This is a genomic window from Citricoccus sp. NPDC055426 (assembly GCF_040677445.1).
Taxonomy (GTDB): domain Bacteria; phylum Actinomycetota; class Actinomycetes; order Actinomycetales; family Micrococcaceae; genus Citricoccus.
This window is the reverse complement of record NZ_JBFARZ010000011.1, coordinates 56179-112102: the sequence shown is the minus strand read 5'-3', so window position 1 is coordinate 112102 and position 55924 is coordinate 56179. Positions and strand designations below refer to the sequence as shown.

Sequence of the window (55924 nt, the reverse complement as noted above, 5' to 3'; positions counted from 1 at the left end):
AAGTCTGAACCTTTGCCAATCTCCAAGCCATCCACATAGAGATATGCACTACTTCCCGCGAGGTGCTTTACAGCGATGCCGCGAACAGCGATTCTCTTTACCAACTTGTCTCTGTACGCGTCGACAGCATCTAGACGGTGCACCTTAGTGCGGTCAATCTTGTGAGTTGCAGAGTATCGAAGAGCAAACAAGGCGTTGAAACGGCTAAGGGCCGCTAGCGACTTCGACGGCTTCTTCGCATCACCCTCAATCTTCTGCGGCTCGTCGATAATCAAGATCGGCCGGTTCGCTGCGATCACGTCTATGGGCCTACGGGACTGGAAATCGTCGAGTACCTCGTAGATACGCCGCGCGTCTTTGCCGGTCGCGTTAAATGCTTGGATGTTGATGATCATCACCTGGACTCCAGCATCAGATGAGAATCGTTCCAACTCGTGCAACCGAGACGAGCTGTAGACGAATGCACGCGGCTTGGTGCCATAGAATTGTTGGAAGTGCTCAGCCGTGACGTCGAACGACTTCTTCACGCCTTCACGGATCGCGATCGAGGGAACGACCACGATATACTTTGACCACCCGTACCGCTTGTGAAGCTCCATAATCGTCTTGATGTAGACGTAAGTCTTGCCGGTACCAGTCTCCATCTCGACGTCGAGGTTGAGGGACGCAGCCGAAACTCTCACTGGATCGTTCAGATCCTTGGATGGAGTTAGCCCTCTGTGCCGTTGCACCCCATGAACGTTCAATAGCAGCTGCGGTTGCGGGAGCGCGATCTCTGCATTACGGAGACCAGCGTCATCGAGCAGAGTGCGCGCAGTCGTGGTGCCCGGGTCGACACGATACTTCACGCCGTCGGCGTACGGCTGTCCGGTGAAGACGTCAACGACAGCATCAACTGCCTCGGTTTGGTACGACTGAACCTTAAACTGGAGCTTCATCGAGTCACATCGTCCTGACTTCGGTCTCTGGAGAGACTTCGCGGAAAATCTGCTCAGCGTTGATGCGGGCTGAATCGCTAGAGAAGCCTGAATCCAGAAAGACCGCACGGAGAGGGCGTCGCTTAGCAATGGCTTTCACCACCGCGTCGGTCACGTCATCCGTGAAGCAAGCGATGAGAGCATCGTCGGCCACCGAGAAAATCTTGTGTCCGGCGAGCGACTCGACTGCGATCTCCTCTGTCAGGTCCAGTCCCCAATCGAGAAGAACTTGGAACAACAAGTCCTCACCCGAACGACCCGGCTTCACGCTTTCGATTGCATCCAGAAGATCACGTTGACCGAGGGCATCCGCAGTGTCGCTTGTATCGATGAAATTTGTAGTGTCGACACGCAGTGTGCGGAAGCCCACGTCCAAACTTTGGGCCGATAGGCCAGCCGATGTGACGGCCATCCCGGCATTCTTGATGCGCTCCCGCGCAACAACTGGGATACCCTTCTTGCGCCCATCGCCATCGTCATGAAGCTGAACAAGCACGAAACGGCGCTGACCACCGTCCTCGGCATTTTGTTGCAGCACTGCGTCTGCGGTGGTCCCCGATCCCGCGAAAAAGTCCAGCACGATATCTTCTGAGTCTTTCGAAGTCGCAAGCGCCAGCATGCGCCTAATCAGTTTGGTCGGTTTGGGTGTATCGAATACTGTGTCGCCATCGTTGAACTTAACTCTCGCAAGTAGCTCCTTTTTCGCCTCCTGATTGTGACCGACTTCGTTATATGGCCAAAAAGTCTGCGCCACACGGCCTTGCTTGACTTCGGTGAGGAAGCGCTTGATCGCTGGACGTCCTTGGCCATCCGCACCGAACCACACTCGATCATCCGCAACCATTTCCTGGAATCGAGGTTCGGTATACAGCCACGCACGCCCGGGCGGCGGGGTAAATCTGTTGCCAGCAGGAGTCACCAGTTCGTAATACTGGCTTGGTGTCGCATGCCCCCCAGCCGCAGTCGCATCTACGGCTTTCCACCGCCCTCGTGAATCGTTGTCGGGATTTTTGTATGCCGCATCCTGATCCGCTGTTCTAGGCAGGAGGTTTGAAGTCCAACTTGCCGCGTTGCGCGCGTATACATGTATGTAGTCATGTACCGAGGCAAACTGTGTAGCGCTGTTCATGGGCGAATACACTTTCTGCCACACAACCGTGGCAACGAAGTTCTGCGCACCAAAGACTTCGTCTAGCAAGTGCTTCAAGGCTGCCGCTTCTGCATCGCCGATTGAGACGAAAATGGACCCCTCATCTGAAAGCAAATTTCTTGCAAGCTTCAACCGTGGATACATCATGCTCAACCAGTCAGAGTGGAAACGACCGCTTGAATCGACGTTCGATCTAACCCTTTCGCCCAGTTGATTGGTTTGCCCTGAACGGCGGAGATAGTCCTCGGCTTCCTCAGAGAAATCGTCGTCGTACACGAAACGATCTGAGCCGGTGTTATATGGCGGGTCGATGAAGATAAGTTTCACCTTGCCAAGGAAGGACTCTTGCATCAGCTTGAGAACTTCTAGATTGTCACCTTCGACGAAGAGGTTCTTGGTTGTGTCGAAGTCTACTGACTCCTCGCGCACGGGTCGCAGCGTCTTGGTAATCGGGGTATTTGCTGCGAGGGCAGCGGCCCGTTTGCCTGGCCAATCAAGCTGGTAGCGTTCTTGCGGTCCTTCAATGACGTGATCGGAAAGCTCCTGGCGCAACAGGTCAAAGTCGATCGCACGCTTTGGATTGCCGCCTTCGTCGGTGGCCTCGGTGACAACCGAGGGGAACAGCTCGGCGAGTTTCGTGATGTTAGCGTCGGTTAGGTCTGGCGACGTCATGCGCATTTTCTCCACGGTGTTACCTTTGCTGTTCCAGTAGGGATTCTTTAGCTTTGAGTGTTCGTCGCAGCTCTATCCTTCGGTTGAGCTGCTTCTCGTTCTTAATCTTGCGCTGAAGCGCAGTGATCTCGCGTTCGAGCTTGCCGACCTCTTTGAGTCTGTCGGCAACCTCCGACATTCCCTCCCCGGGTCGTACTTCGACCTCGGTGAGCGGCTCCAGTAGCGCCGCATAAAGTGCTGCCAGGCTGATCGCGGTCGGCAGTGGCTGGCGCGCCTCAACAGCGCTAATCCAGTCGGAGCTGAAGTGTTGAGTAATTTTTGGTGCGTTTAATCCTGGTTGCTTGTGCGCGGCGACCACCCGAATTTGTCTCTTACCTTCAGCCTCCCGCACCAACTCAAAAATGATCGGGGACGGGATTGCTTTGTCGATTGCTGACAGGACGTGATCGGAGACATCCTTATCTTTCGCCTCTATGCGAAAGACTTGGATCTCTGGAACTGAAACGCTGTCGGGCAGGTTGATCGTGGCATCCGCAAGTTTGTAGGCCCAGGTGATGCGCCCTACTTCCGATACGAAGCGCTCTCTGGTGGAAGCTGAAACGGTCCCTTGCTCGTAAAACCTTTCCTTGGGCACCCTTCGTTCGACTCGCGCCGCATCGGGCCACAGGTATAGGACGTCACCCATGAGCGGCTGCCCCCGAGGGTGGGTCGATGACCGCAACGAACGCGATAAGTTCGAAGTCGTCGAGTCCGGCGATTGTCTGCGTGAGCGCTGTCGTGTGCCCACCAGTGAAGAGGCTGTCGATGTCTCGTTCTTCGGTGACCTCAATCATCGAGTGGATCGCGTCAGTGAGCAGCTCGGAGTACCTGCCCATGCGCGAACCTTCGCCTGTGCGTTCGTTGAAGGCGCGGACGACTTCGACGACTGGCGCCTCGAAGGGACGACAGCCACTGCGAAGCAGATCGAGGAGATGCTTCGCTTCGGTGTGGTTCGAAACGACGTCACCGTGCTCGTCAAGATAGACGAGGTAGTGCGGGTGGAGACGGTTTCCACGATTGATGTGCTCATCGGCGTTCACGTTGCGGAGCGCGAAAATCACACCAGGCACGAGACCCTTCTCTGGCGCAGCAGGGATGACAGCGTGCAACCCCTTGGGTACCGCAGCGAGGTCACCGTATTCCTTGATGTAGCCGAGCAGGTCCATGCGGAAGTCGTTGAGCCCGAGGTCTGTAATTGAGACACCGGTGCGCACGTCCTCTAGCTCGATGACGTCGTCTTGGAGTTTACGAAGCTGCTCCTTGCGAAAAACAGCGTCAGAATCTTCGAGGGTGAGGACGTTGTCGTCGGCAGTTCCGGCGATGTCGGCGATCACCATGCGACTCTCGACGCGGTCTTTCAGGTTGATGTATTCATCGAGCGAAATATCGGGCCAAAAGTTGACGAGTTGGATCTCATTATTGATGGAGCCGATGCGGTCGATGCGACCGAAGCGTTGGATGATGCGCACTGGGTTCCAGTGGATGTCGTAGTTGACGAGGTAATCACAGTCCTGGAGGTTCTGGCCTTCACTGATGACGTCCGTGCCGATCAACACGTCTAGATCGCGGGTGTCGTTTGGCATCGTGACGTCTCGCTGCTTCGAGCGTGGCGAGAACAGAGTCATGACCTGCTGGAAATCGAGTCCTGTGCCGAGGGTCGTCTTTGCGCCATGCCCTCCACCTGTGATGACGGAACTGTCGAGACCGGCATCCTTCAATACGGGTGAGAGTTCGCGATAGAGATAGTTGGCGGTGTCGGCGAACGCAGAAAAGATCAGTACCTTTCGGTTGCCTGCGTTGATCGGGTGAAGTGCCTTTTGCTCAATGACTTGCCTGAGCTTTTGCAGCTTGAGGTCGTGCTCGGGCGTGATCGTGTTCATCTCGTCGAGCAACTCACGAAGGGTTTCTCGGTCGTTCCAGAGGTCTCGTTGCCAGGACTCGATGTCGATGTCGTCGAGGTCGATCTTGATCTTTTCGCCGTACGACAGGGCTTCGATGTTGGCATCGTCCTCGTCGTCGAGGTCGAAGTCCATGTCGGCGAGTTCAGGACTCAGGTCGGCGAGGTTGCCTGCATGGTTGCTTATCAGCTTGTATGTGTGGGTGACGGATGCCTGAATTTTCTCCAGTGTCAGCCGGAATGCATCAATGGAACTCTCCAAGCGTTTGAGGAGGTTCACCGTCATGAGTTTCTTGAGCCCCTGCTCGCGTCCACGTTGACCGAGGTTGGATCGGGCGGTACCCGCCGTGACGTTGTAGAGGTCTTCGTACTTTGCCAATCGACTCTTGAAGACGTACTCCAGCGGCGTGTATACAGCCATGGTCAAAGAGTCGAGCTGCTCAAAGATCTCATTGAATGTCGGAACATTCGGAAGGTCAGTCAAGGGTTCACGGATTGAGACAGGTGGGCGCCGCTCAGGGAACGCCCCGATCTCGGTCGTGTCATAGAACGCTTGGATGTGCTTGCGCGATCGTGCGATCGTAACTGAGTCGAGCAGCTCGAAGAAGTCGAAGTCGAGCATCTGCAAGATGCGATCAGTCGTTCGATCGGTGGCGTCGAGTTTCGACCACTCGTTGAACACGCGTTGGGCGTCGGAGAAGACCTTTTCGACTGACGTCGAGAGGTTCAAATGCTTCGCTAGGTTCTCAGACTCGCCCTCGTAAGCAAGCTGCAGCTGGTTCTTGAGGTCGTTGAAACGGTTGTTGACGGGGGTTGCTGAAAGCATCAGCACTTTCGTCTTCACGCCCTCGCGGATGACCTGACGCATGAGTCGCTGGTAACGGGACTCCTTCTCCTCGGCATAGTCAGCGTTGCGAAAGTTGTGAGATTCGTCGATCACGACGAGGTCGTAGTTGCCCCAGTTGATGCGGTCGAGGCGTAGCCCGAGCGACTCACCCTTTGTGCGTGAGAGGTCAGTGTGAGCGAGCACGTCGTAGTTGAAGCGGTCGCCCGCGAAGATATTGGTCGTGAGGTTGGCGTTGTAGTTAGTCCAGTTCTCAGCAAGCTTCTTCGGGCACAGCACCAGAACTGACTTGTTCCGCAGCTCGTAATACTTAATGACGGCAAGTGCAGTGAAGGTCTTTCCGAGGCCGACACTGTCGGCCAAGATGCAACCGTTATAGGTTTCCAGCTTGTTGATGATGCCGGTCGCGGCGTCTCGTTGGAAGTTGTAGAGACTCTGCCACACCTTGGTTTCTTGGTAACCCGTGCGGTCGTTCGGGAGAACGTCTTCGTTGATGTCGTCGAGAAACTCAGAGAAGAGGTTGTAGAGGATCAGGAAGTAGATGCGTGCGGGTGAGTTTTCTGCGTAGACCGTCGCAATGTGGTCGTGGACTGCCTGCGTGACGTCGCGGAGCTGGTCAGGATTGTGCCAAATCTGGTCGAATACCGCCAAGAACTGCTGCGTCTCAGCGGTGCCCTCGAACTTCGTGACCATGTTCGAAACGGCCGAACCCCGCTCGTAGCCGAGGTCAGTCGTCGTGAATCCCTGGATTGGAAAGTAGGCGGCACGGTCATCGACTGCCGCGAGCGGTTGCATGGCGTCTCCGGTCGCGTTCGAGCGGAAGGTGACTTTACGTCGGACCCAGTCAGCACACTCGCGGGCAACGGCACGTTGCGTCAACTTGTTGCGGAGCTTGATTTCAAACTCGGATCCGGCAAGTGCTGCTTCTGCCCCTGATGCGACGAAGAACTCGCGACGCTCCTTCCGGAGTTTATCGGTGACTTTCTCGGTAACGAATGACGGGGAGGTGAAGATGAACTCCAACTCGTCGACCTGCTCTAGCTCTTTGCGGAGCGCCTCGAACGCAAAGATTGAAAACGTCGATGCTGCGATGCGCACCTTCGATCCAGGCGAGATCTCTGCTTTGAGATCGTCGCCGAGCAGATCTGTGACATTGTTGATGATTCTCAAGCTCAGCCCTTCGCCCCGTCGGACTTCGATGTTGACGCACCGCCGCCGCGAACCCAGCCGTCGACCTCGGTGGCTTGGAACTTCCAAAGGCGACCGATCTTGTGGGCTGGCATGCCTTTTTCGGCGATCCACGTGTAGACGGTGTCCTTCGTGACGCCAAGATGGGCGGCGATGTCGTCAGCAGACAGCCACGGCTCAGTCACGTTCGGTCCTCCCTCATCGGCCTACAGGGGCCGTCACTGCCGATGATATCGAAGTTATGCCGATTGAACCGGGTTTTTCCGGGTGAATGTGGTTGTCAACGACCTAAGCGCTGGTCTAGCCAAGTGGCGGTTGTTGAATGCCAACGCTCGCGATCGGAGTTCCAGTTGAGCGTGTGCCCCGCATCAAAGGCTTCGAGGGTGACGACGTCCGGGCGTTGGTCGTGTAGTCGTTTGGAGTTTGCGAACGGGACTGAGTCGTCCTGTGTGCCGTGAAGGATCAGTGTTGGCACTTCTAGTTCATGAGCGTTCTCAACCAAGTTAAAGTCATCGAGTTGTAGCGCCGTCGGGAGACCCACCATGCGAGCAAGCGGTTCTCTGGTCAGCCACGGCATCGCGAGGGCGCCGGTAGCGCTCGGTAGTCCGGCTCGCTTACAGTTTGCTCGGATCACCGACTCCCAGTCGAGCACGGGTGAATCGAGCACGAGCCCGGCGATTAGGTCACGGTACGCCGTGCGGTGTGCGAGTTGAAGTGCAATCGCTGCGCCCATTGACCAGCCAAAGATCACGATCCTTTCGGCACCACGCCTGATCGCATAGCCAATTGCGGCATCGATGTCGTCGACCTCGGTCACCCCAAGAGTTGATCTGCCGTTGCCCACCACCGGACCCTCGCCGTCGTTGCGATAGCTAACAACAAGTGATGTGTAGCCGAGTTCGGTCGCGACCTGCACCCCGCGAAGGGTGCCCGCTCTGGTGCTGCCGAGCCCGTGAACGTGGATCGCCCAAATCGAGAGGTCTCCATCGATGCGCCATGCAGGAGCATGACCGGCCAGGTCGACGATGTCGAGGTCGCGGCGCGCAAGTCCAGCGTCTGAGGGTGATGCGTAGAAGATGCCACTCCATGAGACCTGATCACCCGCTACCGGCATCAGGCCTTCAGAGGTTCCGGTGACAGTTCGTGTCACGAGGGTGAACCCTCGGTCTTCGACATCGGGGCCGAGTTGGGCCCAACCGCCGTGTTCGAACCACACGTTGTAAACACCGGGTGCCGCCGTGCTCTGGGTGCGGTCGAGCACGAGTCGAATCTTTCCATCTGACTTTTCGACGCTGCGAACGGTGAGGTTGTAGTCGCGAGGCGTGACGGGTGCGGTGAGTTTCCGGGCGATACCCCAACCCAGCGCAGCAGCTCCGGCACCGAGCAACGCCGTGGCACAGGCAAGGCCCGCTATTGCGAATCTTCCGTTAGTCACTTCTGCCTCGGGCCGAGATCGATGGGGTCGATAGTCGCTGGGCTTGCAGACGCGCGGCCTTCACCGAGGAGGTGACTCTCGGCCCGTTCAAGGAGTGCACGGTCAGACGGAGTGATCTCGAAGTTCACGCGCGGGTCGATCATTGCATCACGGATCTCCACGACATGTCGGTGGAGCTTCGCTTCGGGCTCCTCAAAGATTCCTGGGGTTTCGTGCACGTCACTCAGGCCTGGGCGGAGTTTCGTCGCATCCTGCCAAATCGGGTCGAGCTGCATCACGAACGCGTCGGTGCGCACGCTACGCAGCCGACGCATAAGTGACCGGGTGGCGGGCTGAGCAATAAACCCGGCGCAGAGGAACGCGAACGTTGCGAGCGTAAGCGGCCCGTATGCAGTCTCAACAATACGCATCAGATTGAGAGCACCGATGATGTGAGTGACGTCCATGATCAGCACGGTGAGACATAGCGCAAGACCACAGGCAGAGCCAACCGCGAGCAACGTAGCGGGTACGCGCAGTGCGCCGTTGGCGATTCGGTACTGGCTAATGGCGAGGGCAAGCATGGCGGCAAGGACAACACCACAGTAGGTGAAGACGATGATCGAGTACGCACCAGCGAGTGGTTGGTGACCGTGATCGCTCATGAACGTTGTGGTGGTCGTGCCCCGGTGAGCGAAGCTGAACAGCGTGGTCACGCAGATTAGCGCGATGATGAGCGTGGGCAGGCTGATGGCCATTCGGACAGGGCGAGGACGATAGTCTCCGGCCCGCAGCACTCCGCGGCCGAGGAAGTACAGGCCAATCATGAGCAGCGCGTCACCGGCGAGAGTAATGAGGTTTGTTCCACCAAATAGCGGATCAATAGCGAGATACACGGGATCGATGTTCAGGGTCATCGAGAGCGCGATGATCGCTGAGGCGTAAGTGATGCTGTGATCGGCACGGCCACGTCGGAGAATGAGCAGGCTTGCCACCAGCGTCCACATGACGCATGAGACAAGCACCTGGATCATCCGAATATCTCCGTATAGTTCGTCTCGGCAAACGCGACACCGCGAATCCTTGCCGCGAGCCGATCCGCAAGACTTTCAGCTGCGATCTCGTCTTCGGTGTCCACCTCGCGGCGTGCGAGTGCTCGTGCGCGGAGATCAGGCGGAATGTCTGGCAGGAGTGTGTCAGGAATCAACTCACCAAGGGAATTGCTGTCAGTGTCGCAGTGGCCAAGGATGATGTGCGCGAACTCGTGCAGGACAAACTGTTGAGTATGTAGCGCGGAGTCACTTCGTGCATGCAGAATGACGTCCCGGTCTTCGGAGAACAGGAGGAGTGCACAGAGTCCGCTGGATTCGGCGAGTTCAGGTACTTCCGCGACGGTGATCTTTCGTTTGCGCTGGCGTTGCACCGCATCCGTGAGTTCGGTGAAGGTGAAGTGTTCGCCCAGGCGTAAGCCTGCGAGGGCGGTTGCTACTGCCTGTTCGATATTCACGGTGTGCTCATACTCCTTTTGAGAGCTTCAGCTGTGTCAGTCTGGGTTGCCTGACGCTGACGTCGCTCGGTTACTCTGTCATCTCTTCATCCAGGAATCGGGTGATGGCTTCGAGTGTTTTTGGGGAGAGGTCACCGAGGGTTCGTGTCGCGTATGACTTCACGCGAGCCGCGCGCATGGACCGAATGAGGTCAAGCTGTGCATTCACTTTTTCGGGCGCAGACACGTCGGTACTGCCGGTGATGAACTCGACATCGACGTCGAAGAACTCCGCGAGCCCTTCGGATACCAGCGGGTCATCGACCTTGCGATGGCCATTGACCATGTATGTCCAGCGTGACCTGGAGAGATTTGTGCCGCGTTCTTTCAAGAATGCTGCGATCTCTGAGTACGACGGCTCGACGCCATTTTCGGCGGTCTTTACGTCGAGGAGCAGGCGCAGGCGCTTCGCAAGCAGGTCGGCTGCTGCTTGATTCTGATCTTCGATCTCGTTCATGATGCCCTTCCCCTCGGGATGGGTTCGGCAGTGGTGACGCTCCGCGCCAGCGGGTTTACGCATGCTCAATATACACCTTGAGCATGATCAAATCAAGTATTGCGCATGCTCAACGGTTCGTGTTAGAACTGGAAAGCATACTGCGTTGAGCATGCTCAACAGGAATCTGCTGGTCATGCATCCAGTCCTGCGCCGTCTCAGCACCGAGGAGGTGCACCATGCGATACCGCCATGCCAAAAATTGGTCCCTGCTGCTTCAGCCAGGGCCGCCATACCCACCTCTCAGATGTATTGCCCGCCGGATTCACCCGGTGGCACATCAGAGAGGAGGCCGGGTCATGGCCACGAACGAGGATCGCCGCGCCGCGCGAGACGCAAAGCTCGATGAGTTGCACCAGACACTGACAGGTGCGGTCGAGCAGTTGGTATCGGGCGACGACTGGAAACGCGCACTGACGTTCGCTGCAAATTTCCGCAGCCGCTCCTTCAACAACACTCTTCTGATCTGGGTGCAGCATCAAGCCGCGTTCGAGCAGGGGCTGGTGCCTGACCCGATGCCGTCGTACGTCGCCGGATACAAGCAGTGGCAGGATCTCGGTCGCCAAGTGCAAAAGGGGCAACCCGGCTATCAGATTCTTGCACCGGTCACCGGCCGCTTCGCTTCAGCAACCCCAGCGGACGCGGAGTCGTGGCACAGACTGAAAAAGTTTGAGAAGCCCCGCGCCGGTGAAGTTGTGCGATCGAAAATGATCGGCGTGCGCCCCGCCTATGTGTGGGATGCCTCTCAAACTGCGGGTGATCCGCTCCCTGAAACGCCGTCGCCAAAGCTTCTCGAAGGCGAAGCACCCGAGGGCTTGTGGGCAGGACTTGCAGCGCAGATTGAAGCTGCCGGATTCACGTTGAGTGACGCACCGGATGCGGCATCCATCAACGGCGCGAATGGCGTCACCAACTACACCAATCACACCGTGTTGATACGTGCAGACATGGACGATGCCGCACGGGTGAAGACCCTCGCACACGAGCTGGGGCACGTGCTCATGCACGACCCGGAGAGCAGCGATGCGCGCCTGCACCGCGGCATCGGTGAAGTCGAGGCCGAGTCAGTCGCGCTGATGATCGGCGCTGCGCACGGCATGGACACCAGCGGCTATACGATCCCGTACGTCGCGGGTTGGGCAGCGAACGTTGACGGCAAAGAGCCCGTTGAAATCGTCAAGGCTACCGGCGATCGGGTGCGAGTCACCGCGCTGAAGATCCTGGATCAGCTCGACACCGAACAGCTCGGGAACGGCACTCCTCCTGGTCTTGAACGAGACGTGCCGCAGCGTCAGAACACCAAAGTGGAGCACGGCCCCGCTGAAACATCGGTCAGTCGCGGTGCGGGCGTTACGCCTCGACGAGAACCGGTGGCAGCTGTGGCGAGGAGCCTCTCATGAGCGCAGACCTGAGTCCATTTGCGGCAGTGCTGGGGCAGATGCCCGATCGTGTCAGCACTCTCGCGGTGGCGAACAAGCTTGCTTCGGTCGGCGTGCCCGTGTTCCCAGTCTGGGCTGATTCGAAGCGACCGATCACGCGCCACGGCTTTCACGACGCCAGCACCAACGCGGAGCAGGTCGGAGCCTGGTGGTCGTCTGTGCCGAGCGCGTCACTTGCGATTCCAACCGGTCGAGCATCCGGTGTCGTCGCTGTCGACGTCGATGTGCACGGTCGAGTGAACGGATACGAGGCGGCTACGCGTGCCAAACACGCTGGGCTCCTTTCCGCATGGGAGCTGATGGCACGCACGCCCTCTGGCGGCATGCATTTGTATTTCCCCGCGACGGATGCAGCCGAGCAGCGCTCTTGGCAGTCAGCAGGTTCGGGCATCGACTTTCGGGGCGACGGCGGCTACATCATCGTGCCGCCGTCGGCACGCATGGTCGGCGATCAAATGAAGCACTACACAGTGGAACGGGTGAACTACGGCGACACCGGAAACCTCGATGCGAATCGGTTGCGCGAGTTCCTCGATCCAAGACCCGAGCAGCCACGTCGCCAGTTGAGGGCTGATCGCCCCATGGATGTTGAGCGTCTCGCGTCATGGGTGTCACGCCTGCAACAGGGTGAAAGGAATCACGGGCTGTTCTGGGCGGCGTGCAAGCTGGCCGAGAACGACATCTCGCCGACCACCGCGCTCGACGCCCTCGCCGAGGCCGGAGGAAACGCGGGTCTTACCGAACGCGAAGTCACGACCACGGTGCGCTCGGCCTACCGCACTGTTCACGGCGCTCCTGCGCGAGAGTCGGCGTCGCTCTCAGCATCAGCGCTTGATCGACCACCGCCTGCCTCGACCCACGCACGGGTGCTCTCATGACCAGGTCACCAAATGGTCATCGCTGGGCGGTGCGGACCGCGGTCTGCGGCACCGTGTTCATCGCCGTCGGCGCGTTCTGGTTGTCATTCACCGCGCTCACCGATCTTGCCCTGCGTTCAGGCATCGGCTCGGGGCAGGCCTGGGCGTGGCCACTCATCGTCGACGGCATCATCGTCGTCTCAACTGTCGCCGTCGTTGCCCTCGCGGGCAAACGCAACGCCTGGTATCCGTGGGCGCTTCTCGTCGGTGGCGCGATCGTTTCGGTGACGGCGAACGCCATCCACGCCATCATCGCCGCCGATGCCGACGTGCCCAGCATCCTTGCTGGGGCCGTCGCCGCGGTCCCACCAGTGGTCTTGCTCGCGATCACACACCTCACAGTGATCCTGGCGCGGGCATACACCACACCAACTGAACCGCTAGCCGAGGTGTTCGAAGAGGTTGAGGACGAGCCAACGGCACCCGATCGCCGGGATCTCGCAATGGCGCTGCGCGGCATGGGGTGGACAAACAAACAGATCGCGAACGAACTTGACGTACATCCCTCGACTATCGGCCGCTGGCTCATCGCTGACGAACAGCAGCAAGAGGACACCGGCGCACACCTGCTTACCAATACCGAATCACTGGAGGAACGATCATGAACGTCAAAGAAGAGTCCCGATCCACTCCCGGCGACATTGCCGGGATCGAAGGTACCCCTGATGCAGTCGAAGCCGCAGCGGCCAAGCGGCAACGAGGGCTGATGCTCGATCCGGCCACAGCACCGGCTCGCGGCGTTGAATGGGTGCGTCCGACAGATTTGGTGGCCCGTGGCGGTTCGAGGGTCGCAGGAGCCGGGATCGACTTCCAGAAAGAACTAGCCCGTCGCGCTCGCACCGCCACATCTGACGGCATGCACGCCATCGGGCAACGTGCACGCAAGCTCCCGCCACTGTCAGCGTTCGGGCGTGGTGCCCCAGATCGCGGTGCTGAGCGGAGTGCTGTCGGCATGCGCTGAGCAGGTGGCGACAGGGAGGTAGATGATGATGCGTTCACACACGAAGAGTCGGTTCGTGGGAACCGGTGTGCACCTGCCTTCCAGGAGGTTCCCCACAATGAGTACAACAACCCATGAGACAGCGGCCGAGAACTACACGAGTAGCGAAGGCCTACGCCGAGTGCTCAATCGACTGCATCAGCAGGGACCCGGCGCATGGCAGCACGACCCGGTCGCCGCTGACTTGATGAGTTTCGCCGCCGAAAAGTACGCGACCCTCGCCCGCAAGCACGGCCTCGACCCGTGGGAGGCAGCAAGCGCCGCCTTCGACGTCATGCGTCTCCGCTCCACTCGCGTCGCTAATGACCCTTGGGCGGTCGTCACTCGCGGCGTCCAGGTGACGTGCATCGCTGAAGAACGCGGGCAAGGGTTGCTGTGCTCGACGAACAAGGCTCGCCGCCCACACATCTCTGAACTGCACGACCCTGAGCGCATTTCTGACCGTGAGACGCCTCTTTCCGACTACCACCCGTCTTTCCGCACGACCGACGACCTCACAATTGATGAGGATCCCGCAGACGATGAGCCGATCACGGAGACTTCTACCGCGCGTGCATCCGCTCGCTCTGCGGTTACTGATGCAGTGCGGCTGTTTACCTTGCTTGACTGGCCCGAGGATGTTGCGCGGCTTGCGATCGACCGAGTATGCGAAGCAACTGAACGCTCGGGGTCTCGTGCAAGTGCCTACGAAGCGCTCCGACGTGACAAGCACGCGCTGGTGCTGCTCGACCTGCCCGCAAATTCCTGGTCGGTGCTGCTTCGCGCAATTCTCGGCAACACCCACCCCGCGTTACAAGCGACTTCAGCGGGCCGCGGCGTTCTGCTGCGCCTGCTTCTTGGTGAAACGGTGCACTCACTGCTGCACGACGAGGAACTCGTGTTCCAGATCGCGCTGGCCGCTCCGAACCGAGGTGAACGATCATGAGCGACAAGGAAGACACCTTCGTTGTCATCAGAACCGTCGACTCTATCCATGTCGGTAACCGGCATCGCAAAGACCTCGGCGATATCGACGCGCTCGCGACATCAATCGAACGCGATGGCTTGTTACAGCCGATCACCGTGACCCCTGACGGTGTGCTCGTGTGCGGTGCGCGGCGTCTTGCTGCCATCAAGCAACTCGCTTGGACTGAAGTGCGAGTCTGGGTGCGCTCGGGGATCTCCACTCAGCTCGGGTACATGCTCGCCGAGCAGAACGACAACATGCTCCACAAGCCCCTCAGCCAGCTGGAGGCAGCAGAACTGTACCGAGAAATGAAGGTCATCCTGGCGGAGGATGCAGCGCAGCGAAAGGCTGCAACACAGTTCGATGGTGACGAAAACCGCGAAATGTCCGGTCCCGCCGAATCGGCGGGACCGTCAAAGGGGCCTCGCGGAGACGCGCGCCGCCAAGCCGCCGAGATGATCACCGGTAAGTCGTCTTACACCCGCCTTGAAGAGATCAACTTCATTCAGCGGGTCGCCGAAGACCCGAATCAGCCTGAGGAGCTACGTGCTGCAGCCCAAGGGTTTCTCGACGACATTCGAGAGGGTGCTCCGGTCCACCCCGTATGGGAGCAGACGAAGGAGCTGCTCGCCGCTGCGAAGGCCGACCGCGATGTGTTGCTGCACCGACTCGCTGAGGAAAAGCTCGCCGAGGTGCGAGCGGAAAAGAAGCCTCAACGGCGTGCGCCACGTTCTTCGGCCGCGGCACGGATGGAGCCGATGCCGGTGCGCGCTTTCGTGATCACATGGACCGAACTCGGCAACCTCTTACCAGCCACGGACCCGGTCGTGATTGCTGCAAAGCTCACCGAGCCCGAGGCAGAAATGTTCTTCACTGTCATCGACAACTGGGTCGAGTTCGCAGACCGCCTCCGCGAAGCGCTCGACCGGCTCGATGGCGACAATGAGACACGGCCCAACCTCCGTGCAGTCTGAGTAGCACCGGGAGTGCATGAGCACCTCCTGTGCATGAAGACTTCACCCGATTCGCGCGCCCGCCGTAAGCTCATCGCTCTGACAGTCAGCGGCGTGATCCTCGTCGCACTGATCGCCGTCGGCGGATATGGGCTCTTCGTTGGTTCCCACAACACGCCACCCGAAGAGCCTCCGACTTCCTCTCCGCCAGCTCCCGTTGCACCGTCACAACCGGATTCATTCCGGCCTGAAGTGCCGCGCATCGTGCCCACGAACGATCCTGAGCTATTCGCTCATCGTGTCGCAACGGCACTGTTTACCTGGGACACCGGGTCGGGCCTCGTCCCGCTCGATTACACCTCAGCGATTCTCGAAGTCGGTGATCCCTCTGGCTACGAGCAGGCGGGGCTCGCCTCTGACATCGCGACTTACATGCCCACCCGCGGGGCATGGGTGAAACTCCGCGAATATGCGACCACCCAGCGCATCGAGATCGACACGGTCGTTGTTCCCGACTCGTGGGCAGATGCCGCCGCGCAGGCGAGGCCCGGCCAACTCCCGCCCGGGGCAATCGCGTACACGATCGACGGCACCCGTCACCGCGACGGCGTGTGGAACGGCACCGCGGAAACTCTGACCGTGCCTGTCGCATTCACGCTTTTTCTGGCGTGCCCACCCGACGGCGACCCCTGCTACCTGTTGCGACTCTCGCAGCTGGACAACCCGCTCAGGTAGGAGGCGCCGATGTTGAAGAAACTTGCCATCGGAGCCGTCGCGGCCATGTTCCTCGCGCCCACGCTCGGTCTTGTGAGCATCGGGCTCATAATGAATCCCGCCTCGACGGCAGTCTGTGCCGTGAGTGGTCTGACTGTGCGGAACGTGCCCGACTCGCTGACCGTGACCACCGTAAACGGCTACACATTCGAGCTGAACAAGCAGCAGCTCACCCACGCGGCCACCATCATCACTGTCGGTTCGCAGATCGAGGGCATCACCCGTGACGCGTTGAAGATCTCACTCATGGCAGCGCTTACCGAGTCGACGCTGCGGATGCTTGCAAACACCGGTACGTACCCAGAATCAGGCGATTACCCGAATGACGGGAACGGGTCTGACCACGACTCGCTCGGCCTCTTCCAGATGCGCCCGCAGGCAGGCTGGGGAACGGTCGCCGAACTGATGGACCCGAAGTATCAGGCCGCAGCGTTCTTTGGCGGGCCAACCGGACCGAACTACCCATCGCCGAGGGGCCTACTCGATATCCCCGGATGGCAAACAATGGGCCTCGGAGAAGTCGCCCAAGCCGTCGAAGTTTCGGCGTTCCCCGACCGATACAACAACTACGCGCCGGTCGCTGAAACGATCCTCGTCGCGCTCACGACGGGGAGCGGCGGGATCACGACATCAGCATCAACCGATGTAGCAACACTGGCCGCAGTCTCAGCACCATCTGCGGCATCGCGAGTGGTTTTTCCGTTGCCCGAGGGAACGTGGGTGGTTACCTCACACTTCGGTTCCCGCATCGACCCGATCACGGGCGAGCCGAGCACGCACTATGGGCTCGATCTCGGGGCAGCCGACGGCACCCCGATTCTCGCCGTAGCCGACGGTGTGGTCACAGTCGCTGAGTTCTCTGGCAGCTATGGCGGGCTCATCGTTATCGAGCACCACCTCGGGGCCGAGACAGTCGCGACTGCATACGCGCACATGTGGCAGCACGGCATCCACGTGATCGCGGGCGAACGCGTGATCGCAGGTCAACACATCGGCGACGTTGGGTCGTCAGGGAAGTCAACTGGAGCACATTTGCATTTCGAGGTGAGACCCGGAGGCACAAGCGGCGACATGATCGACCCTGCCGCCTGGCTCAACGATCACAATGCCGCCGACCTTCCCGAAGCAACTGCCGGACCTTCCGGCTGCACGATCTGGGGTGCATGATGAACGTCTTTCCTGACTTCGGTGGTCTAGACGGGATCGGAGATCTCAAGGTCGTCATTGGCGCGATGCTGACGATCATTCTGGTCGTTGCGGTGCTCATGATCATCGTCAGCGCGATTCTCTGGGTAGTCGCCTCGTCATCCGGCAACCCGGGACTCGCGTCCAAGGGGCGTGCCGGAGTCTTCGTAGCTGTCGGAGCGGCAGCCCTCGCCGGATGCGGCGTTGCCTGGATCAACTGGCTGATCAACCTCGGCGGTCAGCTTTGACATGCTCGACTTGCCGGGTGCGAGCAGCACTGGGAATCTGAGTCGAGAGGATCCAGCCTCAAGCTCTCATCTCTTCAGCCTGCTTCGAAGTAAGTACGACTAGTTGAACGATTGGCCAGGGAGCTGGCTCAGTCCCACCCCCGACGAGCGTGCGCATCATTCGGCGACCAATAACGAATAGATCGTGCGAATTTACATCATCGAGCAGCTCCTGCAACGAGGCTTGAGCCTCGCGAATGGCCGAAAAACCGTTGGCTGCAACCTCATCTGAAATATCAGCCCAGTCGCTTGAGGTATCAAGTAGCAAGTCTGACGCACGTGCCGCCGCAGCGGTAACGTCGCCCTGAACCGTTGACATATAACGTGAGTGAGTTCGGTTAATCAGACTCCAGAGATCAGCGCCGTTTGTTACTTCAACGAATGGAACGGTGTCTTCGTCGACCGTTCGCACGAGCCTGATTGGTTCTTGATAGGGCTGGTCCGCAAACTTCTTGGCAGCCCATTGCTCATGTTCAGACTTGAGTTTTCGCAAATGCTCGGCAGTAAAGACGTCCGGTTGCGCATCAATTCGCTTATGGTCAGCCGCACATAACAAGGTGATGTTGTCGTAATCATCGAGCCCTGCTCTGTCGCCGTCGCGACCTCTAGGACCATCAGCACTCCGAGCGATGATGTGGGCTTCCTCGCCTAGAACAACACCTGGAAGCTCCGCACTATCAGCATCAACGGTGAGTGGATCCTTGCAAATCGCACACGCATTGTGCGCTCGGCTCCAGAGAAGCTTCCGCGTGGCATTGAGAACGCTCATAAGCGCTCGAAAAATGAGCATCGATTCATAGTCCGATTATCTCAACCCTCATGCAGGGGACAATCTTCGGCCCACCCATGCGCACCATGCAATCAACCAGTAAGACGTCTGCGGCAGCGCTACCGCTCTTTTGCATCATCGGACGGAAGCTTGCTGCACACCTCCTTGACGACCATGTTTCGTCTGCCGCCAACCTGGCGGTTCTACCGCAAGGAGCACGCTGTGTTTGAACTCGCCTCGCCACTGATGGAAGCTTCCGCTCATCTGACCACGTTGGTGCCGATGAACATCGACATCACACCGAATGACTCTGGCCTGCCTGGCATCGCTCAGTTGCGCACCATCGTCGGTGCAGTCATGACCGTCGGCCTGATCCTGAGCGTGCTCGCCCTCATCATTTCAGCGATCGTCTGGGGGTTCGGGTCGAATTCCTCGAACCCGCATCTGGCATCGCGCGGCAAGGTCGGCGTGCTCGTCTCATGCGGTGCCGCAGTGCTGTGCGGCGCAGCGGTGACGTTGATCAACTTCTTCTGGGCCGTCGGCCAGCAGGTCTAACCCGCACTCATCACTAACCCGAAGGGGGCATCTGATGAGTGTGTGCGACATCCCCGTCATCTCAGCAGTCTGCGAAACCGCCGGTGAAGCGGCGGCAACTCTCGTCTCAGCGCCATTCGACTGGCTCGCCTCAACCATGGGGCAAGCCGCCGGGTGGCTGCTTGAAACGATGTGGCAAGTCTTCGACTCAACCACCCTCGTCGACGTCACAAGCGACGGCTACCTCGGCGTCTACAACCTGCTCTTCGGCATCGGCGTATTCGTCATTTTGCTGTTCTTCACGTTCCAGCTCGTGCTAGGCCTAATCCGGCGCGAACCCGCCGCACTCTCACGTGCAGCATTGGGCGCGGCGAAGGCGGTCCTGGGCTCGTTCGTCGTGATCACTCTGACCGCGACGGCACTGGAGATCGTTGATCAGCTCTGCATCGGAATCGTGCAGGCCGCAGGCGAAACCACCGGCACCATGGGTGACAAGATCATGCTCCTAACTGCCGGTCTCGCGACGATCAACGTCGCCGCTCCCGGTGTAGGCGCGATCGTGACGATCTTCCTTGCAGGGCTCATGATCTGTGCGGTAGCGATTGTGTGGTTCTCGCTCCTCATCCGTAAGGCTCTGCTTCTGGTCGCAATCGTGCTTGCACCTATTGCGTTCGCCGGTGCAGCTTGGGATGTCACTCGCGGATGGGTCGGAAAGTGGGCAGCGTTTGTCATCGCTTTGATCGTTTCGAAGCTTGTGCTCGTAGTCGTGTTCCTGATCGCTATCACTCAGATCTCGACGCCCATTGCCGTTGATCTCGCTGCGGTGACCGAACCGGTCAGCGGGATCGTGCTGCTGTTTATCGCAGCGTTTGCCCCGTACATGGTGTACCGGTTCATCTCGTTCCTCGGCTTCGATCTGTACCACGCCATGGGTAGCGAACAAGAGGCCAAGAGCGCCGTAAATCGTCCCGTTCCCGTACCCGCGAAAGCACAGGGTGACGGAGTCAAGAAGGTTCTTGATGGTGGCGGTGGCAGCGGCGGATCGGCCGCGAGCGCAGCCGGAACGAAATCTGCGACCGCCGGGGCAGGTGGTGGAGCGGCTGCGAGTTCAGCTGGAGGCTCAGGTGGGGTTGCTGCGGGCGGTGCCGGAGCAGGTGCGGCAGCCGCTGGCCCTGCCGCCGCGGTCGTCATCGGAGCTGAAGTTGCGAAAACGGCCGCAACAGCAGGACCAAAAGCCGGTGGCGCAGTCGGTGGCGCTGCTGAAACTGCGGCGGGTTCTGCCGCCCAAACCGGTGCGCCGACAGCACCGGCGCCGTCGGCCCGACCTGCCGCGCCACAGCCCAGAACTCCGTCGGCTGATCCGGCCCCACCGAGGCCCGCGCCGCCTGCACCGAAACTACCGAAAGAGTGACCGCCATGGCTTCGAAGAACACGCCCAATCAGAGCGCCGGTGAACTGACCCCGGTGAAGTTCTCCCGACTCACCCGACGCGGCATCCTCCTTGGCCTTTCGGTGTCACAGCTCATCACCCTTGGCGTTGCAGTTGGTGCTCTGGTGTGGGCGTTCTACGCCGGAGGCGGAATGCTCATCGCGTTCACCTCACCTGTCTGGGTGCTCGCTGCTGTGCTCACCTGGGTACCGATTGCGGGGCGTGTAATCGTTGAGTGGATCCCCGTCGCGTTTTGGTGGATGTGGAAGTCCACAGGTGGGCAGTTGCTGTACCGCCGCAGAGTCGTGACACCTCGACCCGCAGGAACCCTTGCTTTGCCTGGTGATATGGCTCGGCTTCGGGAGTACGAGGATCCCGTGACAGGTGCAGGGATGATCCATGATCCTGCAGCTGGAACTTTGACCGCCGTACTCCAAGTGACCCATCCGGCGTTCGTGCTCCTCGATCCTGGTGAGCAGGAGCGGCGCGTGGCGTCGTGGGGGCGAGTGCTCGCGACTGTCTGCCGATCAGGGCGGGTCTCAATGCTGCAGGTGTTGGAACGGACTTTGCCTGACTCAGGCACTGGGCTTGCCGAATGGTGGGAAGCACACGGCACGCAGGATGACACGTGGGCATCAACGACCTATGCGGAACTCATCGAGCGGGCAGGGCCGACTGGGGAGCGTCACGCGACGACGCTGTCGCTGTCGCTCGACATGCGCGCCGCGGCACGTCAGATTCGCACCGCTGGCGGCGGCGTTCGTGGCGGTGCTGCGGTCTTGCGGCAGGAGATGTCGACTCTGGTCGCTGCGCTTCGGTCTGCGGACCTTGCACCCTCTGCGTGGCTCAATTGCGGGCAAATCGCGGTGATTCTGCGCTCCGCCTACGATCCCGCCGTGGCTGCCACGCTCGAACGCCACGGTGAACTCGGTCAGTCGCTTGCGACTGCTGGGCCGGTAGCAGTCAATGAGTCTTGGTCGGGGCTACGCACGGATTCTGCTCATCATGCGGTGCTGTGGATCAGCGAGTGGCCGAGGTCGATGGTGTACCCAGGGTTCCTCGCGCCGGTGTTGCTCTCTAGCGGCATCCAGCGTTCGTTCTCACTTCTTTGCACACCGATGCGCTCTGACCAGGCGGCGCGGGACATCCGCAAGAAGAAGACTGAGTACATCTCTGACGCCCATCAGCGGCAACGGATCGGACAAATCGAAGACGCTTCACAAACCGCTGAGTTCCACGACGTACTTCAGCAGGAAGCCGATCTGACTGCCGGGCATGGCGTGCTTCGCTACACCGGACTCGTCAGCGTCTCGGCGGCGAGCGCCGAAGAGCTAGACGCTTCTATTGCGGCGATCGAGCAGGCCGCCATCCAGGCATCCTGCGAGACTCGCTTGCTCGTCGGCCAGCAGGCTCAGGCATTCACCGCGGCGGCGCTACCTCTTTGTCGAGTCGTTTGATGTGAGCGCGAGAGTCTGCGCGTCCCATTCGGGCCTCTCTCCGATTCGAAGGTGCTGAAGCAGAATCAGCACGACCGGTAGCATGGAGCCAGGTCGGCAGGCAATTTAAGGGAGGGTTATGGGGTTCATCGAACTCGCCATCAAAGGCGCCCCTAGACTCCTCAAAGCCGGGCCCAAAGTTCTGGTACCCCTCGGTGTCGGTGTAGTTGCTGCTGTAACCGCCGGAGCTAAAGGCGTAGTCGATATGTCCAAAGGACGCGGCCTACGCAATGCAGCGCTCAAGAAACTCGAATCCGCCCTTGAGGACTGTGAGGCTGTACGGATCGACACAGAAACTGCCGCCCACAGCTACGGTGAGTTCCAGATGACGGTCCACGGAGAGAACGTGGGAAGGTTTGCCGACTGGCTCGAACGCAACGAAGCACTCGTGAAACGGCTCAACTTCAAGAAGGTCGATGGCGTTCGTATTCGCGTTCCGAACATCCCGAAGTATGTCGCTGGAGCTGAGAGCGTTACCACTGGAGTGTCGGGCATCGTCAGCGCTGTGGGTGCTGGGGCTGCAGCGCCCGCGGCTGCGCTCTGGGGTGTCTCAACTTTTGCTTCAGCAGGGACCGGAACCGCTATCGCTTCGCTTAGTGGCGCCGCCGCACAGAATGCCACGCTAGCCGCGCTAGGCGGCGGAACTATTGCCGCAGGTGGCGGAGGAATGGCTGCTGGCGCGGCCGTACTCAGCCTGACGGCTGCTGTGCCTGTCCTGCTAATAGGCGGGTTCACGATGGGTATCGTGGGCGCAAAATCCAAGACAAAATCTAAGGACTTCGTATCTTCAGTAGCTATCGAGATTGAACGAATTGCTCTCGCACAAGATCTACTCGTGGCAGTTCAAGAACGGATCAGTGAGTTGCGCAGCCTTCTGTTTGAGCTGTCACAACGCTCGACTCAAGCACTCACCACTTTGGAGCAGGTTACCTTTGACCCAGACCAGCACGCGAGTGAGTTTCTACGTGCACTCCAATTAGTCACTGCAGTGAAAGAAATTCTGAACACACCGGTGCTCGACCCTGACTCCGGAGAGCTGACTGAAGCATCAGTCGAAATACTGAGGAAATACTCATGACTACTTCCAAGTCCGTAACAGCCCTGCTGCCAAAGCCCGGTCCCGCGATGGTGGTAGACACATTCAATCTCGTTATTGCATCAGCGAACGAATGGGTGCAAGTGGTTGCGCAGGAGAAAACCAAACGCGAAGAAATTCAAGCCTGGGAAAAAAGCCAGATCGAGATTATCCATGTACAACGCGACTTTCTGCTCACTGCACTTGATCGCACCTTCGACGAGCGACGAGAGAACTTTCGAAGGCTGTTCGACAACCTAGATTCGGCACTCATTTCAGATCGAGAAGATGCTGGCGCACAGGTTTCTGAGCTACTGACAGCGATTACGGAACTCGCGCAAACAAGTCCGTTCAAAGACCTCAAGAGCCCGACCCTCGTTGTGCAAGAGTTTCTTCAAAGTGGAAAAGTTATCGAGCTCTAAACGTGCATTCTCCGCGTGGCCGCTGAACAACCCAAACCTCGGGTGCACGGATACAAGAGCATGCGGCCTTAGGGAGCCTAGACGCGTTTGGTGACACGCCGGAATTAGCGTGCACACCTACTCAGTACCACCAACTGAGGAGGTCACCGTGCCTACGTTCTACGATCCCGGCGCCGATGCCGGTGAAGCATCCGAGGCGCTGCGCGGTCTAGCGCATGCAAGCCGACGCTTCGAGCGTCCTCAAGAAATGTACGGTGTTGTCGGCGATCTGCTTGGCGGGGTTCGATCTCTGCGGCAGGTGCTCGACCAACTCGCCACTGCCCACGCCTCGAACAGGCCGCTGGCATTCGATGACAGCGGAGATCACTTGGCAGGGTCGAAGGATGCGTTGGCTGCGGCTGACGAGTTGCACCAGGCAGCAACCTTCATTGACCAGGCCGAGGAACGCCTGAACGTGGCGATGTCAGCGGCTGGCAGAATCGCGTGGCACACCGAGCCCTCGAATCATCCGGCTCCTGTCCAGCGATGGATAGGTGTTTGCTTTCTGCAAGGTGATGACGCCGATGAGCTTCTGCAAATGATCGACGACGAAGGCGCCGACGCAGCACTGGCTTATCTGAAGAACTGGGACTACGGGGATGAAACGACCCAGGCAGCTCTTGAGAACGGCTACGTCTACGACCTGCCGCCTACCGGTCCACTGGAGCAAGAGGTGCGTAGCGAGAACTACGACATGACGTTCAGTCACTCCTTCGGCCACGTCGGGCTCTACCGGCTCCACGAGATCAGCTCCTCCGACGCCATTACCGAAGAGGGCCCGATTCAAGCAGGTGCACTCGCACACGACATGCAGCCGAGTGCATCAGCATCGTCATGGTTCGAACACCCCGGTGTCGCAGCGGTCAAGCGAGCAAGGGGGATCGGACTGTGAACAAAGACGACACCGAACGATTGCACACCTCGGTGCTCATCGCACCGACAGCTGAGAAGCGTCGGGCTCGCAAGCAGAGAAGCGACGCTGCGAAGAAGCTCCATGTAGCGCAGCGTGAAGCCGAGAAGCATGCCCTGCGAATGAAGTACGAGGCGGAACAAGCAGAGCGTCGATCCACCACTTACCTCCCGGACGCAGGCGCACCGGGACCTGCCCAGCTGCGTTCTCCCGGCAAGTTCAAGCTCCCGCGTCATCAGGACACTTCAGCCACCCTTGCCGGTGCGTACCCATTTCTCGCCGAAGGCGGGCTCGGGTCCGACGGCGTCTTCGTCGGACAGGATCTCTACTCGGGCGGCTCGTTCGTGTACGACCCCTGGGTGCTTTACGCGAGAGGATTAATCACCGCCCCAAACCTTGTGCTCGCGGGCATCGTCGGCTCCGGGAAATCGTCACTCGCGAAGAGCCTCTACACGCGCTCGCTCCCATTTGGGCGACGCGTCTACGTGCCCGGTGATCCCAAGGGTGAGCACACCGCAGTGGCCGAAGCTGTTGGTGGTCGGGCGATCGTGCTCGGGCACGGACTTCGCACACGGCTTAACCCTCTCGATGAGGGTTACAGGCCACTCGGGATGACCGACGAGACGTGGGCATCGACCGTCGCCGCTCGTCGGCGAGACCTCATCGGCGCACTCGCGGAAACGGTGCTCACGCGCCCGCTCACTCCACTGGAACACACCGCGATCGACACCGCTCTAACCGAGACTGTGCGAGCCAACTCCGTGCCGATCTTGCCCATGGTCGTCGACCAGATACTGTCGCCGAGCATCGCAGCCGATCCCGATGGTCGCCTTACAGAAGATGGCCGCCTGGTAGGCCACGCACTTCGACGTCTCGTCGCAGGTGACCTGGCGGGACTCTTTGACGGACCATCGACCGTGCGGTTCGACCCGACCCTGCCGATGATCTCACTCGACCTTTCACGTGTCGCAGAGAACTCGACTCTGATCTCAGTACTGATGACCTGTTCGTCTGCATGGATGGAGTCAGCGCTGCTCGACCCGAATGGCGGGCAGCGGTGGTGCATCTACGACGAAGCCTGGAGGCTCATGTCGCACCCAGCACTACTGAAGAGGATGGACGCACACTGGCGGCTCGCACGTCACTACGGCATCGCCAACATGCTCATCTTCCACAAACTCACCGACCTCGAAAACGTCGGCGATCAAGGTTCAGCCATGCGCGCGCTGGCAAACAGCCTGCTCGCAAACGCTGAGACGAGGATCATTTACCGACAAGAGTCCGACCAACTCGGCGTCACAGCTGAGTCCCTCGGGCTCACCGGCACCGAACAGAAACTCCTGCCCGGTCTCGGTGTCGGCCAGGGACTCTGGCGCATCAAGGATCGATCATTCGTATGCCAGCACCAACTACACCCGGCTGAGCTGGAACTATTCGACACGACCGGCCGCATGACCGGCACATCAAGCTTCACCTGATCGGCTTGGAGAAGCCGCTCTCTTGTTCCAAAGCATGTGTGCTGCCTCAATTATCGTGTGTGCAACTTGTAGGTGATTCCAGATAGTCACGAGACTGGGTTCCATATGCGCAACCGGCTCATCTCGCACATCTACACCGACGAATCTCACGTCCGACAGCTGGCTGATATTTTCTGGCTCACCATGCGCAATTGAGCTTGCCGTTGACCAGTACCAGTAAGTCAGCGCCGGACCTAGTCCCGGAACATAAGAACCCGCCTCCTCCGCGATCAAACCTGGGTTTGCAGAGGGCCTTACCTTCCCCCAGGTGATTTCGGCTCGATCCGCAATTAAGCGAAGATCCTGAATCTGGCCGTCAACAAATTCCACTTGCGCGTTGGCCTCGCTCTCGGCCCCATCGCCAATCAGATCAGCAAATCTGATCGCCAGCTTCTTCGAGAAATTTAGCTCCGTGTGTCGAAACCTCATCGCCCTAGCAACCCGCGTGTCGCTGTCCTCAGGCCCCAATATCCAGACGGCTAGTGACGCAGCCTCGATGAGTGCTCGGATCATGACAAACTCAGCTGATAGGTGAATTCGCAGGGATTCTCGATCGTCACTCACCACCATCTCGTCGAAACCGCGCATGAGATTGTGGTAATTCTGAATCGCGTGGTCGGCCAGGTGTGCCGAGGAAACGTTCTTCGGTGGGTCTTGTCGGGTGTGCACGCTTCGATCGCTAACCGGCAGCTTCGGCACCCGGAGTTCGTCATGTCGGAGCTGGGATCCATCTGGCCTAGACATCACGCCATCCCTGTCACCCATCTGCCTTTTCCAGCTGTCGAGCAAACTGCTGATGAGCCCCTGAGCCTCACGCTCCGAAACGTCCGTGCCTTGCCGCTGAATGTACTTTCCTGCCAGGGCTGCAAGCTGACGTGAACGATCTTTACTCATGCTCAAATCGTACCGATCTCCTCCTCCATGGTGATTCAGAACCAGAGCGTTAAGGCACTGGCCGATTCACGGCCAATGGATACCGAGGACGATACTTCGCCAGTGCGGTCCGGTAGTCGGCAGGAGAATCGCACCTATTGAGCATGAACTCGAAGAACACACTCATCGACGAGCCCGCACCTATTCACTTACCCTTGGCGGTAGTTACCGTGGGAGAAATGGGCGCGGTCAGAGCAACGTTCGACGGCATCGAGGTTCCACCTCCGATCTATGCAGAGCATTGGAGCCGGGCTCAGTTCGGCGAACTGCTGGACACGCTCACCGGGCAGCGCAGTCGCTCGATACGACTTGAGGTACGCGAAAGCGACGGGAGCGTCTACACAGAGATCATCCACGCGGGGCACGGCGCGACTGAGGCGACTGACGTAGCGACACAGCCCGCTGCGCAGCCGGACTCTCGACGAGCACGGCGAGGGCGACCACCACGACTGATCGAGATCACAGGTGACGGATTCATCCAAGGTGAGGATGTTCTTGTCGCGATTCCCGTGAGCACCGCAGAAGGTGATGCCTCCGGGGTAGCTCGCGCAGTGATCGACCTGGACCAGCTCGGTAGCCAAACACGCGAGGTGGCGCTCATCGGGTACGTCTCGGGGCGCATCGTGACTGAGCAGCTCCGATGAGCACGCAGGGGCGGCAGTCCGGTTCGCTCGGCGACGAGATGACCAACATCCTGATCGCTGCACTCATTGGCGCGTTCGGGCTCACGCTCGTGCTTGGTGCCGCTGGTTCGATTGCGGCATTTCTCACTGGAGTGGACCAGCCCAGTGAAGGAATTGCAGGCGGCATCGGTGTCCTATTTGATCCCACCGATCCTGGCCGCGCACTCGGTGCCGAAGAGTTGAACCCGTTCGTGTACTGGCTGGTGGCGGGGGCGATGCTCACCATCCTTGTCGTTGTGCTCATGTGGGTCTGGAGTCGGTGGCGGCGGCACTCACGAAAGATTGACACCGACCCACGCAGACTTCCGGGCACCGCAACAGGACATGAAGTGCAGGCCACCGCATCGTCGAAAGCCTTGCTACGACGAGCTGGCACGCTTCGCCCGTCACTAGAGAAGCCAGGGTCCGCTGATGTTGGGTACCGGCTCGGCCAGTCCCGCGGCAAGGACGTGTGGGCCAGCGTCGAAGACTCGATCCTGCTCATTGGCCCGCCACGTTCAGGTAAGGGCCTACACATTGTCATCCCGGCGATCCTCGATGCGCCGGGCGCGGTCGTGACGACTTCAACTAGGCCCGACAATCTGACCGCGACGTTGCGCGCACGAATGCGAGTCGGACCGGTCATGGTCTTTGATCCGCAGCATCTCGCAGAGGGCGTGCCCGCGGGCCTGCGGTGGTCTCCAATTCGTGGGTGTGAGGATCCTCTAACTGCGATGATTCGCGCTACCGGTCTTGCGTCGGCAACCGGACTTGCCGACGGGGGCGTCGATGGAGGCGGATTTTGGGAGGGCAAGACTCGTGTCGCGCTGCAAGCGATGCTGCATGCTGCGGCACTTGACGATCGCACACCCGCAGAACTCTTCCGCTGGACGCTCGACCCATCAGCGGCCGCTGATGCTGTTGCTATCTTGAACGCTTCACCTCGTGCTGCGACCGGCTGGTCCGAGGGGCTTGAAGCGATGATCGAGACCGATCCACGCACCCGCGACTCTATCTGGCAGGGTGTCTCACTCGCACTCGCAGCGCTCGCCGACCCTCGTGTGCTCGACGCGGTGAGCCCCGGTCCAAACGAAGCCTTCGACCCGGAAGCATTCATCCGCGACAAAGGCACCCTGTATCTGCTCGCAACTGGCGCGGGCGCGGGGAACAGTGCCGCGCTCGTTGCAGCATTTGTCGAGGATCTCGTCGAAACCGCCCGCCGCATGGCAGCTCGATCACCCGGGGCACGACTTGACCCACCCATGTTGCTCGCACTCGATGAAATCGGCAACCTTGCACCGCTACCGTCACTGCCGACGCTCATGGCTGAGGGCGGAGGAACTGGCATCACGACGATGCCTGTGCTGCAATCGCTCGCTCAGGCCCGCGACAGATGGAGTGAGAATCAAGCCGCTGCGATCTGGGACGCGAGCATCGCGAAGATCATTCTCGGTGGCGCATCGAACTCCCGGGATTTGCAAGACCTCTCGACCTTGATCGGTGAACGCGACGAGTTCACCGATTCTGTGACGCTCGGAGACTACGGATCACGCTCCAGCCAACGCTCTATACGACGGGTACCGATCATGCCGCCCGATCGCATCCGAACAATGCCGTTCGGTACCGGCGTCGTGCTGCTCCGTTCAGCTCCGCCGATCATCGTCGACCTGCTGCCCTGGCCAAAACGCTCCGACGCATCGTCGCTCAAGCGCGAACGGAGCGAGATCGAAACACTGCTCGAAAACCGGCCCGGCAACGAGTAGGTAATGGCACGACAGCGCGGGATCGTCCGCGCACCTGACTGATACAGCGACCAAGCATTCCGGTCGCCCAAAAAGTCAGGAGATTGATCATGTCGATCCACACGCAAGAGTCAGTCTCGGGCTTCGTTGCCACGGACCCGAAACTCACCACCTCGTCGAACGGGGATTCTCGCTTGTACTTTCGTTTCGGGCAGGAGCATTTTCGACGCGAGGACGACGGCAGCTTCACTCAGACCGATACGACCTACCATCACCTCGTGGTGTTTGGGCGAACAGCGGAACACGCGAATGAAAGGTTCAGTAAAGGCGACAACTTCATTGCCGAAGGCTATTCGCACGAGTACAGCTTCGAGCGTGATGGCCAGAAGGTTGAAGGCGAAGAATTCGTCGCAAAGCGCATCGGTCATGACACAGCGCGCACGCGGTACGAAGTTGACCGAGCAACCCGGCCAGCCGGGCGCGAAGCAGTGGGCCGAGAGCCGAACCGCGCGTTCGATTCCCCTAGGCAGCGACCGAGCAATGACGCTCCGGTGCTCGGCCGCTGAGAATCGGGAGAGGCACAATGATGAACGACCGCAACGTTCCCGAGGGCGCCTTCGACGACCCGTCGGAGCCCAGCTTTGGACCAGAACCAGTCGCCGGACCGCCACACCCGATCAACTGGAACCTACTCACAGCCCACGACCTTGAGCAAGAGTTGCTAGAACTCAATCGTTGGGTCAACTGGCTGCGACAGGAGTATGGCCTGCCTGCATCGGAGGTTCCGCCACTTTGGCATCGACATCCTGAGCTTCTTTGGGAGCTGTCAGCACTCCATCTGCACTGGCTTTGCGCTTATGACCCTGACCAAGATGGCTCCGCTCCCCTGGGTTGGCATCGCGATTTCGCCGACGCACGCGGTCGTCTCCGCGATTGGGTAGCCGCCAGCGGCACACGTCGAGACCGAGATCGCCCTACGAGACAGACTCCATGGCCTGGGGATGAGCACATGCAAGAAGTTGTTGAGAAGGTCATCGACGACCGTGATGCCGACTTTGTGGAGTTCGTGCTCGACCAAGTCGCTGCCCGTGAAGCAGCCGAGGATGCTTTCTATGCGAATATCGATGACCGCACAGGTGAGGTGCACGAATGAGAGCGCTCAGTGGCTGAGCGCCACAACTCGATCGTCGGAGTGCAACTGCGCTTCGCTGAGCTTTCGCTCCCTCGCCTCATAGCGACGGCAGCGAAAGAGCAGAACGAGGCTGGCCGGGCCGATGGCAATGAACTTCATCATGTTCCACAGCGCGACCAGCGTGATGAGATTCACCCAGCCTGGCCCGCCTGCCGCGGTGAAGTTCACGCACCAGAACGCGATAAGTAGATAGGGAACCGCAAGCGCCATTGCTGGAACGCCCCACTTGAGTCCCTGCCGCCTGCGAATGAGGTTGAGAATCACATTGGTCGGCATACATCGCCGCATGAATGCGCGAACGTAGATGCTCAGAATCCAGATTGAGCGAAACATTTTGGGCCTCCGATACACGTGCTTCTGAGTCGAAGAGACAACATGTATCGATTTCCCGTGAGGGCCGCCCCGAGGGGCCTACTAGTTGGTGACGTGCCTCCACTACCAATGTACGCCTGCCGCAGAGGATCCGAAAGGGGTGCCCGTGCGGAGCACCTCTTGACCAAAGACCCACGTTCAAGGAGGATGCCATGCCCACGCTCTCAGAATTCGCCACGAATGATCGCGCCGCTCGTGTGGCGCTTTCGCTCGTGGGAACCCCCAACGACCCCACGACCGGACGCCTGCTTGAGCAGGTCGGAGCGGTCGAGCTAATCAAGTTGGTCGGCATGGACGGCGCGGCTCCGGGAATGGATGACGTTGCGACAGCCGTGTGGCGCGACCGCATGCGCTCTGCAACGACGCCGGAGAATCTTGCAACAAGGATCAGCGATGCCCGATCCTTTCGGGTAGTTATTCCGAGCGATCCAGATTGGCCCGCTGCCCTGAACGATCTCGGCGATCGCACACCATACGCACTGTGGGCAAAGGGCCGCACCGAACTGCTCTCGACCCCAATTTCGCAGCGGGTCACGATCACGGGATCGCGAGCTGCAACTTCTTACGGCGCTCACGTCACGGAGGAACTCTGTGACGACTTAACGACGAGCGGCAAGACGCTCGTCGCCGGAGCCGCCTACGGAATCGACGGCTCGGTTCACCAGGCGGCACTTCGACGCGGAGGTGACACCATTGCTGTGCTGGCATCCGGTATTGATCGCCCCTACCCAATGGGGCACGCCGATTTGCTTGAACGCGTCGGCAATCGAGGTCTCACAATTTCCGAGGTACCGCCTGGCACCGCGCCCACTCGCCAACGTTTCCTCGACAGGGCTCGGATTCTCGGGGCGCTATCGGGCACGACCGTAGTGGTTGAAGCTGGCGCTCGTTCAGGCACGCTGCGAATCGCGCAAGAGGCCGCGGAGCTGGGTCGCCGGGTAGGCGCTGTACCCGGCCCGGTAACCAGCGCGGCGAGCGCGGGTGCGAACTTGTTACTGCAGCAGGGAATGGCTCGTGTCGTCACCAACGGCCACGACGTAATAGATCTAGAAGACCAAAACCAAAGCGCCCCCGAACGGATGTCGATCCGTCAGGGGGCGCCCCGTGTTGCGTCGCAGCACAGCCGAGTGCTGTGACGTTCATTTCATGTTGGGCATCTCGACGACAAGAGCGTCACGTATCTCCTCAACGTCGACGCGAATGAGTCTGCCGATTCGATATCCACGCACGGTTCCATCTGCGATGCGACGTCGAATCGTCTTTGTCGAGACTCCAAACATCTCGGCGGCTTTCGTCAGCGAGATGAGTCCTTGCTCAGGACTCTCGGGTCGAGTTCGGACAGTCATGGTGATACCTCCCGGTCGGCTAGTTGGTTTCACTTCACAGGTGTCCCTCGGTGTCCATACCCGACGCATCTCAATCCGCCGGATCGCCCTCAGCTTGCGCAATGCTCGCCGCCACACGATCACTCATTCGATCGGCAAGCTCTCGATCGCGACTCATCGTCGCGTGCTGATACCGCAACACGATGTGAATATCCGCGTGGCCACCTCGCCTCATCAGCTCGGCGAGCGTCGCTCCCTCCTGCGCGAAGATCGTGAGCCCCGTGTGTCGCAGATCATGAAACCTAAAGCGGTGCGGCAATCCCTGAACATCGTCTCGCGCGTCCATCCACAGGTATCCCCACCTGGTATTGGACAGGGGGACCGAGCCTTTCGCATCTGTCGGCAGCACTGGAGCGTTAGGTTCCGACGCTACATATGTGTCCAAGTGCTGCCGCAGCCGCACGAGCATCAATCTTGGGATGCTAAGGGATCTCTGCCCCGCCTCGGTCTTGAGCGTTGTGTACCCACCGGTGTTCGCATTGAGCTGCCGCCGTACATGCAGCGTCGCTCCACCGTCATCGCGCCACTCGATGTCGCGGCGTTGAAGGCCAAGACACTCGCCCCGTCGCAACTGACACCACGCAGCCAGCAAGATGGCAATCGCCCACTTGTCGGGCACTGCTGCGTACAGCGCCTCTACCTGCACCGGTGTTGCGACATCGTCTCCAGAATCATGATCAGCATCGTGGCGCACGGACTTTTGCTTAGGAACCGAGATGTCCGGCACCGAAGAAATGAGGCCTTCGCGCGCAGCCTGCCTCAGGATCATCATGAGGACCACGAGTACGGGCCGAGTGATGCCGTTGAACTTCGACTTGGGGTTCAACGGTGCAGGAATCCGATCGAGCCGATCGGTCATTTTCTTGATTCGCTCAACGTTGATCTCGCGGAGTGGCGTGTCGCCAAACTCAGGGATGAGGTATCCGATGACCTTGCCCTTGTAGGACCGGATCGTGCCAACTGCTCGCTGTTTACCCTGGCGGTTCGGCTCGTCTCTGATCATCTTCAGCCAACGCTGCGAATACTCTTCGAAACCCATCGACCTCGCGGTCTCTGCGGCGACCTCCGCGCGAAGTCTCGCTGCGGTGACTTCTGGCGGCTCCCAAAGACCCCGCGCCATCCGCGTCTGGAGGCTCGCGAGCCACGTCCGGGCGTCAGTCTTGGTCACGAATGTGAGCGGCTTGTCGTCGTCAGTTCTGGCGGTGTAGGTCTTTCCGTCCGGTCCTGGATAACGGACCTGCCACCGGCCGGAAGGGAGTTTCCTCAACCTTCCCCATGCTTCCCGTTTGAGCGTTGCATTCGCTTGTGCGGTGGTGCTCATTATGGCCTCCCGTGGACTGAATTGGACTCCTGCGGGCGGTCATGCCCCTTCGTGCCCCTCTTCACACCCGAGACACAAGTTCCGCGTAGTTCCGCGGCTCCCACGGGTACGCAGTCGCAATGTGGGGCACGTTGGGGCACGACCTGGAGGGCACGTGAACCCGAAAACCAGGTCCGCGAGCACCTCCTCTCCCACTTGGAAGGTAGGCGCGTGCCCCCTACGTGCCCCTCTGAATGGATATTGCTGTTCATTTCTGTCCTCCTTTGTCTTTTGACTGGAGGCACGAAAAACGCCCCGGATCTGCGAAAACTCGCAGATCCGGGGCGCGACCAGGCCTTTTGTAAGACCCTTCAGAACTGAACTTCTAGAAGTCCCAGTCCTCGTCCTCGGTGTTCTCGGCCTTGCCGATCACGTAGGACGAGCCCGACCCGGAGAAGAAGTCGTGGTTCTCGTCCGCGTTCGGGGACAGCGCCGAGAGGATGGCCGGGTTCACGTCGGTCACGGTGGAGGGGAACATCCCCTCGTACCCGAGGTTCATCAGGGCCTTGTTGGCGTTGTAGTGGAGGAACTTCTTGACGTCCTCGGCCAGGCCGACGGAGTCGTAGAGGTCATGCGTGTACTGGACCTCGTTCTCATACAGCTCGAAGAGCAGCTCGAAGGTGTAGTCCTTGAGTTCCTGCTGACGCTGTGCGGACTCCGTCTCCACGCCGCGCTGGTACTTGTACCCGATGTAGTAGCCGTGCACCGCCTCGTCCCGGATGATCAGCCGGATCAGGTCCGCGGTGTTCGTGAGCTTGGCCCGTGAGGACCAGTACATCGGCAGGTAGAACCCCGAGTAGAAGAGGAAGGACTCCAGGATGGTGGAGGCCACCTTCTTCTTCAGCGGATCATCCCCGTGGTAGTAGTCCAGGATGATCTGGGCCTTCTTCTGCAGGTTCGTGTTCTCACGGGACCAGCGGAAGGCGTCGTCGATCTGCTTGGTGTTGGACAACGTGGAGAAGATCGAGGAGTAGCTCTTGGCGTGCACCGACTCCATGAAGGCGATGTTGGTGTACACCGCCTCCTCGTGGGTGGTCAGCGAGTCCGGGATCAGCGAGACGGCGCCGACGGTGCCCTGGATGGTGTCCAGCAGGGTCAGGCCGGTGAAGACCCGCATGGTCAGCGTCTTCTCATCCTCGGTCAGCGTGGCCCAGGACTGGATGTCGTTGGACAGCGGCACCTTCTCCGGGAGCCAGAAGTTGGAGGTCAGGCGGTTCCACACCTCAACGTCCTTGTCGTCCTGGATGCGGTTCCAGTTGATTGCCTCGACAGTCTCGAGGGTCTTGACAGCGTCGGCCATCATCGTGGTGTTGTCCTCATTTCAGTACAGGTGGTCGTGCGGTGTGGCGGGCGTCCTCAGAGCATGCAGCTGACGCAGCCTTCCACCTCGGTGCCTTCCAGGGCGAGCTGGCGCAGGCGGATGTAGTAGATGGTCTTGATGCCCTTGCGCCAGGCGTAGATCTGGGCCCGGTTCAGGTCACGGGTGGTGGCCGTGTCCTTGAAGAACAGGGTCAGGGACAGGCCCTGGTCCACGTGCTGGGTGGCTGCGGCATAGGTGTCGATGACCTTCTCGTAGCCGATCTCATATGCATCGTCGTAGTACTCGAGGTTCTCGTTCGTCAGGTACGGAGCCGGGTAGTACACGCGGCCCAGCTTGCCCTCCTTGCGGATCTCGATCTTCGAGGCGACCGGGTGGATCGAGGAGGTCGAGTTGTTGATGTAGGAGATCGAGCCGGTCGGCGGCACGGCCTGCAGGTTCTGGTTGAAGATCCCGTGTTCCATCACGGAGGCCTTCAGCTCGCGCCAATCGGCCTGGGTGGGGATGGCCACGTCGGAGCCGGCGAACAGCTCGGCCACCTTCGGCGTGGCCGGCTCCCAGACCTGCTCGGTGTACTTGTCGAAGAACTCGCCGGAGGCGTACTTCGAGTCCTCGAAGCCGCCGAAGCGCTCACCGGTCTCGATCGAGATGCGGTTGGAGGAACGCAGCGCGTGGAACAGCACGGTGTAGAAGTAGATGTTCGTGAAGTCGATGCCCTCCTCCGAGCCGTAGTGGACCCGCTCACGGGCCAGGTAGCCGTGCAGGTTCATCTGGCCCAGGCCGATGGCGTGGGAGGAGTTGTTGCCGTTGACGATCGAGGGCACCGAGTTGATCTCGGACATGGTGGACACCGCGGTGAGCGCCCGGATGGCGGTCTCGATGGACTTGCCGAAGTCCGGCGAGTCCATGGTCTTGGCGATGTTCATGGAACCGAGGTTGCAGGAGATGTCCTTGCCGACGCTGGAGTACGTCAGGTCCTCGTTGAACTCGGAGGCCTCCGAGACCTGGAGGATCTCCGAGCACAGGTTGGACATGGTGATCCGGCCCTTGATCGGGTTGGCCTGGTTCACGGTGTCCTCGAACACGATGTACGGGTAACCGGACTCGAACTGGATCTCGGCGAGGGTCTGGAAGAACTCACGGGCGTTGATCTTGGTCTTCTTGATCCGCGCGTCGTCGACCATCTCGTAGTACTTCTCCGTCACGGAGATCTCGGTGAACGGCTTGCCGTAGACGCGCTGCACGTCATAGGGGCTGAAGAGGTACATGTCCTCGTTCGTCTTGGCCAGCTCGAAGGTGATGTCCGGGATGACCACGCCCAGGGACAGGGTCTTGATCCGGACCTTCTCGTCCGCGTTCTCCCGCTTGGTGTCCAGGAACCGGTAGATGTCCGGGTGGTGGGCGTGCAGGTAGACGGCGCCGGCACCCTGACGGGCACCCAGCTGGTTGGCGTAGGAGAAGGAGTCTTCCAGCAGCTTCATCACGGGGATGACGCCGGATGACTGGTTCTCGATCTGCTTGATCGGCGCACCGTGCTCACGGATGTTGGTCAGGGACAGGGCCACGCCGCCGCCGCGCTTGGACAGCTGCAGGGAGGAGTTGATGCTGCGCGCGATCGACTCCATGTTGTCCTCGATGCGCAGCAGGAAGCAGGAGACGAGCTCGCCGCGCTGGGCCTTGCCGGCGTTGAGGAAGGTGGGGGTGGCGGGCTGGAAGCGGCCGCCGACCATCTCCTCCACGAGCTCCAGGGCCAACTGCTCGTTGCCCTGGGCCAGGTGGAGGGCCACCATGCAGACGCGGTCCTCGTAGCGCTCGAGGTAGCGGTTGCCGTCGAAGGTCTTCAGCGCGTAGGAGGTGTAGAACTTGAACGCGCCGAGGAAGGTCGGGAAGCGGAACTTGAGCTGGTAGGCGCGGTCCCACAGGGACGTCCTGAACTCGGCGGAGTACTGGTCCAGCGTCTCCGCCTCGTAGTAGTCGTGCTCCACGAGGTAGGTCAGCTTCTCGTCCAGGTCATGGAAGAAGACCGTGTTGTTGTTGACGTGCTCCAGGAAGTATTGGCGCGCGGCGGCGCGGTCGGCCTCGAACTGGATCTTGCCGTCCGCTCCGTAGAGGTTCAGCATGGCGTTCAGCTCGTGGTAGCCGAGGTTCTGCCATGCTGCCGGCAGCTCCTTGGTAGAGCGGTTCATGTCCTGTTCGGTGACTGTCATCCCCAAAACCTTTCCAATCCTTCGCGCACGGCCGTGACGTCCTCCGGCGTGCCCATGAGTTCAAATCTGTACATCAGGGGGACCTGGCACTTGCGTGCCACGATCTCCCCGCCGAGGCAGTACGCCTCGTGGAAGTTCGTGTTCCCCGCGGCGATGACGCCTTGGACCAGATCCCGGTTCGTCTTGACGTTGAGGAATTTGATGACCTGCTTCGGCACGGCCCCCTTGCCGTCTCCCCCGCCATAGGTGGGCAGGGCGAGGACGAAGGGTTCCGTGGCCAGGAGGGTCGGCTCCTTGGTGATGAGCGGCAGCCGCGCCGTCTCACCCTCCGGATAGCCCAGCTTGGAGATGAAGCGGTCTGTGTAGCCCGATGCCGAGGAGAAGTAGATCAGCCGGGCTGCGGTGTGCTGCGGGGCACCGGGCCCCGTAGCGTCCACCGGCCTGCTCTCGCTGACCACGCTTGTCATGTTGGCCTCGGGTACCTCAGGCCACCGAGGCCGCGGCGGTGGCCAGCTCGTCGATCTTGTCCGGGCGGAAGCCGGACCAGTGCTCGGCACCGGCCATCACGACCGGGGCCTGCATGTACCCGAGGGCGCGGACGCGTTCGAGGGCGTCGACATCCTGGGACATGTCCACGGTCTCGTAGGCGATGCCCTTCTTGTCCAGCGCGCGGTAGGTGGCGTTGCACTGGACGCAAGCCGGCTTGGAGTAAACGGTGACGGTCATGGTCATTCCCCTGTCCTCGGTTACCGCGTCCGGGGAGGCCGGACCGGCGGGCATTTCTGGTCTGTGGTCTGCGTTCGTACGTCATGGCCCTGAAGGGCACCGCTGGCCTGCTGAACAGGCCTCAGAACGGTGGATCCGAGCCGGTCCGACTCCCACGGCGCGCCTCAGCGCTGCGGTCCGAACTACTGACATCAATACTACATCTAGTGGTGGCGGTAGGGAACAACCACAAGATCCTGTCTTACATGTTTGTCATTAGTTTCCCCCAGGTCATCCACAGGGCGTGTGGATGACCGCGAGGTGAACAGTCCGCCTGGAACGGCGTCATCACGCCGATCGTCGGTGGCGAGTCGGGAAACTTCCACAGGGTGTGGATGTCCAGACCGGAGGTTGTGCACATAGATTTCCCGGAGGCAGACCTCCGGCGTGTCCCCCCGACGGGCGGCGTGTCGACCGAGGGGCTACCGTCGGGGGCACCACCAGCACCCCACACCAGAACCCCACACCAGCACCCACCAGGAGAGCCGCATGCCCACTCCGAGCCGTCCCACCGGTCCGAGCCATCCCACCGGCCCGGACGCACCCCGCCGGCTGGTCAACACCCGCGAGCTGATCAGCGGCGCCAAGACGACCGCGCCGGGCGCCGTCTGGAAACTGGAGGAACCGGTCCGGGACCTCGATTCGAACGTCGTCTCCCTGCCGGCCGGGGACGGCATCCAGGCACACCAGGGGCCCACCCTCGACGTGCTCATCCACGTCCTCGACGGTTCCGGCACCCTGGGCACCGAGGACGGGGACCTGCCACTACGGGCCGGCGACCTGGTCTGGATGCCCCGCCACGCCCTGCGGTCCTTCACCGCCGGCGCGGACGGCCTCATCTACCACACGGTCCACCAGAGGAAGCCGGGACTCCAGCTCCAGGCGCAACGGCCCGACGCAGGACGCTGAGCGGACACGACGCAGCAGTCGCCCCACACCAGCCCGAGGACTCAGGATTCCTGTCCCAGCTGTCCCAGGGCGTCCCCGATGGCCCGGTGCAGGGTGGGGTAGGCCCACGGGATCCTCATCAGCTCCGCCACCGGGACCCGCGCGTGCACCGCCACGGTCAGGGCCCCCAGGATCTCCCCGGCCCCGGGGCCCACCACGGTGGCACCGACCAGCACCGGCCCGCTGCCCGGCCCCTCGCCGGAATCTCCGGCATCGCCGGCTTCTCCGACGTCTCCGGCTTCCCCGCGCGCCACGAGCGTGAGGTGCCCGGCCACCTCATCGATCCAGCCGCGGGTGGAGGATGCGAGGTCCACCCGTGCAACCCTCACCTCACGTCGATCGGAGGTCCCCTGCTCGGCGCCGTCCCGCGCCGCGCGCTCGGAGAGCCCGACGGCGGCCACTTCCGGATCCGTGTACGTCACCCGGGGCACGGCGTCCCGGGGGTACGGTCCGGTGGCCGGATCGCCGAGCAGCTGCCCGGCCACCACGGCCGACTGGGCCACCGAGGTATGGGTGAAGGGCCCGGCGCCGGTCATGTCCCCGAGGGCGTAACGGCCCGGCACCGGCTCTCCCCCGTCGTCCAGGATCCGGCACCACCCGTCCACCCGGACCTCGTCGCGGGGGACTCGACCGGTGGCCAGCAGCACATGGTCCACGCTGAGCTCCTCCCCCGAGGACAGGGCCACGTTCACGGGGCCGGACGGCGTCGGCAGTCCGTGGGAGGACTCGTAGCGGGTGACATCGCTCGTGGAGACCTCTGTGATCTCCGTCCCGGTCCGCACGTCGATCCCCTCCGCCCGGAAGCGCTCCGCCAGCAGGTCACCGGCCTGGGGCACCTCGCCCGAGAGCAGCCGCTCGCCCCGGACCACCAGGGTGATACGGACCCCGAAGCCGTTCAACGCCTGGGCCAGTTCACACGCGACGGGCCCTCCGCCCACGATCGCCAGGGACGCCGGCAGCGTCTGCGCGGTGATCACGTCCCGGTGCGTCCAGGCCTCCCGCTCCGGCAGTCCGGGGATCGGCGCCCGCGAGGGGACGGAGCCCGTGTTCAGCACCACCGCCCGGCGCGCGGTCCACCGTTGGGGAGCGCCGCCGTCGTCCGGGGTGACGGTGACCGAGCTGGGCCCCTCACCGCCCCGGTCCCCGGGACCGGACGGCACCCCCGGACCCGACGGGCCGCCGTCGACCGTGGCATGGCCGCGCACGAAGGTGACGCCCGCGCCCGTGAGCCGCTCCACCGCCACCCGGTCGTCCCAGTGGTCCGTGGCCTCCTGCCGGATACGGGTGGCCACCCGCTCCCAGTCCGGCTCCTCGCGGCGGGACTCGTGCAGCATCATCTTGCTCGGGATGCAGCCGTAGTAGGGGCACTCGCCCCCCACCAGATGCGACTCCACCGCCAGGACCCGCCAGCCGCCGCGGGCCAGCCGCGCGGCCAGGTCGTCCCCGCCGGGGCCGAGCCCGATCACGATCGCGTCGACGCTGCGGTCGGCAGGCTGGTCTGAGGAGTGCTGGGCTGCTTCGGTCTGCTTCTCGGGGTGCATACCCCTTACCGTCCCACCCCGGAGTACCCTCCGGCTATGGCTCCGGACCCGGCCGGTGCGTACGGTGGGTCCATGGTCACAGTCGCCGAGAACCTCGTCCAGACGCTGTCCCTCAATGGCGTGCAGCGCGTCTACGGAATCCCCGGGGATTCGCTCAACGCCGTCACCGAATCCCTGCGCAACCATCCCGAGATCGAGTGGGTGCACGTGCGCCACGAGGAGACCGCGGCGTTCGCGGCCGGGGCGGAGGCGGAGATGACCGGGGAGCTCGCCGTGTGCGCGGGCAGCTGCGGGCCCGGCAACCTGCACCTGATCAACGGGCTCTACGACGCGAACCGCAACAGGGTCCCGGTGTTGGCGATCGCCGCGCACATCCCCACGGAGGAGATCGGCACCACCTACTTCCAGGAGACCCACCCGCAGGAGTTGTTCCGCGAGTGCTCCGTCTACGTGGAGTACGTGGCAGACCCGAAACAGATGCCGCGACTGCTGGAGGTCGCCATGCGCGCCGCGATCGAGCAGCGCGGCGTGGCGGTCCTCGTCATCCCCGGGGATGTGGCATCGGCCGATGCCCAGAGCGAACGGCGCACGCCCGTGCGCAGGACGCGCTCCGCCGTCGTGCCCCTGCCGGACCAGCTCCAGCAGGCGGCCGAGGCGCTCAACGCCGCCAAGAGCGTGACCATCCTGGGCGGTGCCGGCACCGCCGGCGCCCATGCCGAGGTGATGCAGCTGGCCGAGAGGCTGAGTGCCCCGGTGGTGCACGCCATGCGCGGCAAGGAACACCTGGAGTACGAGAACCCCTACGACGTCGGCATGACCGGGCTGCTCGGCTTCGCCAGCGGCTACAAGGCCATGTGCGAGGCCGACGCCATCCTGATGCTGGGCACCGACTTCCCGTACCCGCAGTTCTACCCGGACGATGCCACGGTGATCCAGGTGGACCTGCGCGGTGAGCACATCGGCCGCCGGCACCCGGTGGACCTGGCCCTGGTGGGCGGGGTGCGCGAGACGGCGGCGGCCCTCGTGCCGATGCTGGGGACGAAGAAGGACAAGCACCTCAAGGACGCGCGGAAGCACTACGTCAAGACGCGCGAGAAGCTGGACGACCTCGCCACCCCCTCTCGCAAGGGTGCCCCCGTGCACCCGCAGTACCTGGCCCGGCGGATCAGCGAGCTCGCCGCGCAGGACGCGGTGTTCATCCCGGACGTGGGCTCCCCCGTGGTCTATGCCGCCCGCTACCTCGAGATGAGCCGGCAGCGCCGGCTGATCGGCTCCTTCTCCCACGGCTCGATGGCGAACGCGGTCCCCCAGGCGATCGGGGTGTTGGCCCAGGACCGCGCGCGGCAGACGGTCACGCTGTCCGGCGACGGCGGGCTGACCATGCTGTTGGGTGACCTCATCACCCTCGTGCAGATGGACCTGCCCGCGAAGGTGGTGGTGTTCAACAACTCCTCGCTGAACTTCGTGGAGCTGGAGATGAAGGCGGCCGGGCAGCTGCCCTTCGCCACCGGCCTCGAGAACCCGGACTTCGCCGCGGTGGCCCGGGCGATGGGCATCAAGGGGATCCGGGTGGAGGACTCACGGGACGTGGACGCTGCCCTGACCGAGGCCTTCGCCCACGACGGCCCGGCCCTCGTGGACGTGGTCACCGACCCGCAGGAACTGACCATCCCGCCGGCCATCCAGCTGGAACAGGCCAAGGGGTTCGCCCTGTACTCCCTGCGCACCGTGCTCTCGGGACGCGGGGACGAGCTGTTCGACCTCGCCAAGACCAATCTGCGGCAGCTGTTCTAGGCCCCGGGACAGGGCCGATTAGGGTGGGCCAGTGGCCCGCGCACCGAAGAACCTGTTCCTGACCTACCTGCTGTGCCTGCTGCTCGGGCTCCTCGGCGCCCACAAGTGGTACCTGGGACACCACCCCGCCGGTGCCGTCTACCTCCTCCTGACGGTCGCTGGGGTGGCCAGCGCCTCATGGGGCATCGGGTTCGTCTTCGGGGGACTTGTGATCCTGCTGTGCCTGATCGACCTGCTGCTCATCCCCGGTCACGTCCGGGTGGCCAACGGAGACCTGAACTGACGAGGGCACGCACGGGCCCAGTCAGCGGGTTCCTCAGCGGCGGGCGTTGTCCTGCCGAAGGGCCTGGATCTCGGCCACCGTGGCGGCGGTGTTCTGCGAGGTCCGGACCATGGCGATGTAGAACTCGATCATCACCCGTACCAAGACCAGGGCGATGAAGCCGGGGATCCAGCCCAGCAGCAGCGCGGCCAGACCCAGGCCCGGATCGAAGGCGAACCCGGTGACGACATACGACAACCAGCCGAGCACCACCAGTGCGATCAGGATGATGTAGATGATCTTGGCGAATTTGATGGTGACGAAGCTGGTGAAGCTGAAGTCGAAGAGCGCCCCGAAGAACCCCTTCGCCTCGACGGTGTTCACGGTCGGGCGGTATCCCCGCGGCGGCTGATGGCCGCCTGGGTGTGCTCCGCCGGACACCGGACCGGCCTGGTCACCGGAACCATAGGGGTTCGACGGCGGTTGTTCAGGCGGGGTCGGCCGCCCGGGGTAGGCCGGTCGGCCCGGGTCCTGGGACGCGGGGTCCCGCGGATGCTGCGGGCCGTTCGGGTCGTTCGGGCCGTTCGGGTCGTTCGGGTCGTTCGGGTTCTGTGACATGGGATGGTCCTTCCGGCTGCGGGTGAGGATCGCGATGGCGTTGATGATGGCGAGGACACGGCATCAGCGGGCGGTGTGGTTCTCATCACACCATATTCCCTTCCCGCCACCAGAGCCCGCCGCGCTACTGCGGCCACGTCCACACAGCTGGCCCAGGTCATAAAGGCCCTGTCCGGCTCACCGGCAGGGGCCGGCTCACCGGCAGGGGCCGGCTCACCGGCAGGGGCCGGCTCACCGGCAGGGGCCGGCTCACCGGCAGGGGCCGGCTCACCAGGTTGCGGCGACGAACCCGCGCAGGTCGGCCTCCAGTTCGGCCCGGGACCGGAGCAGCTCGGCGACCATTCCGTCGTTGAGCGCCGCCCTGAACCGGTCCCGGGGCACGGCCAGCGTGAGACCGGCGACTGCAGCCCCGGAACCGTCCCGGACCACGGTGCCCACGGCACCGACGCCTTCCTCGGTGGTCTCGTCATTGAGTGCCACGCCGCGGGCGCGCACCACCTCCAGCTCGATCGCCAGCCGGGCCTGCTCGCGCGCGTCGAAGGGGCTGCCCACGAGTTCAGCGTGCTGACGGTACAGGCGTTCCACGTCTGCGGGCGCCAGGGCGGCCAGCAGTGCCTTGCCGCCCGAGGCCCTCGCGGCGGGCAGGGTCACGCCCTGTCGGCTGCCCACGTGGAGGGCGTGGCCGCCCTCCACCGAGACCAGGAAACGCACCTCTGTGCCGGCCCGGACCATGAGGTTGGCCGTCTCCCGCACGCGGCCGGCCAGTATCTCCAGATGTGGGGCCGCCCGGTGCCGGAGCTCGGCCGTCCAAGGGACTCCGGCCGGGGCCACCCCCAGTGCCGGCCCGGGGATGTACCGCCGGGATCCATCCTGGACCGCGTACCCGCGGTAGACCAGCATGCCCATGAGCCGGTGGGCGGTGGACACGGAGACCCCGAGCAGCCGGGCGGCCACGCTCAGGCGCACCCGCCCGTAGTCCCGGACCATCTCCATCAGCATCAGCGCGTGGTCCACGGACTCGACCGGATACTTCGGTGGTTGCCTCAAGGGCACATTCTTCTGCACACCAGAATGATTTCACACTCGGGCCGTGCCGCAGTTCACAGTGGTGGTATGACGCAGAGCACCCTCCCAGCGCAGGACCTCGGTCCGAACAGCAGCGCTCCCAGCTCGATCACCCGACGGCAGGCCATCGTGGCCGTGGTGGTGTGCTGGCTCCTGGTGGTCTTCGACGGCTACGACCTGATCGTCTTCGGCACCGTGCAGACTTCGCTGAAGGAGGACACCGGCTGGGGTCTGGACGATGCCTCCCTCGGCGTACTGGGCTCGCTGGCCTTCGTCGGCATGATGATCGGTGCCCTGATGGCCGGACGCATCGCCGACGCCCTGGGACGGCGGCGCACCATCCTCGCCTGCGCCATCACCTTCTCGGTCTTCACCCTGCTCTGTGCGGTTGCCCCGCAGGCCTGGATCTTCGGGGCATTCCGCCTGGTCGCGGGCATCGGGCTGGGCGGTCTGGTGCCGTCCGCGAACGCCATGGTGGCGGAACTGGTGCCGTTGCGCTGGCGGTCCTCCATCGCCACCCTCATGATGTCCGGCGTCCCGATCGGCGGCTCCCTCGCGGCCCTGCTCGGCATCCCCATGATCCCGGCCTTCGGCTGGCCGTCCATGTTCCTGGTGGCCGCCGTGGCCCTGGTGATCGTGGTGCCGCTCGGCTTCCGCTACCTGCCGGAGACCCTGCCCTCCGAGACGGCCGATGCCTCGGCATCCACGGACGCCGCACCGGTGAGGGCCGGCGGCTTCTCCCAGCTGCTGCGCACCCCCTACCTGCTGGCCTCGGCCATGTTCGCCCTGGCCACGCTGGCCACGCTGTTCGCCTGGTACGGACTGGGCACCTGGCTGCCTCGGGCCATGGAGGCCCAAGGATACAACCTCGGCTCTGCCCTGACCTTCGCCCTGTCCCTGAACATCGGAGCCGTCCTCGGCTCGATCGCCACCGCGTGGGCCGGCGACCGGTTCGGCGCCGTCCGTTCCGGCGTGGTGGCCGCCGGCCTGGCCGGCGTGGCCCTGCTGTGCCTGCTGCTCTCGCCGCCGGTCTGGCTCGTGTACGTCATCCTGATGGTGGCCGGTGTGGGCACCCATGGCACGCAGTGCCTGATCATCGCGGCCGTGGCGAACCACTACCCGGCGCATCTGCGTGGCACCGCGCTCGGCTGGGCCCTCGGTGTCGGACGCCTCGGCGCCGTCACCGCACCGCTGACGGCCGGCTTCCTGCTCGACGGCGGCTATGGCGCCAGCTCGATCTTCGTGGCCTTCGGCGTGGCGGCCCTGGTGGCCGCGGTGCTGCAGATCGCCATCGTCGCCCAGGGCAACGGCGGCGTGGCTGCGAAGATGCGGGGCTGACAGCGGGCACCGGTTCCCTACGGGACCAGCACCACCTTGAGTGCCTCGCGGGCGTCCATGGCGGCATACGCGGCCGGCGCCTCGGTCAGGGGCATCGAGACGTCGAATACCCGGCCCGGGGAGATCTCCCCGGAGAGCACCTGGGGGATCGCCGCATCCAGGTAGCGGCGTACCGGTGCCGTGCCACCGGTCAGGGTGATGTTGTGCAGGAACAGCGGGCCGCCCAGGGGCGCCTCCTTGAACTGCGGAACGCCCACGCGGGAGATGGTGCCACCGGGACGGATCACGCCGACGGCCTGTTCGAAGGCAGGGCGGTGTCCGACAGCCTCCAGGACCACGTGGGTCCCCTCCCCGCCGGTCAGCTCGCGCACGGCGTTGATGCCCTCCTCGCCACGCTCGGCCACCACGTCGTCGGCACCGAACTCCCGGCCCAGGTCCGTGCGGGAGGCATGGCGGCCCATCAGGACGATCCGCTCGGCACCGAGTTGGCGGGAGGCCAGGACCGCGGAGAGGCCGACGGCGCCGTCGCCGATGACGGTCACGGTCTTCCCGGGCGCGACCTGGCCCATGGTGGCCGCATGGAGTCCCGTCAGGTACACGTCGGAGAGGGAGAGTAGCCCGGCCAGCAGCTCCTCCGAGCCGTTGCCGGTGCCGTCGGTGTCCGGGACGGTCACCAGGGTGCCGTCCGCCTGCGGAACCCGGACGTACTCCGCCTGCAGGCCGATGCCGTGGCCGCCGAAGAAGCCGCCGTGCCGGCAGGACACGTGGAAGCCCTCACGGCAGTGGGCACAGGTGTTGTCCTGGAAGGTGAAGGAGGAGACCACCAGGTCACCCCTCTGGAGCGAGTTGACCGCGGCACCGGTCTCCTCCACCACCCCGATCACCTCGTGTCCCATGGGGCTGCCGTGGTCCGAGGGCTTCATCGAGTGGTACGGGTGCAGGTCCGAGCCGCACACGCAGGACCGCACGGTCCGGATGATCGCGTCCGTGGGCTCGAGGATGGAGGGATCCGGGATGGTCTCGACCCGGACATCACCGGCGCCGTACATGAAGGTGGCTTTCATGGTCCCAAGGCTATCGGGGTGTGGGGACCAGCCGCTGACAGGGGCAGTGACTCACCCCTACGCTCCAACCATGAGTACCGAAGCCACCGTAGCCCGTGGACCATCCCGACGGACCATCATCCTCAGCTCATCCTCCATCGCTGCCTCGGCTTCCATACTGCAGATCCAGGTGCACGAGTACGCGCACGGGTTCACGGCGGCCGTCCAGGGCGCGCCGGCCACCGTCGGCCCGCTAATGGCTGAATGTCGGCCCAGGGGACCTTCGGCTACCTCATCGTCGGGATGTTCATGCCGGTCGGAGACACCGCCGTCCTCTTCGAGGCCTGGGGGTTCTCCTCGCTCGGCTACATCGCCGCCGGGCTCGTCGGCCTCGCCGGCATGCTCTTCCTCTCCTACCTGCTGTCTCGGGAGATCCTGCGCACGGTCTCGGACCTCGGCGACGTCGTGGCCGCCTCCGTGCTGACCTGGTTGGTGGCCACGGGCGTCCTGGCGGTCGTCTACGTGAGTGCGGCACTGATCGTCGGCTATCACGCCGAGTACCTCGTGCCGACCGTCATCGGCGCGACGACGGCGCTCGTCTTCGCCCCCATGGCCACCTTCTGGTGGCGGAAGGTCCCCCACCTGCACCAGCCGTGGAGCCACGGCTCCCCGGTGGTGCAGGTGACGGTCCTGGTTCTCGCCATCGCCGTGGTCCTCTGGCATGCGCTGGCGCCGGTGACGATCGGCTGACTATTCGCTCAGCTGCGGACTGCTCGCCGGGCCCAGCCCGCTGCCGACTCCCTCGGCCACTGCCGACCCCAGGGATGGGGCACCCCAGACGTGGCCGTTCTCGCCGCCGGCGGTGATGGCGAATCCCGGTGGGATCAGCAGGTCGTCCAGACGGATCTGGTCCAGGGTGGAATGGCCGTTGCCCATCATGGCGGCCTTGAGGCCGTCCTTCATGATGTCCAGGACGTTCTCCACGCCGGCCTGGCCGTTGGCGCTCATGCCCCACAGGTAGGCGCGGCCGATCAGCACGCCGCGGGCCCCCAGGGCCAGGGCCTTGTAGACGTGGGAACCGCGGCGGATGCCGCCGTCGAGGTACACCTCGATGTCGTCTCCCACCGCCTCGGCGACGGCCGGCAGCAACCGGATGGTGGCCGGCGTCGTGTCCAGGTTGTTGCCGCCGTGGTTAGAGACCGAGATCGCGGTGACCCCGGCGTCCCGGGCGGCCTTGGCATCATCCACGCGGGTGATGCCCTTGACCATGAAGGGCCCGTCCCACTGTCGCCGCAGCCAGGCGATGTCCTCCCAGGTGGGGATCTCGGTCTGGCGCCACCAGCCCATGGCCTCGAAGAAGCCCGGTGCAGGCTCGCCCCTCGGCACGGCGTTGGGCACGGACAGCTCTGGCGGAGACAGGGTCTTCGCCCAGTCCATGGCGTAGTCGAACTTCCGGCCCAGCACGATCTCCGGGACGTACTTCAGGATGGTCTTGAGGTTCATCTCCTGCGGGATCTCGGGGCTGCCCCAGTCCCGGCCGTAGCCGTTGGTCCAGTCCAGGGAGATGATCAGTCCCGCCGTGCCGGCTTCCTTGGCGCGCTGGGCCAGGGCCAGCATCTGGTCGCGACCGCCGGACCAGTACAGCTGGAAGAACGTGCGTCCCGGGTTCTCGGGCATCACGTCCTCCATGGCCTTGGAGGAGTAGGCCCCCAGGCCCATGGCGGCGCCTCGGTTGTTGGCGGCCCGGGCCACGGCGACCTCCCCGTCCGGGTGCACCGCCTGGACGCCCGTCGGGGAGATCATCACGGGCAACTCCACCGGCACGCCCATGATGGTGGTGGAGGTGTCCTGGTGGAGGGGGTTGCCGGTGATCTTCGGGGCGAAGCCCAGCTCCGAGAAGGCATCGATGTTGTTCTGCACCGTCATGCCGCGTTCCGAACCGGCCACCAGGGCCATGTACACGGACTTAGGCAGGCGTCTCTTCGCCCGGCGCTGGGCCTCCGCCACGGACTCGAACCACGGGTTAGTCATCGTCTTGCCGTCCTTCATCAAGGGAGCTGTCTACAGGGATGCTGCGGGGACATGGATGTACGGGGAAGGTGCAGGTGCCGTCAGGGCAGACGGGTGGTCCGGTTAAGCTGCAGGCGGGACGAATCCGGCCAGCGGGTCGATCTCGCAGGCGCTGACGGGTGGCCTGGCGGGGGCGCCCATGCCGATGCTCACCGGCACGGGACGGGACTTGGCCCGAGGTCGGGGCGGAGAGGTCCGGTGTGAGCGATCGACACTGGGCCGGGGCTTGTTGTGGTCCTCCTCGCGTTCTTGGAGCAGTTCCTCGCCCAGGCCGCGCACGCACTCCGGGTCGGGCCCGTCCAGGGGCAGGCCGGTGAAGAACTTCGCCGCCATGCACCCGCCACGGCAGGTGTCGAGGAACTGGCACCCGGAGCAGGCTCCGCCGGTCTGGGGTTCACGCAGCTCGGTGAACAGCTCGGCCCCGCGCCAGACACTGGCGAAGCCGCCGTCGGTCACCGTATTGCCGGCCTTGAACTCGTCGTGGATGGCAAAGGGGCAGGCGTAGACGTCACCGACCGGGTCGATCAGGCACACCACCCTCCCGGCGCCACACAGGTTCAGCCCCGGCAGGGACTCTCCGTAGGCGGAGAGATGGAAGAAGGAATCCCCGGTCAACACGCCCTCACCGTGGGCCACCAGCCAGTCGTAGAGCTCCCGCTGCTGCTCCGGACGCGGGTGGATGTCATCCCACACGTCCACGGCGCGGCCGGAGGGACGCAGGCGGGTGATGCGCAGCGTGGCCCCGTACCGGTCCGCCAGTGCCTTGAACTCATCCAGCTGGGGGATATTGTGACGGGTCATGACCACTGAGATCTTGAAGCCCTCCACCCCGGCATCGCGCAGGTTTTCCATGGCCCGCACGGCCAGATCGAAGGAGCCCTTGCCCCGCAGGGCGTCGTTGACCTCCGCAGTGGCCCCGTCCAGGGAGATCTGCACGTCGATGTACCCGTTGTCCGCGATCCGCTGGGCCGCCGCAGCATCGATGCGCACGCCGTTGGTGGAGAACTTCACCCCCACGTCATGACTGGTGGCGTACTCGACGATCTCCCAGAAGTCGGACCGGACGGTCGGTTCACCGCCGCCGATGTTCACGTAGAAGACCTGCATCCGCTGCAGTTCGTCGATGATCTCCTTGCACTGCTCGGTGCTCAGCTCGTTCGGGTCCCGTCGGCCGGAGGCCGAGAGGCAGTGCGAACAGCTCAGGTTGCAGGCATACGTCAACTCCCAGGTCAGGCAGATCGGGGAATCCAGTCCACGCTCGAAGTGGTCGATGAGGCTCGGACGGCGCTCAGGGGCAAGGGTCACAGGGTACTCCAGGGGTTTCAGTCAGGGTCAGCGGTAGGTCAGCGGTTCTCGGCAGCCGGCAGCAGCATGTCCGTCTCGGCCAGCCGCTGCAGTGCGGACACATAGCCGGGGCGGGCACCCTCCTCGACACCGAGCGCCTCGAAGGTGGCGTCCACACTCGGGAAGTCGGCCAGTGCGGTGACCAGTTCCACGAGCCGGGTGTCCTTGAGGAAGCTCAGCCGCCGGGTGCCGAAGTGATACAGCAACGCCCCGAAGGGCTCGGGCCGTACCGCGACGCGGGGATTCAACAGCCAGGCGGCCCCGGGATCAAGGGCGAGCCCCGACCCCGGGGCAACGGCTGGGGACGTGGTGGTCGTCACGGTCAGTAGACCCCGCACATGCCGTCGATGGAGACATCCTCGACCAGGTCGTCGGCTGTGACCTCGGCTGAGTTGGAATGGGCAGTGGACTGGTCCATGGTTCCTCCTGGGAAACTGGCAATGGAGACTGTGAGGTGAATCACTCACTATCAAGGACCATAAATGACACCCTGTGCCAATGCAATGGATTCTGGGCAACGGGGTGGAGAATCTGGGAAGACCGGCAGCCGGCGTCCTCGGAGCGGCACAAAGGCTTCCACCGGGCGAAAGACGACACGACAGGAGGGGCAGTGACAGGGTTGGATGCGACTCCCGTTCCGGACCGACCGTTGGGCCGGCCCCGTGCCACCACCCATGACGAGCTGGAGGCCGTCGGCATGGACCTGTTCCGTCGGATGGGGTACGAGAATGTCTCGGTACAGCAGATATCGGACGCCGCGGGAGTCTCCCGCCGAACCTTCTTCCGCTACTTCCCCACCAAGTCGGATCTGCCCTGGGGTGATTTCGGCCTGGAGGTCGACAGACTCCGTGTCACCCTTTCCGCCGTTCCGGACCACGTCCCCCTGATGGCGGCCTTGCGTCGCGCGGTGGTTGAGTTCAACCGGGTCCCCGCGGAGGCAGTGGACCAACACCGGGCCCGATTGGGGCTCATTCTGACGGAGCCGGAACTCATCGCGCGGTCGCTGCTCAAGTTCCAGCTCTGGCGTGAGGTGATCGCCGAGTTCGCCGCCCGGCGACTGGGTATGCCGACCTCGGCGTTCCTCCCCGAGCTGGTCGGTGAGATCGCCCTCTCGGCGGCCGTGGCGGCCTACCGCCAGTGGATCCCGGCCCCCACGTCCGACCTGCCGACGCTGATCGACACGGCCTTCGCGGCGATTCTGGACCTCGACGGCCTCGAACACGGTACCGCCGCCGTGCTCGCGCAGCGGCTCGCGCGGCCGGACGGAGATCCAGCATGAGACTCGCCGACGCCACCTGGCCCGAGGTCAACCCGGAGACCTTCGGCGGCCGGGCCCCCATCCTCGTGGTCCCGGTAGGCGCCCTCGAACAGCACGGGCCCCACCTCCCGCTGGACACCGATGCCTTCATCGCCACGGCCGTCGCCACGGAGGTGGCCGCGGCCCGGGACGGCGCGGCCCTCGCCCCGTCCCTGCCCCTCGGCGCGAGCGGCGAGCATGCGGGCTTCCCCGGGACCCTGTCCATCGGGGTCCAGGCTCTGCATGACGTCCTCGTCGAACTCGTCCGCAGCTCCACCCCGACCTTCGCGGCGGTGATGGTGGTCAACGGACACGGAGGCAATCTGGACGCCCTGCAGTCCGCGGCGGCACTGTGCGCGGCGGAGGGTCGCATGCTGCTCCCCCACGCACTCGGCCTGCCCGGCATGGACGCCCACGCCGGGCGGACCGAGACCTCACTGATGTTGCATCTGGCACCGGCACGCGTCCACCAGGACCTGGCCGCCCCGGGGAACACTGCGCCCCTCCGGGAACTGCTGCCCGAGATGCGCGTCCACGGAGTCCGGGGCGTGAGCGAGAACGGCGTGTTGGGTGATCCGAGCGGCGCCACGGCCGAGGAAGGTGCCGCGCTCTTCGCAGCGCTGGTCGAGAAGGCGCTGGCGGCCTTTGACCGGCTCGCGGACTGACGCCTGGCCCCACGTCCACCCCCGCCCTCCCCCACCCTCCCCTGTCCCATGGCACCGTCCATCAGGCGTTGACTGATGTGAGACGCGTCACTTCTACTGGTCTCCGTCCACCGGCTGCACCCCGGGATGACGGGTCCCGGCGGGGCAGCCTCATCCATCTGGAGGGGAAAACCCATGGGAAAGCGGAGAACACTCGGATCAATGGCGTGTGCGCTGGCGTTGGTCGGCACTGCATTGGTGACCGGCCCGACGGCGGCCACGGCGGACAAGACGGCAGACAGCGCGGCTGCCGTCGATGCACGGACACTGGAGAAGTCGCTGGCGGCGGCGCCGGCACAGGGACTGCAGACACCCTTCGAGGCCAGCAACGGCGCGAACTGGACCACGGTCGAGCAGGCGCAGTCGTTCCTGGAAGACCTGGACGCCTCCAGTGAACGCGTCGCCCTCCACGAGGTGGGTGCCTCCGGTGAGGGCCGGCCGATCAACCTCATGACCATCGGCTCCCCGTCGCAGCAGTCCCCGGAGGACATCGCGGATGGCTCCATGGTCCTGTTCAACTGCTCCATCCACGGCGACGAGCCCTCGGGGCGTGAGGGCTGCCTCCAACTGGCGCGGGACATGAGCACCACCACGGACCCCGCATGGAACCGGTTGCTGAAGAGGACCACGGTGGGGTTCCTCTACACGAACCCGGACGGCTGGGTGGCGGACACCCGGGGCAATGCCGAGGGCACGGACATCAACCGGGACTTCCTGGCCCTGGAGACCACCGAGGCGCAGGCCCTGGCGGAGGTGCTCCGCGACTGGAAACCCGATGTCCTCAACGACCTGCACGAATACGGTCCGCGGGAGTACTACGACACCGCAGCGCTGGTGCTGTGGCCGCGGAACAGGAACGTGGACGAGACCATCCACCGCTTGTCCCAGCGGATGGTCAACAACTACACGGAACCGCAGATCGAGTCCCAGGGCATGACCAGCGGGATCTACGGCCTCCTGGTCAAGGACGGCGTGCCGTTCCAGCAGGTGGCCGGTGACGGCCAGGCCCGGATCCTGCGCAACTATGCCGGCCTCAAGCACGTCACCGGCCAATTGACCGAGGCGGCCTCGGGCCCGGTCACCGCGGAGGAGGAGAACGATCCGCTGCTGACCAACCGCCGCCGGGTCTCGGTGCAGTACTCCTCCGCCGTGGGTTCGCTGGCCATGGTCTCGGAGAACCGCAACCGGCTGGCGCGGCAGTCTGAGGCGGCGGCGGAGCGGGCCACCGAGGCCGGTGCCGCCCAGTCCGGCGTGGTGTACTTCGACGGTCAGGACAACATGGTCCCGACCACGTCCGAGGGGGCCGAGCCGGACCCCATGTGCGGCTACCAGCTCACGGACGCCCAGGTGCAGGCGGTGGGCTCCACGCTGGAACTGCAGGACGTGGCCTGGACTGAGAATGCCGGTGGGGCGTTCGTCTCCATGGCCCAGCCGAGCAAGCCGTTGATCCCGCTGCTGCTGGACGCCCGTTCGGAATACGGGCTGACGGAGGCGACGCCGCTGGACGAGTGCTGACCGAGGGCAGCTGACCGAAAGCACCCACGCCGCGGGCGGGGCCGGGGCCTACCCCCGGGCCCGCCCGCGGTATCGCGGAGCCAGGACGCCGAGGCATCGGGAGCGCACCGCGGCACCGATCACACCGGTCCCGTAGGCTGCGTCCGCGCCGAGCCGCAGCGCGAGGTGACGTACCGGGTCCAGGGGAGCGCCGCCGTCGCTCCTCCGGGGAGTGGCGCCCCACAGGGACCGCCAGTGGTGCCGGGCGGCGCGCGCGGTGTCCGGCACGGTGGGCAGCAGCCCGAGCACGACGGCGGCGCGCGCCACCGAGCGCACCCGCGGCACCGGTGCGGTGGCCAGGACCAGGGCCGCGGCACCGAGGGGCCACCACTCCCGGCGCAGCGCGTGGCCGACCGCGGTGACCTCGGAACGCAGGCCCAGCACCGCGATCTCCACGCCCGCGGACACCGGCAGCCCCCGGCCCCGGAGGCGTCGCACCGACGCGCCGATCTGCACGGCGGCCCCGGCGGCTGCCAGCCCGGCACCCGCGGCCCGGAATCCTGCACCGCCTGCTGCCGCCACCGCCGCTCCGGCGAGCAGGGTGAGACCGGGCCAGCCCAGCGTCGCCGGCGCCAGACGTCCCGGGTGCCGCCGCTCCAGGGGGACGGCCGAGGAACCGTAGGCGGCGTGCCGCCGGGCCCAGGCGGGCAGACCGGAGCGGACCTCGTGGTGCACCTCCGCCGCCGGCAGATAGCGGATCGACCACCCGGCGTCCACCAGCCGCCACACCAGGTCCACGTCCTCGCCGACCCGCAGCCCGGGCTCGAAGGGTGGATCCGGCAGGGCGGCGCGGCGGACCAGCAGGGCGGCGGTGGGGACGTAGCCGATCTGCCCGCCCGGGGCCACGCGGCGGGCGTGGGGTCCGAGGTCGAGCCCGCCCCGGCGGGCCTCGAAGCGTTCCAGGACGCTGCCGGGCCCCGGTCCGGTGACCGTGCCGCGCACCCGGGGTGCCACGGCGGCCACCAAGGGGTCGTCGAAGTGCGGCACCAGCAGGTCCAACCACGTCCGGGTGGGCACGGTGTCGGCATCCAGGAATGCCACCAGTCCGGCGGTGGTGGCGGCCAGCCCGGCGTTGCGCGCGCCGCCGGGGCCGAGGTTCTGGGGCAACACCACCAGGCGGACTCCGTGGGCGGCGCAGACACGGGCGATCTCGCGCGCCTCGGGCGCGGCGGAACCGTCGTCCACCACCGTGACGCGGGGCGCACCGCCCGGGTCCGCACCGCCCGGGTCCGCGGTGCCGAGGGCCGTCAGGAACCGGGCCAGTGGCTCGGCGGACCCGTGGACCGGCACCACCACCTCGACCTCCCCCGGTCGCGGGGCGCGGGGCGGCAGCACCGGCAGCGCCAGCCCGCGGTCCACCAGCAGGCGGGCGGTGGCCCGTTCCACCTCGTCAGCGGGGACCACCGGCCCCGCCCCCGGGCGCAGCACACGGTGCGCCCAAGACCGGGCCGGGGCCGAGAGCCGCGCCAGCCCCCACGGGGAGCCGCCGAACAGCAGTTCACCGGAACGGCGCGTGTAGGAGCCCTGCGTCCGCAGGAGGGGGGCTGAGGTCATGATGCGTTCATCGTAGCCAGCAGCTCGCCGACCGCCCGGACCATCTCGGCGTTCTCGAGATATCCGACCACGGCGTGGGGTTCATCGCCCGTGTCCACCCTGACGTCCCGGATCTGGCCGTCCACTGCCTGGGCCAGGTAGGGGCCCAGGGGGTTCAGGATGGCGACCATGTCCCGCACGTCGTAGCCGTTCCGCCAGGACCCGGGCCGGGCGGGGACCGCGGCCGGGACCGGTGCCGGGGACACGCCCTGGTGGCCCAGCAGGTGCTTCTGCACCGCCGGCAGGCCCAGCGGGCTGCCGGTCGTCACCAGCAGGGAGACCGGTCGGTTGGGGTCCATCCGCGTGAGCAGGTCGTAGGCCACCACACTTCCCAGGCTGTGGCCGAGCACCACCAGCGGCTCGCCGGGGTCAACCTCGGCCAGCGCCCCCTCTACGATCCCCAGCACCGTGTCACGTACGTCGGCACAGCCCAGGTAGTAGGCCACGTCGGTGAAGTGGCTCTCGACCACGCTCGCCGAGACCCCGGCCTGTCGCGCCAGATACTGCAGGGCGTCCCGTAGCCACGGGATCCGCAGCAGCTCGTCCAGTTTCCACCACGGACGCCCGACGCCGGCCGGGACACCGCGCGCCATCGGCTCATGGTCCGGAGGGGTCGGCTCATGGTCCGGAGGGGTCGGCTCGCGGCCGGCGGAGGGCGGGTGCGCTGACAGGTGGGCCACGACGTCGTCGATCAGGTGCGCCTTGACCTCGCAGACCGCCTGGAGGTCGTCCGGCATCGGCTGGCCCGTGCTCCACTGCGCCAGGTCGGGCCCGGGGCCGTGGCCCTCGCGTGCGTCCACGGCGTCCCGGAAGGCGTTGCCGTAGTAGGGGAACAGCACCCGGGTGTCCTCCGGCACCGGGTCCAGCCCGGCACCCGCCAGCCCGGTGTTCAGCGCCTGCAG

The 55924-nt window shown here is 63.4% G+C and carries 55 protein-coding genes and 1 pseudogene (2 of these 56 running past the window's edge); 28 read left to right on the top strand and 28 right to left on the bottom strand.

Annotated features, from left to right (window positions below):
* The 9 genes from AB0K08_RS14405 to AB0K08_RS14365 form a co-directional block, all read right to left on the bottom strand.
* A protein-coding gene (locus AB0K08_RS14405; RefSeq protein ID WP_363355610.1) for a DEAD/DEAH box helicase family protein crosses the window boundary here: on the bottom strand, window positions 1-938 show its 5' portion. 2146 nt of this gene lie to the left of the window's left edge; only the first 938 of its 3084 coding nucleotides appear in the window; it begins with the start codon at window positions 936-938; its stop codon lies beyond the left edge, outside the window.
* Between the two features lie 4 nt (window positions 939-942).
* Window positions 943-2805, bottom strand: a complete 1863-nt coding sequence (locus AB0K08_RS14400; protein WP_363355632.1) for a site-specific DNA-methyltransferase — start codon at window positions 2803-2805, stop codon at window positions 943-945.
* A gap of 13 nt (window positions 2806-2818) precedes the next feature.
* A complete protein-coding gene (locus AB0K08_RS14395) occupies window positions 2819-3484 on the bottom strand; it encodes a DUF4391 domain-containing protein (RefSeq protein ID WP_363355608.1) in 666 nt (221 codons plus the stop codon).
* Window positions 3477-6749, bottom strand: a complete 3273-nt coding sequence (locus AB0K08_RS14390; protein ID WP_363355607.1) for a helicase-related protein — start codon at window positions 6747-6749, stop codon at window positions 3477-3479. The genes AB0K08_RS14395 and AB0K08_RS14390 overlap by 8 nt, the downstream gene beginning before the upstream one ends.
* A 2-nt stretch (window positions 6750-6751) precedes the next feature.
* Window positions 6752-6952 carry a helix-turn-helix domain-containing protein gene (locus tag AB0K08_RS14385; RefSeq protein ID WP_363355605.1) on the bottom strand — a complete coding sequence of 67 codons (201 nt, stop codon included), beginning with the start codon at window positions 6950-6952 and terminating at the stop codon, window positions 6752-6754.
* Between the two features lie 95 nt (window positions 6953-7047).
* Complete coding sequence (locus AB0K08_RS14380; RefSeq protein ID WP_363355603.1) at window positions 7048-8028, bottom strand: alpha/beta fold hydrolase; 981 nt, start codon at window positions 8026-8028, stop codon at window positions 7048-7050.
* Window positions 8029-8198: 170 nt separating this feature from the next.
* Window positions 8199-9215, bottom strand: a complete 1017-nt coding sequence (locus AB0K08_RS14375) for an MAB_1171c family putative transporter (protein WP_363355601.1) — start codon at window positions 9213-9215, stop codon at window positions 8199-8201.
* Window positions 9212-9688 (bottom strand): hypothetical protein, encoded by a 477-nt coding sequence (locus AB0K08_RS14370; RefSeq protein WP_363355599.1) that lies wholly within the window; start codon window positions 9686-9688, stop codon window positions 9212-9214. The genes AB0K08_RS14375 and AB0K08_RS14370 overlap by 4 nt, the downstream gene beginning before the upstream one ends.
* Window positions 9689-9758: 70 nt before the next feature.
* Window positions 9759-10184, bottom strand: coding sequence for a hypothetical protein (locus tag AB0K08_RS14365; protein WP_363355597.1), 426 nt, complete (start codon window positions 10182-10184; stop codon window positions 9759-9761).
* Between the two features lie 338 nt (window positions 10185-10522).
* On the opposite strand from AB0K08_RS14365, the gene AB0K08_RS14360 reads away from it, so the two are divergent.
* The 8 genes and pseudogenes from AB0K08_RS14360 (at window position 10523) to AB0K08_RS14325 (ending at window position 17685) form a co-directional block, all read left to right on the top strand.
* On the top strand, window positions 10523-11623 hold the full coding sequence (locus AB0K08_RS14360; RefSeq protein ID WP_363355595.1) for an ArdC-like ssDNA-binding domain-containing protein: 1101 nt from the start codon (window positions 10523-10525) through the stop codon (window positions 11621-11623).
* The gene (locus AB0K08_RS14355) at window positions 11620-12540 is read left to right on the top strand and encodes a bifunctional DNA primase/polymerase (protein WP_363355593.1); all 921 of its coding nucleotides are present in this window, start codon (window positions 11620-11622) and stop codon (window positions 12538-12540) included. Before AB0K08_RS14360 ends, AB0K08_RS14355 begins: the two co-directional genes overlap by 4 nt.
* Window positions 12537-13184 (top strand): DUF2637 domain-containing protein, encoded by a 648-nt coding sequence (locus tag AB0K08_RS14350; protein ID WP_363355591.1) that lies wholly within the window; start codon window positions 12537-12539, stop codon window positions 13182-13184. Before AB0K08_RS14355 ends, AB0K08_RS14350 begins: the two co-directional genes overlap by 4 nt.
* A 453-nt stretch (window positions 13185-13637) precedes the next feature.
* Entirely contained in the window at window positions 13638-14504 is an 867-nt protein-coding gene (locus AB0K08_RS14345; RefSeq protein ID WP_363355589.1) for a hypothetical protein, read from the top strand.
* Window positions 14501-15499, top strand: coding sequence for a ParB N-terminal domain-containing protein (locus AB0K08_RS14340; RefSeq protein WP_363355587.1), 999 nt, complete (start codon window positions 14501-14503; stop codon window positions 15497-15499). The genes AB0K08_RS14345 and AB0K08_RS14340 overlap by 4 nt, the downstream gene beginning before the upstream one ends.
* Before the next feature lie 33 nt (window positions 15500-15532).
* Entirely contained in the window at window positions 15533-16213 is a 681-nt protein-coding gene (locus tag AB0K08_RS14335) for a hypothetical protein (RefSeq protein ID WP_363355585.1), read from the top strand.
* Between the two features lie 9 nt (window positions 16214-16222).
* A pseudogene (locus tag AB0K08_RS14330) lies at window positions 16223-17401 on the top strand (M23 family metallopeptidase); the annotation flags it as partial.
* Between the two features lie 17 nt (window positions 17402-17418).
* Window positions 17419-17685, top strand: coding sequence for a DUF6112 family protein (locus tag AB0K08_RS14325; protein WP_363355630.1), 267 nt, complete (start codon window positions 17419-17421; stop codon window positions 17683-17685).
* A gap of 58 nt (window positions 17686-17743) precedes the next feature.
* Here the strand turns inward: AB0K08_RS14325 and AB0K08_RS14320 are convergent, their stop codons facing one another.
* Entirely contained in the window at window positions 17744-18493 is a 750-nt protein-coding gene (locus AB0K08_RS14320) for an HNH endonuclease signature motif containing protein (RefSeq protein WP_363355583.1), read from the bottom strand.
* A 246-nt stretch (window positions 18494-18739) separates the two neighbouring features.
* On the opposite strand from AB0K08_RS14320, the gene AB0K08_RS14315 reads away from it, so the two are divergent.
* The 7 genes from AB0K08_RS14315 (at window position 18740) to AB0K08_RS14285 (ending at window position 25876) form a co-directional block, all read left to right on the top strand.
* Window positions 18740-19048, top strand: coding sequence for a DUF6112 family protein (locus AB0K08_RS14315; RefSeq protein WP_363355628.1), 309 nt, complete (start codon window positions 18740-18742; stop codon window positions 19046-19048).
* Between the two features lie 34 nt (window positions 19049-19082).
* Window positions 19083-20438, top strand: coding sequence for a conjugal transfer protein TrbL (locus AB0K08_RS14310; protein WP_363355581.1), 1356 nt, complete (start codon window positions 19083-19085; stop codon window positions 20436-20438).
* 5 nt (window positions 20439-20443) lie between these two features.
* On the top strand, window positions 20444-21913 hold the full coding sequence (locus AB0K08_RS14305; protein WP_363355579.1) for an SCO6880 family protein: 1470 nt from the start codon (window positions 20444-20446) through the stop codon (window positions 21911-21913).
* A 118-nt stretch (window positions 21914-22031) separates the two neighbouring features.
* Window positions 22032-23030 carry a hypothetical protein gene (locus AB0K08_RS14300; protein WP_363355577.1) on the top strand — a complete coding sequence of 333 codons (999 nt, stop codon included), beginning with the start codon at window positions 22032-22034 and terminating at the stop codon, window positions 23028-23030.
* Window positions 23027-23449, top strand: a complete 423-nt coding sequence (locus tag AB0K08_RS14295) for a hypothetical protein (RefSeq protein WP_363355575.1) — start codon at window positions 23027-23029, stop codon at window positions 23447-23449. Before AB0K08_RS14300 ends, AB0K08_RS14295 begins: the two co-directional genes overlap by 4 nt.
* A gap of 148 nt (window positions 23450-23597) precedes the next feature.
* Window positions 23598-24380: a hypothetical protein gene (locus AB0K08_RS14290; protein WP_363355573.1), complete on the top strand. Its 783-nt coding sequence runs from the start codon at window positions 23598-23600 to the stop codon at window positions 24378-24380.
* A complete protein-coding gene (locus tag AB0K08_RS14285) occupies window positions 24377-25876 on the top strand; it encodes an ATP-binding protein (RefSeq protein WP_363355571.1) in 1500 nt (499 codons plus the stop codon). The genes AB0K08_RS14290 and AB0K08_RS14285 overlap by 4 nt, the downstream gene beginning before the upstream one ends.
* Here the strand turns inward: AB0K08_RS14285 and AB0K08_RS14280 are convergent.
* Window positions 25862-26809: a hypothetical protein gene (locus AB0K08_RS14280; protein WP_363355569.1), complete on the bottom strand. Its 948-nt coding sequence runs from the start codon at window positions 26807-26809 to the stop codon at window positions 25862-25864. The two genes, AB0K08_RS14285 and AB0K08_RS14280, sit on opposite strands and share 15 nt — an antisense overlap.
* A gap of 143 nt (window positions 26810-26952) precedes the next feature.
* Here AB0K08_RS14280 and AB0K08_RS14275 point away from each other — a divergent pair, with 143 nt between their 5' ends.
* The 4 genes from AB0K08_RS14275 (at window position 26953) to AB0K08_RS14260 (ending at window position 30405) form a co-directional block, all read left to right on the top strand.
* Window positions 26953-27492 carry a hypothetical protein gene (locus AB0K08_RS14275; protein WP_363355567.1) on the top strand — a complete coding sequence of 180 codons (540 nt, stop codon included), beginning with the start codon at window positions 26953-26955 and terminating at the stop codon, window positions 27490-27492.
* Window positions 27489-29273, top strand: a complete 1785-nt coding sequence (locus tag AB0K08_RS14270) for a TraM recognition domain-containing protein (RefSeq protein ID WP_363355565.1) — start codon at window positions 27489-27491, stop codon at window positions 29271-29273. Before AB0K08_RS14275 ends, AB0K08_RS14270 begins: the two co-directional genes overlap by 4 nt.
* A gap of 89 nt (window positions 29274-29362) precedes the next feature.
* Window positions 29363-29818, top strand: a complete 456-nt coding sequence (locus AB0K08_RS14265; RefSeq protein ID WP_363355563.1) for a single-stranded DNA-binding protein — start codon at window positions 29363-29365, stop codon at window positions 29816-29818.
* Window positions 29819-29835: 17 nt separating this feature from the next.
* Window positions 29836-30405 carry a hypothetical protein gene (locus tag AB0K08_RS14260; protein ID WP_363355561.1) on the top strand — a complete coding sequence of 190 codons (570 nt, stop codon included), beginning with the start codon at window positions 29836-29838 and terminating at the stop codon, window positions 30403-30405.
* Between the two features lie 6 nt (window positions 30406-30411).
* On the opposite strand, the gene AB0K08_RS14255 is transcribed toward AB0K08_RS14260, so the two are convergent.
* Entirely contained in the window at window positions 30412-30720 is a 309-nt protein-coding gene (locus AB0K08_RS14255; protein WP_363355559.1) for a hypothetical protein, read from the bottom strand.
* A gap of 248 nt (window positions 30721-30968) precedes the next feature.
* On the opposite strand from AB0K08_RS14255, the gene dprA reads away from it, so the two are divergent.
* The gene (gene dprA / locus AB0K08_RS14250; protein ID WP_363355557.1) at window positions 30969-31952 is read left to right on the top strand and encodes a DNA-processing protein DprA; all 984 of its coding nucleotides are present in this window, start codon (window positions 30969-30971) and stop codon (window positions 31950-31952) included.
* A gap of 3 nt (window positions 31953-31955) precedes the next feature.
* On the opposite strand, the gene AB0K08_RS14245 is transcribed toward dprA, so the two are convergent.
* From AB0K08_RS14245 to nrdH, 6 genes are all read right to left on the bottom strand, one after another.
* Window positions 31956-32162 (bottom strand): helix-turn-helix domain-containing protein, encoded by a 207-nt coding sequence (locus AB0K08_RS14245; RefSeq protein ID WP_363355555.1) that lies wholly within the window; start codon window positions 32160-32162, stop codon window positions 31956-31958.
* 70 nt (window positions 32163-32232) lie between these two features.
* Entirely contained in the window at window positions 32233-33522 is a 1290-nt protein-coding gene (locus AB0K08_RS14240) for a site-specific integrase (RefSeq protein WP_363355553.1), read from the bottom strand.
* A 364-nt stretch (window positions 33523-33886) separates the two neighbouring features.
* The gene (nrdF, locus tag AB0K08_RS14235) at window positions 33887-34861 is read right to left on the bottom strand and encodes a class 1b ribonucleoside-diphosphate reductase subunit beta (protein WP_363355626.1); all 975 of its coding nucleotides are present in this window, start codon (window positions 34859-34861) and stop codon (window positions 33887-33889) included.
* 56 nt (window positions 34862-34917) lie between these two features.
* Window positions 34918-37086, bottom strand: a complete 2169-nt coding sequence (gene nrdE, locus AB0K08_RS14230; protein ID WP_363355551.1) for a class 1b ribonucleoside-diphosphate reductase subunit alpha — start codon at window positions 37084-37086, stop codon at window positions 34918-34920.
* Window positions 37083-37553, bottom strand: a complete 471-nt coding sequence (gene nrdI / locus AB0K08_RS14225) for a class Ib ribonucleoside-diphosphate reductase assembly flavoprotein NrdI (protein ID WP_363355549.1) — start codon at window positions 37551-37553, stop codon at window positions 37083-37085. Before nrdI ends, nrdE begins: the two co-directional genes overlap by 4 nt.
* A gap of 16 nt (window positions 37554-37569) precedes the next feature.
* Window positions 37570-37812, bottom strand: coding sequence for a glutaredoxin-like protein NrdH (gene nrdH / locus AB0K08_RS14220; RefSeq protein ID WP_363355547.1), 243 nt, complete (start codon window positions 37810-37812; stop codon window positions 37570-37572).
* A 528-nt stretch (window positions 37813-38340) separates the two neighbouring features.
* Between nrdH and AB0K08_RS14215 the strand changes: the two genes are divergently transcribed.
* Entirely contained in the window at window positions 38341-38760 is a 420-nt protein-coding gene (locus tag AB0K08_RS14215) for a cupin (RefSeq protein ID WP_363355545.1), read from the top strand.
* A gap of 41 nt (window positions 38761-38801) precedes the next feature.
* On the opposite strand, the gene AB0K08_RS14210 is transcribed toward AB0K08_RS14215, so the two are convergent.
* A complete protein-coding gene (locus AB0K08_RS14210; RefSeq protein WP_363355543.1) occupies window positions 38802-40340 on the bottom strand; it encodes an NAD(P)/FAD-dependent oxidoreductase in 1539 nt (512 codons plus the stop codon).
* Between the two features lie 72 nt (window positions 40341-40412).
* On the opposite strand from AB0K08_RS14210, the gene poxB reads away from it, so the two are divergent.
* Together poxB and AB0K08_RS14200 are read left to right on the top strand one after the other, a co-directional pair.
* On the top strand, window positions 40413-42134 hold the full coding sequence (gene poxB / locus AB0K08_RS14205; RefSeq protein ID WP_363355541.1) for a ubiquinone-dependent pyruvate dehydrogenase: 1722 nt from the start codon (window positions 40413-40415) through the stop codon (window positions 42132-42134).
* 31 nt (window positions 42135-42165) lie between these two features.
* Entirely contained in the window at window positions 42166-42417 is a 252-nt protein-coding gene (locus AB0K08_RS14200) for an NINE protein (RefSeq protein ID WP_363355539.1), read from the top strand.
* A gap of 33 nt (window positions 42418-42450) precedes the next feature.
* Here AB0K08_RS14200 and AB0K08_RS14195 read toward each other — a convergent pair whose 3' ends face one another.
* Entirely contained in the window at window positions 42451-43014 is a 564-nt protein-coding gene (locus AB0K08_RS14195) for a DUF4282 domain-containing protein (protein WP_363355537.1), read from the bottom strand.
* 267 nt (window positions 43015-43281) lie between these two features.
* Window positions 43282-44067: an IclR family transcriptional regulator C-terminal domain-containing protein gene (locus tag AB0K08_RS14190; RefSeq protein ID WP_363355624.1), complete on the bottom strand. Its 786-nt coding sequence runs from the start codon at window positions 44065-44067 to the stop codon at window positions 43282-43284.
* 60 nt (window positions 44068-44127) lie between these two features.
* Here AB0K08_RS14190 and AB0K08_RS14185 point away from each other — a divergent pair, with 60 nt between their 5' ends.
* A complete protein-coding gene (locus AB0K08_RS14185) occupies window positions 44128-45417 on the top strand; it encodes an aromatic acid/H+ symport family MFS transporter (protein ID WP_363355535.1) in 1290 nt (429 codons plus the stop codon).
* Between the two features lie 17 nt (window positions 45418-45434).
* Here the strand turns inward: AB0K08_RS14185 and AB0K08_RS14180 are convergent, their stop codons facing one another.
* Window positions 45435-46481 (bottom strand): alcohol dehydrogenase catalytic domain-containing protein, encoded by a 1047-nt coding sequence (locus tag AB0K08_RS14180; protein WP_363355533.1) that lies wholly within the window; start codon window positions 46479-46481, stop codon window positions 45435-45437.
* A gap of 243 nt (window positions 46482-46724) precedes the next feature.
* Here AB0K08_RS14180 and AB0K08_RS14175 point away from each other — a divergent pair, with 243 nt between their 5' ends.
* Window positions 46725-47210 (top strand): hypothetical protein, encoded by a 486-nt coding sequence (locus AB0K08_RS14175; protein ID WP_363355531.1) that lies wholly within the window; start codon window positions 46725-46727, stop codon window positions 47208-47210.
* On the opposite strand, the gene mftD is transcribed toward AB0K08_RS14175, so the two are convergent.
* The 4 genes from mftD to mftA form a co-directional block, all read right to left on the bottom strand.
* On the bottom strand, window positions 47211-48491 hold the full coding sequence (mftD, locus tag AB0K08_RS14170) for a pre-mycofactocin synthase MftD (RefSeq protein WP_363355529.1): 1281 nt from the start codon (window positions 48489-48491) through the stop codon (window positions 47211-47213). It abuts the gene before it with no gap.
* Between the two features lie 102 nt (window positions 48492-48593).
* A complete protein-coding gene (gene mftC / locus AB0K08_RS14165) occupies window positions 48594-49835 on the bottom strand; it encodes a mycofactocin radical SAM maturase (protein WP_363355526.1) in 1242 nt (413 codons plus the stop codon).
* A 38-nt stretch (window positions 49836-49873) separates the two neighbouring features.
* Window positions 49874-50194: a mycofactocin biosynthesis chaperone MftB gene (gene mftB / locus AB0K08_RS14160; RefSeq protein ID WP_363355524.1), complete on the bottom strand. Its 321-nt coding sequence runs from the start codon at window positions 50192-50194 to the stop codon at window positions 49874-49876.
* Between the two features lie 2 nt (window positions 50195-50196).
* Window positions 50197-50292, bottom strand: coding sequence for a mycofactocin precursor MftA (gene mftA / locus AB0K08_RS14155; protein ID WP_363355522.1), 96 nt, complete (start codon window positions 50290-50292; stop codon window positions 50197-50199).
* Between mftA and mftR the strand changes: the two genes are divergently transcribed.
* From mftR to AB0K08_RS14140, 3 genes are all read left to right on the top strand, one after another.
* A complete protein-coding gene (mftR, locus tag AB0K08_RS14150) occupies window positions 50272-51153 on the top strand; it encodes a mycofactocin system transcriptional regulator (RefSeq protein WP_363355520.1) in 882 nt (293 codons plus the stop codon). The genes mftA and mftR overlap by 21 nt on opposite strands.
* Complete coding sequence (gene mftE / locus AB0K08_RS14145) at window positions 51150-51836, top strand: mycofactocin biosynthesis peptidyl-dipeptidase MftE (protein ID WP_363355518.1); 687 nt, start codon at window positions 51150-51152, stop codon at window positions 51834-51836. Before mftR ends, mftE begins: the two co-directional genes overlap by 4 nt.
* A gap of 201 nt (window positions 51837-52037) precedes the next feature.
* Entirely contained in the window at window positions 52038-53390 is a 1353-nt protein-coding gene (locus AB0K08_RS14140) for a M14 family zinc carboxypeptidase (protein ID WP_363355516.1), read from the top strand.
* Window positions 53391-53438: 48 nt separating this feature from the next.
* Here the strand turns inward: AB0K08_RS14140 and mftF are convergent, their stop codons facing one another.
* Window positions 53439-54983: a mycofactocin biosynthesis glycosyltransferase MftF gene (mftF, locus tag AB0K08_RS14135; RefSeq protein WP_363355514.1), complete on the bottom strand. Its 1545-nt coding sequence runs from the start codon at window positions 54981-54983 to the stop codon at window positions 53439-53441.
* On the bottom strand, window positions 54980-55924 hold the 3' portion of the coding sequence (locus AB0K08_RS14130; protein ID WP_363355512.1) for a hypothetical protein. Its footprint extends 102 nt past the window's final position; 945 of the gene's 1047 nt are visible here — the last part of the coding sequence; its start codon lies beyond the right edge, outside the window; the stop codon is at window positions 54980-54982. Before AB0K08_RS14130 ends, mftF begins: the two co-directional genes overlap by 4 nt.

What these genes read in the sequence shown, in the direction of transcription:
- AB0K08_RS14400 (WP_363355632.1), bottom strand. Translation starts at nt 2,805, where the DNA reads ATGCGCATGACGTCGCCAGACCTAACCGACGCTAACATCACGAAACTC.
- AB0K08_RS14395 (WP_363355608.1), bottom strand. Translation starts at nt 3,484, where the DNA reads ATGGGTGACGTCCTATACCTGTGGCCCGATGCGGCGCGAGTCGAACGA.
- AB0K08_RS14375 (WP_363355601.1), bottom strand. Translation starts at nt 9,215, where the DNA reads ATGATCCAGGTGCTTGTCTCATGCGTCATGTGGACGCTGGTGGCAAGC.
- AB0K08_RS14365 (WP_363355597.1), bottom strand. Translation starts at nt 10,184, where the DNA reads ATGAACGAGATCGAAGATCAGAATCAAGCAGCAGCCGACCTGCTTGCG.
- AB0K08_RS14360 (WP_363355595.1), top strand. Translation starts at nt 10,523, where the DNA reads ATGGCCACGAACGAGGATCGCCGCGCCGCGCGAGACGCAAAGCTCGAT.
- AB0K08_RS14355 (WP_363355593.1), top strand. Translation starts at nt 11,620, where the DNA reads ATGAGCGCAGACCTGAGTCCATTTGCGGCAGTGCTGGGGCAGATGCCC.
- AB0K08_RS14350 (WP_363355591.1), top strand. Translation starts at nt 12,537, where the DNA reads ATGACCAGGTCACCAAATGGTCATCGCTGGGCGGTGCGGACCGCGGTC.
- AB0K08_RS14345 (WP_363355589.1), top strand. Translation starts at nt 13,638, where the DNA reads ATGAGTACAACAACCCATGAGACAGCGGCCGAGAACTACACGAGTAGC.
- AB0K08_RS14340 (WP_363355587.1), top strand. Translation starts at nt 14,501, where the DNA reads ATGAGCGACAAGGAAGACACCTTCGTTGTCATCAGAACCGTCGACTCT.
- AB0K08_RS14335 (WP_363355585.1), top strand. Translation starts at nt 15,533, where the DNA reads ATGAAGACTTCACCCGATTCGCGCGCCCGCCGTAAGCTCATCGCTCTG.
- AB0K08_RS14325 (WP_363355630.1), top strand. Translation starts at nt 17,419, where the DNA reads ATGAACGTCTTTCCTGACTTCGGTGGTCTAGACGGGATCGGAGATCTC.
- AB0K08_RS14320 (WP_363355583.1), bottom strand. Translation starts at nt 18,493, where the DNA reads ATGAGCGTTCTCAATGCCACGCGGAAGCTTCTCTGGAGCCGAGCGCAC.
- AB0K08_RS14315 (WP_363355628.1), top strand. Translation starts at nt 18,740, where the DNA reads ATGGAAGCTTCCGCTCATCTGACCACGTTGGTGCCGATGAACATCGAC.
- AB0K08_RS14310 (WP_363355581.1), top strand. Translation starts at nt 19,083, where the DNA reads ATGAGTGTGTGCGACATCCCCGTCATCTCAGCAGTCTGCGAAACCGCC.
- AB0K08_RS14305 (WP_363355579.1), top strand. Translation starts at nt 20,444, where the DNA reads ATGGCTTCGAAGAACACGCCCAATCAGAGCGCCGGTGAACTGACCCCG.
- AB0K08_RS14300 (WP_363355577.1), top strand. Translation starts at nt 22,032, where the DNA reads ATGGGGTTCATCGAACTCGCCATCAAAGGCGCCCCTAGACTCCTCAAA.
- AB0K08_RS14295 (WP_363355575.1), top strand. Translation starts at nt 23,027, where the DNA reads ATGACTACTTCCAAGTCCGTAACAGCCCTGCTGCCAAAGCCCGGTCCC.
- AB0K08_RS14280 (WP_363355569.1), bottom strand. Translation starts at nt 26,809, where the DNA reads ATGAGTAAAGATCGTTCACGTCAGCTTGCAGCCCTGGCAGGAAAGTAC.
- AB0K08_RS14275 (WP_363355567.1), top strand. Translation starts at nt 26,953, where the DNA reads ATGAACTCGAAGAACACACTCATCGACGAGCCCGCACCTATTCACTTA.
- AB0K08_RS14270 (WP_363355565.1), top strand. Translation starts at nt 27,489, where the DNA reads ATGAGCACGCAGGGGCGGCAGTCCGGTTCGCTCGGCGACGAGATGACC.
- AB0K08_RS14265 (WP_363355563.1), top strand. Translation starts at nt 29,363, where the DNA reads ATGTCGATCCACACGCAAGAGTCAGTCTCGGGCTTCGTTGCCACGGAC.
- AB0K08_RS14260 (WP_363355561.1), top strand. Translation starts at nt 29,836, where the DNA reads ATGATGAACGACCGCAACGTTCCCGAGGGCGCCTTCGACGACCCGTCG.
- AB0K08_RS14255 (WP_363355559.1), bottom strand. Translation starts at nt 30,720, where the DNA reads ATGCCGACCAATGTGATTCTCAACCTCATTCGCAGGCGGCAGGGACTC.
- dprA (WP_363355557.1), top strand. Translation starts at nt 30,969, where the DNA reads ATGCCCACGCTCTCAGAATTCGCCACGAATGATCGCGCCGCTCGTGTG.
- AB0K08_RS14245 (WP_363355555.1), bottom strand. Translation starts at nt 32,162, where the DNA reads ATGACTGTCCGAACTCGACCCGAGAGTCCTGAGCAAGGACTCATCTCG.
- AB0K08_RS14240 (WP_363355553.1), bottom strand. Translation starts at nt 33,522, where the DNA reads ATGAGCACCACCGCACAAGCGAATGCAACGCTCAAACGGGAAGCATGG.
- nrdF (WP_363355626.1), bottom strand. Translation starts at nt 34,861, where the DNA reads ATGGCCGACGCTGTCAAGACCCTCGAGACTGTCGAGGCAATCAACTGG.
- nrdE (WP_363355551.1), bottom strand. Translation starts at nt 37,086, where the DNA reads ATGACAGTCACCGAACAGGACATGAACCGCTCTACCAAGGAGCTGCCG.
- nrdI (WP_363355549.1), bottom strand. Translation starts at nt 37,553, where the DNA reads ATGACAAGCGTGGTCAGCGAGAGCAGGCCGGTGGACGCTACGGGGCCC.
- nrdH (WP_363355547.1), bottom strand. Translation starts at nt 37,812, where the DNA reads ATGACCGTCACCGTTTACTCCAAGCCGGCTTGCGTCCAGTGCAACGCC.
- AB0K08_RS14215 (WP_363355545.1), top strand. Translation starts at nt 38,341, where the DNA reads ATGCCCACTCCGAGCCGTCCCACCGGTCCGAGCCATCCCACCGGCCCG.
- AB0K08_RS14210 (WP_363355543.1), bottom strand. Translation starts at nt 40,340, where the DNA reads ATGCACCCCGAGAAGCAGACCGAAGCAGCCCAGCACTCCTCAGACCAG.
- poxB (WP_363355541.1), top strand. Translation starts at nt 40,413, where the DNA reads ATGGTCACAGTCGCCGAGAACCTCGTCCAGACGCTGTCCCTCAATGGC.
- AB0K08_RS14195 (WP_363355537.1), bottom strand. Translation starts at nt 43,014, where the DNA reads ATGTCACAGAACCCGAACGACCCGAACGACCCGAACGGCCCGAACGAC.
- AB0K08_RS14185 (WP_363355535.1), top strand. Translation starts at nt 44,128, where the DNA reads ATGACGCAGAGCACCCTCCCAGCGCAGGACCTCGGTCCGAACAGCAGC.
- AB0K08_RS14180 (WP_363355533.1), bottom strand. Translation starts at nt 46,481, where the DNA reads ATGAAAGCCACCTTCATGTACGGCGCCGGTGATGTCCGGGTCGAGACC.
- AB0K08_RS14175 (WP_363355531.1), top strand. Translation starts at nt 46,725, where the DNA reads ATGTCGGCCCAGGGGACCTTCGGCTACCTCATCGTCGGGATGTTCATG.
- mftD (WP_363355529.1), bottom strand. Translation starts at nt 48,491, where the DNA reads ATGACTAACCCGTGGTTCGAGTCCGTGGCGGAGGCCCAGCGCCGGGCG.
- mftR (WP_363355520.1), top strand. Translation starts at nt 50,272, where the DNA reads ATGGGCAGTGGACTGGTCCATGGTTCCTCCTGGGAAACTGGCAATGGA.
- mftA (WP_363355522.1), bottom strand. Translation starts at nt 50,292, where the DNA reads ATGGACCAGTCCACTGCCCATTCCAACTCAGCCGAGGTCACAGCCGAC.
- mftE (WP_363355518.1), top strand. Translation starts at nt 51,150, where the DNA reads ATGAGACTCGCCGACGCCACCTGGCCCGAGGTCAACCCGGAGACCTTC.
- AB0K08_RS14140 (WP_363355516.1), top strand. Translation starts at nt 52,038, where the DNA reads ATGGCGTGTGCGCTGGCGTTGGTCGGCACTGCATTGGTGACCGGCCCG.
- mftF (WP_363355514.1), bottom strand. Translation starts at nt 54,983, where the DNA reads ATGACCTCAGCCCCCCTCCTGCGGACGCAGGGCTCCTACACGCGCCGT.